The 57,671-nt window shown below is 64.7% G+C and carries 51 protein-coding genes (1 of these 51 running past the window's edge); 21 read left to right on the plus strand and 30 right to left on the minus strand.

The window, feature by feature from the left end:
- Positions 1 to 108: 108 nt before the first annotated feature.
- From F8S13_13210 to F8S13_13255, 10 genes are all read right to left on the minus strand, one after another.
- A complete protein-coding gene (locus tag F8S13_13210) occupies positions 109 to 1,119 on the minus strand; it encodes a DnaJ domain-containing protein (protein KAB8142515.1) in 1,011 nt (336 codons plus the stop codon).
- A 348-nt stretch (positions 1,120 to 1,467) separates the two neighbouring features.
- A complete protein-coding gene (locus tag F8S13_13215) occupies positions 1,468 to 3,855 on the minus strand; it encodes a cytochrome C biogenesis protein (GenBank protein KAB8142516.1) in 2,388 nt (795 codons plus the stop codon).
- Between the two features lie 42 nt (positions 3,856 to 3,897).
- Positions 3,898 to 4,341, minus strand: a complete 444-nt coding sequence (locus F8S13_13220; protein KAB8142517.1) for a cytochrome c maturation protein CcmE — start codon at positions 4,339 to 4,341, stop codon at positions 3,898 to 3,900.
- Between the two features lie 9 nt (positions 4,342 to 4,350).
- Entirely contained in the window at positions 4,351 to 4,560 is a 210-nt protein-coding gene (locus tag F8S13_13225) for a CcmD family protein (protein KAB8142518.1), read from the minus strand.
- The gene (locus F8S13_13230; GenBank protein ID KAB8142519.1) at positions 4,541 to 5,572 is read right to left on the minus strand and encodes a cytochrome C biogenesis protein; all 1,032 of its coding nucleotides are present in this window, start codon (positions 5,570 to 5,572) and stop codon (positions 4,541 to 4,543) included. Before F8S13_13230 ends, F8S13_13225 begins: the two co-directional genes overlap by 20 nt.
- Before the next feature lie 90 nt (positions 5,573 to 5,662).
- Positions 5,663 to 5,995 (minus strand): hypothetical protein, encoded by a 333-nt coding sequence (locus F8S13_13235; GenBank protein KAB8142520.1) that lies wholly within the window; start codon positions 5,993 to 5,995, stop codon positions 5,663 to 5,665.
- Positions 5,996 to 6,532 (minus strand): sigma-70 family RNA polymerase sigma factor, encoded by a 537-nt coding sequence (locus F8S13_13240; GenBank protein ID KAB8142521.1) that lies wholly within the window; start codon positions 6,530 to 6,532, stop codon positions 5,996 to 5,998.
- Positions 6,533 to 6,700: 168 nt separating this feature from the next.
- On the minus strand, positions 6,701 to 7,426 hold the full coding sequence (locus F8S13_13245) for a heme ABC transporter permease CcmB (protein KAB8142522.1): 726 nt from the start codon (positions 7,424 to 7,426) through the stop codon (positions 6,701 to 6,703).
- 1 nt (position 7,427) lies between these two features.
- Positions 7,428 to 8,042, minus strand: coding sequence for an ABC transporter ATP-binding protein (locus F8S13_13250; protein ID KAB8142523.1), 615 nt, complete (start codon positions 8,040 to 8,042; stop codon positions 7,428 to 7,430).
- Positions 8,043 to 8,062: 20 nt separating this feature from the next.
- The gene (locus F8S13_13255) at positions 8,063 to 9,226 is read right to left on the minus strand and encodes a site-2 protease family protein (GenBank protein KAB8142524.1); all 1,164 of its coding nucleotides are present in this window, start codon (positions 9,224 to 9,226) and stop codon (positions 8,063 to 8,065) included.
- Positions 9,227 to 9,422: 196 nt separating this feature from the next.
- Here F8S13_13255 and F8S13_13260 point away from each other — a divergent pair, with 196 nt between their 5' ends.
- From F8S13_13260 to F8S13_13275, 4 genes are all read left to right on the plus strand, one after another.
- Positions 9,423 to 10,871 carry a HAMP domain-containing protein gene (locus tag F8S13_13260; protein KAB8142764.1) on the plus strand — a complete coding sequence of 483 codons (1,449 nt, stop codon included), beginning with the start codon at positions 9,423 to 9,425 and terminating at the stop codon, positions 10,869 to 10,871.
- Positions 10,852 to 12,639, plus strand: a complete 1,788-nt coding sequence (locus F8S13_13265) for a HAMP domain-containing histidine kinase (protein ID KAB8142525.1) — start codon at positions 10,852 to 10,854, stop codon at positions 12,637 to 12,639. Before F8S13_13260 ends, F8S13_13265 begins: the two co-directional genes overlap by 20 nt.
- Positions 12,640 to 12,742: 103 nt before the next feature.
- Positions 12,743 to 13,420 (plus strand): metallophosphoesterase, encoded by a 678-nt coding sequence (locus F8S13_13270; GenBank protein ID KAB8142526.1) that lies wholly within the window; start codon positions 12,743 to 12,745, stop codon positions 13,418 to 13,420.
- A gap of 164 nt (positions 13,421 to 13,584) precedes the next feature.
- Positions 13,585 to 14,508: a DUF4032 domain-containing protein gene (locus tag F8S13_13275; GenBank protein ID KAB8142527.1), complete on the plus strand. Its 924-nt coding sequence runs from the start codon at positions 13,585 to 13,587 to the stop codon at positions 14,506 to 14,508.
- A 74-nt stretch (positions 14,509 to 14,582) separates the two neighbouring features.
- Here F8S13_13275 and F8S13_13280 read toward each other — a convergent pair whose 3' ends face one another.
- Entirely contained in the window at positions 14,583 to 15,296 is a 714-nt protein-coding gene (locus F8S13_13280) for a trehalose utilization protein ThuA (protein KAB8142528.1), read from the minus strand.
- Positions 15,297 to 15,725: 429 nt separating this feature from the next.
- Here F8S13_13280 and F8S13_13285 point away from each other — a divergent pair, with 429 nt between their 5' ends.
- Both F8S13_13285 and F8S13_13290 read left to right on the plus strand, forming a co-directional pair.
- Positions 15,726 to 17,159, plus strand: a complete 1,434-nt coding sequence (locus F8S13_13285) for a polymerase (GenBank protein KAB8142765.1) — start codon at positions 15,726 to 15,728, stop codon at positions 17,157 to 17,159.
- A 74-nt stretch (positions 17,160 to 17,233) separates the two neighbouring features.
- Complete coding sequence (locus tag F8S13_13290) at positions 17,234 to 19,900, plus strand: GAF domain-containing protein (GenBank protein ID KAB8142529.1); 2,667 nt, start codon at positions 17,234 to 17,236, stop codon at positions 19,898 to 19,900.
- A gap of 64 nt (positions 19,901 to 19,964) precedes the next feature.
- On the opposite strand, the gene uvrA is transcribed toward F8S13_13290, so the two are convergent.
- The 3 genes from uvrA to F8S13_13305 are packed head-to-tail and all read right to left on the minus strand — an operon-like array spanning position 19,965 to position 25,118.
- Positions 19,965 to 22,829, minus strand: a complete 2,865-nt coding sequence (gene uvrA / locus F8S13_13295; protein KAB8142530.1) for an excinuclease ABC subunit UvrA — start codon at positions 22,827 to 22,829, stop codon at positions 19,965 to 19,967.
- A gap of 45 nt (positions 22,830 to 22,874) precedes the next feature.
- Complete coding sequence (gene recF / locus F8S13_13300) at positions 22,875 to 24,056, minus strand: DNA replication/repair protein RecF (GenBank protein ID KAB8142531.1); 1,182 nt, start codon at positions 24,054 to 24,056, stop codon at positions 22,875 to 22,877.
- 18 nt (positions 24,057 to 24,074) lie between these two features.
- Positions 24,075 to 25,118 carry a type 2 isopentenyl-diphosphate Delta-isomerase gene (locus tag F8S13_13305; protein ID KAB8142532.1) on the minus strand — a complete coding sequence of 348 codons (1,044 nt, stop codon included), beginning with the start codon at positions 25,116 to 25,118 and terminating at the stop codon, positions 24,075 to 24,077.
- 434 nt (positions 25,119 to 25,552) lie between these two features.
- Here F8S13_13305 and F8S13_13310 point away from each other — a divergent pair, with 434 nt between their 5' ends.
- The 4 genes from F8S13_13310 (at position 25,553) to arsM (ending at position 28,174) form a co-directional block, all read left to right on the plus strand.
- Positions 25,553 to 26,305 (plus strand): peptidylprolyl isomerase, encoded by a 753-nt coding sequence (locus F8S13_13310; protein ID KAB8142533.1) that lies wholly within the window; start codon positions 25,553 to 25,555, stop codon positions 26,303 to 26,305.
- Between the two features lie 143 nt (positions 26,306 to 26,448).
- Complete coding sequence (locus F8S13_13315; GenBank protein ID KAB8142534.1) at positions 26,449 to 26,814, plus strand: winged helix-turn-helix transcriptional regulator; 366 nt, start codon at positions 26,449 to 26,451, stop codon at positions 26,812 to 26,814.
- A 43-nt stretch (positions 26,815 to 26,857) separates the two neighbouring features.
- A complete protein-coding gene (locus F8S13_13320; GenBank protein ID KAB8142535.1) occupies positions 26,858 to 27,304 on the plus strand; it encodes a GNAT family N-acetyltransferase in 447 nt (148 codons plus the stop codon).
- A gap of 54 nt (positions 27,305 to 27,358) precedes the next feature.
- The gene (gene arsM / locus F8S13_13325; GenBank protein KAB8142536.1) at positions 27,359 to 28,174 is read left to right on the plus strand and encodes an arsenite methyltransferase; all 816 of its coding nucleotides are present in this window, start codon (positions 27,359 to 27,361) and stop codon (positions 28,172 to 28,174) included.
- Between the two features lie 130 nt (positions 28,175 to 28,304).
- On the opposite strand, the gene F8S13_13330 is transcribed toward arsM, so the two are convergent.
- Entirely contained in the window at positions 28,305 to 28,781 is a 477-nt protein-coding gene (locus F8S13_13330; GenBank protein ID KAB8142537.1) for a hypothetical protein, read from the minus strand.
- A 132-nt stretch (positions 28,782 to 28,913) separates the two neighbouring features.
- A complete protein-coding gene (locus F8S13_13335; protein KAB8142538.1) occupies positions 28,914 to 29,246 on the minus strand; it encodes a hypothetical protein in 333 nt (110 codons plus the stop codon).
- On the opposite strand from F8S13_13335, the gene F8S13_13340 reads away from it, so the two are divergent.
- On the plus strand, positions 29,245 to 29,403 hold the full coding sequence (locus tag F8S13_13340) for a helix-turn-helix transcriptional regulator (GenBank protein ID KAB8142539.1): 159 nt from the start codon (positions 29,245 to 29,247) through the stop codon (positions 29,401 to 29,403). The genes F8S13_13335 and F8S13_13340 overlap by 2 nt on opposite strands.
- 140 nt (positions 29,404 to 29,543) lie before the next feature.
- On the opposite strand, the gene F8S13_13345 is transcribed toward F8S13_13340, so the two are convergent.
- From F8S13_13345 to rpsA, 11 genes are all read right to left on the minus strand, one after another.
- Positions 29,544 to 31,667: a hypothetical protein gene (locus tag F8S13_13345; protein KAB8142540.1), complete on the minus strand. Its 2,124-nt coding sequence runs from the start codon at positions 31,665 to 31,667 to the stop codon at positions 29,544 to 29,546.
- A 99-nt stretch (positions 31,668 to 31,766) separates the two neighbouring features.
- The gene (locus F8S13_13350) at positions 31,767 to 32,393 is read right to left on the minus strand and encodes a hypothetical protein (protein KAB8142541.1); all 627 of its coding nucleotides are present in this window, start codon (positions 32,391 to 32,393) and stop codon (positions 31,767 to 31,769) included.
- On the minus strand, positions 32,390 to 35,344 hold the full coding sequence (locus F8S13_13355; GenBank protein KAB8142542.1) for a hypothetical protein: 2,955 nt from the start codon (positions 35,342 to 35,344) through the stop codon (positions 32,390 to 32,392). Before F8S13_13355 ends, F8S13_13350 begins: the two co-directional genes overlap by 4 nt.
- Positions 35,345 to 35,598: 254 nt before the next feature.
- Complete coding sequence (locus F8S13_13360) at positions 35,599 to 36,282, minus strand: hypothetical protein (GenBank protein ID KAB8142543.1); 684 nt, start codon at positions 36,280 to 36,282, stop codon at positions 35,599 to 35,601.
- 125 nt (positions 36,283 to 36,407) lie between these two features.
- Positions 36,408 to 37,184 carry a hypothetical protein gene (locus F8S13_13365; protein KAB8142544.1) on the minus strand — a complete coding sequence of 259 codons (777 nt, stop codon included), beginning with the start codon at positions 37,182 to 37,184 and terminating at the stop codon, positions 36,408 to 36,410.
- 73 nt (positions 37,185 to 37,257) lie between these two features.
- Entirely contained in the window at positions 37,258 to 37,515 is a 258-nt protein-coding gene (locus F8S13_13370) for a hypothetical protein (protein KAB8142545.1), read from the minus strand.
- Positions 37,512 to 37,988, minus strand: a complete 477-nt coding sequence (locus F8S13_13375) for a D-tyrosyl-tRNA(Tyr) deacylase (protein KAB8142546.1) — start codon at positions 37,986 to 37,988, stop codon at positions 37,512 to 37,514. The genes F8S13_13370 and F8S13_13375 overlap by 4 nt, the downstream gene beginning before the upstream one ends.
- Positions 37,989 to 38,008: 20 nt before the next feature.
- The gene (locus tag F8S13_13380) at positions 38,009 to 39,127 is read right to left on the minus strand and encodes a twitching motility protein PilT (protein KAB8142547.1); all 1,119 of its coding nucleotides are present in this window, start codon (positions 39,125 to 39,127) and stop codon (positions 38,009 to 38,011) included.
- Positions 39,124 to 40,500 carry a DNA repair protein RadA gene (gene radA / locus F8S13_13385; protein KAB8142548.1) on the minus strand — a complete coding sequence of 459 codons (1,377 nt, stop codon included), beginning with the start codon at positions 40,498 to 40,500 and terminating at the stop codon, positions 39,124 to 39,126. Before radA ends, F8S13_13380 begins: the two co-directional genes overlap by 4 nt.
- A 181-nt stretch (positions 40,501 to 40,681) precedes the next feature.
- Entirely contained in the window at positions 40,682 to 43,249 is a 2,568-nt protein-coding gene (locus tag F8S13_13390; GenBank protein ID KAB8142549.1) for an ATP-dependent Clp protease ATP-binding subunit, read from the minus strand.
- Between the two features lie 197 nt (positions 43,250 to 43,446).
- On the minus strand, positions 43,447 to 44,643 hold the full coding sequence (rpsA, locus tag F8S13_13395; protein ID KAB8142550.1) for a 30S ribosomal protein S1: 1,197 nt from the start codon (positions 44,641 to 44,643) through the stop codon (positions 43,447 to 43,449).
- A 577-nt stretch (positions 44,644 to 45,220) separates the two neighbouring features.
- On the opposite strand from rpsA, the gene F8S13_13400 reads away from it, so the two are divergent.
- The 6 genes from F8S13_13400 (at position 45,221) to F8S13_13425 (ending at position 49,309) form a co-directional block, all read left to right on the plus strand.
- Complete coding sequence (locus F8S13_13400) at positions 45,221 to 45,844, plus strand: hypothetical protein (GenBank protein ID KAB8142551.1); 624 nt, start codon at positions 45,221 to 45,223, stop codon at positions 45,842 to 45,844.
- On the plus strand, positions 45,825 to 46,781 hold the full coding sequence (locus F8S13_13405) for a hypothetical protein (protein ID KAB8142552.1): 957 nt from the start codon (positions 45,825 to 45,827) through the stop codon (positions 46,779 to 46,781). Before F8S13_13400 ends, F8S13_13405 begins: the two co-directional genes overlap by 20 nt.
- A 3-nt stretch (positions 46,782 to 46,784) precedes the next feature.
- A complete protein-coding gene (locus tag F8S13_13410) occupies positions 46,785 to 47,024 on the plus strand; it encodes a hypothetical protein (protein ID KAB8142553.1) in 240 nt (79 codons plus the stop codon).
- Between the two features lie 95 nt (positions 47,025 to 47,119).
- A complete protein-coding gene (locus tag F8S13_13415; GenBank protein ID KAB8142554.1) occupies positions 47,120 to 47,716 on the plus strand; it encodes a nicotinate-nucleotide adenylyltransferase in 597 nt (198 codons plus the stop codon).
- Between the two features lie 63 nt (positions 47,717 to 47,779).
- Positions 47,780 to 48,481, plus strand: a complete 702-nt coding sequence (rsmG, locus tag F8S13_13420) for a 16S rRNA (guanine(527)-N(7))-methyltransferase RsmG (GenBank protein KAB8142555.1) — start codon at positions 47,780 to 47,782, stop codon at positions 48,479 to 48,481.
- Between the two features lie 165 nt (positions 48,482 to 48,646).
- Complete coding sequence (locus F8S13_13425; GenBank protein KAB8142556.1) at positions 48,647 to 49,309, plus strand: phage shock protein A; 663 nt, start codon at positions 48,647 to 48,649, stop codon at positions 49,307 to 49,309.
- 78 nt (positions 49,310 to 49,387) lie between these two features.
- On the opposite strand, the gene F8S13_13430 is transcribed toward F8S13_13425, so the two are convergent.
- Entirely contained in the window at positions 49,388 to 51,529 is a 2,142-nt protein-coding gene (locus F8S13_13430) for a glycosyltransferase family 1 protein (GenBank protein KAB8142557.1), read from the minus strand.
- Positions 51,530 to 51,952: 423 nt separating this feature from the next.
- On the opposite strand from F8S13_13430, the gene F8S13_13435 reads away from it, so the two are divergent.
- Both F8S13_13435 and F8S13_13440 read left to right on the plus strand, forming a co-directional pair.
- Positions 51,953 to 52,276, plus strand: a complete 324-nt coding sequence (locus F8S13_13435; GenBank protein KAB8142558.1) for a hypothetical protein — start codon at positions 51,953 to 51,955, stop codon at positions 52,274 to 52,276.
- 107 nt (positions 52,277 to 52,383) lie between these two features.
- A complete protein-coding gene (locus F8S13_13440) occupies positions 52,384 to 52,656 on the plus strand; it encodes a hypothetical protein (protein ID KAB8142559.1) in 273 nt (90 codons plus the stop codon).
- Positions 52,657 to 52,859: 203 nt separating this feature from the next.
- On the opposite strand, the gene F8S13_13445 is transcribed toward F8S13_13440, so the two are convergent.
- Both F8S13_13445 and F8S13_13450 read right to left on the minus strand, forming a co-directional pair.
- Entirely contained in the window at positions 52,860 to 53,573 is a 714-nt protein-coding gene (locus F8S13_13445) for a zinc metallopeptidase (GenBank protein ID KAB8142560.1), read from the minus strand.
- A 96-nt stretch (positions 53,574 to 53,669) separates the two neighbouring features.
- Positions 53,670 to 54,254 (minus strand): YtxH domain-containing protein, encoded by a 585-nt coding sequence (locus F8S13_13450; protein KAB8142561.1) that lies wholly within the window; start codon positions 54,252 to 54,254, stop codon positions 53,670 to 53,672.
- Between the two features lie 124 nt (positions 54,255 to 54,378).
- Here F8S13_13450 and F8S13_13455 point away from each other — a divergent pair, with 124 nt between their 5' ends.
- Complete coding sequence (locus tag F8S13_13455) at positions 54,379 to 56,133, plus strand: acetyl-CoA carboxylase biotin carboxylase subunit (GenBank protein KAB8142562.1); 1,755 nt, start codon at positions 54,379 to 54,381, stop codon at positions 56,131 to 56,133.
- 27 nt (positions 56,134 to 56,160) lie between these two features.
- Positions 56,161 to 57,671, plus strand: partial view of a protein kinase gene (locus tag F8S13_13460; GenBank protein KAB8142563.1) — the 5' portion only. The gene runs 202 nt beyond the window's last position; the window shows 1,511 of its 1,713 coding nt (coding positions 1-1,511); its start codon is at positions 56,161 to 56,163; its stop codon lies off the right edge, out of view.

A 57,671-nucleotide genomic window follows, 5' to 3' on the forward strand; every position in this document is an offset into this window, starting at 1 on the left:
GGTTATTTTAACATATTCATTCGGCGATGTATACACTCTTGAGTTAGGTGCATTTTCGCGCGTGTAGGAATCTCTCAACTATTCCTTAACAAATGTGGCGACACAGCGCTACTTGCTGTACTGCTCGATCATCTGCTGGGCCTGCCGCCCGAACGACGAGTCGGCGGGCTGGGTCTCACGCACCTTCACCCATGCGGCCATGGCCTCGCTGACGCGCGGCGGGTCGTCGCTGATCAGGCAGAAGCCCAGGCTGATCTGCACGCGTGGGTCGCTGGGCAGCTGCTGGGCGGCCTGCTGCACCGCCGCAAGGCCGCGCTGCACATAGTCCTTGCTGCCCGTGCCAGCGCCATAGAAGCACGAGCTCATGCCGTAGTCGGCGCGCACGGCGCTGTCCTGCGGGTCGAGCGCCAGGGCTTGGCTGTAGGCCTCGGTGGCCTCCAGCCAGCGCGAGATGCGCTGCTGGTAGAGCTGGCTGTCGGGCTGGAACTCGCGCACGATCTCGGCGCTGTTGTAGAGCACGTTGCCGTAATCCACCCACTTGTCGGGGTCGGTCGGGCTTTGCTTGGCAGCGGCCTCGGCGGCGGCGATCTCCGATTCGAACTGGTTGAAGTCGACGGTGGGCGTGGCGGTGGGCTGGGCATCTAGCAGCGTGCCGGGCTGCTGCCCGCTGATCAGGAAGGCCGCCGTGGCGATCAGCGCTACCGCCGCCAGGATGCCGAATACCACTAGGGCCGGGTTGACCTGGGCCAGCCGACCGCCCGCTGCCCCGCCTGGGCTGGCCCGGCGCTGTGCGCGGTCGATGTCGCGCGGGCGCTCGGCGCGGCCCGCAGGCGGCAGCGGGCGGTAGTCGAGGGTCTCCTCGTCCTCGCCCAGCTCATCGGCGGGGGCCAGGGCCAGCTCGTCGTCGTAGCGGGCGCGGCGCTGCGGGTCGGCCAGCACCGCGTAGGCCCGCTCGATGTCGTCGCGCTTCTGGCGGGCCAGCGACACCAGTTCGTCGGCGGCACCTTCGAGCCGGGCGGCGCTGTAGCGGTCGAGCATGCGCTCGTAGGCGGCGCGGATGGCGTCGGCGTCGGCCTTGGGGTGAACCTGCAAGATCTCGTAGTAGTCGTCCACACGCACTCTCTATCTTTCCAGTGGCCCAGGTGCTGGGCATTGTACCATCTTGGCTCTGGCGGACACATGGCGGGGGACAGATGGCCTCGCCTGCTGGCGCGCTGTCTGTCCCCCGGTTGATCGTGCTTTCCTTTGGTCGAGCCTCATTTTGACCTGGTCGAACCTCACTTTGACCCGGTCGAGGTTGATTCTGACCCGGTCGAACCTCACTTTGACCCGGTCGAGGTTGATTCTGACCCGGTCGAACCTCACTTTGACCCGGTCGAGGTTGATTCTGACCCGGTCGAACCTCACTTTGACCCGGTCGAGGTTGATTCTGACCCGGTCGAACCTCATTCTGACCCGGTCGCGCGGCTACTCGGCGGTGAAGGTGCTGGCCACGCCGGGCACGCTGCCCTGGGGGCCAGCGGCGGGCACGCCGCGCTGCTTGGCGCGTCCCTCCAGCGTGCGGCGCACCATGGCCAGCAGCCCGCCCGCCACACCCACCAGCACGCCTGCCCACACCAGCACAATGCCGGGCTTCAGGCTCACCGTCACCACCGCCGTCTGCGGGTCGGTCGGCAGGTTCAGCCCGTCGATGCGGAAGATCGCCTGCATCTGGTTGGGGTCCACGTTCTCCAGCACGATCGGGTGGCCGCCGGGCAGATCCACCGGCTTCATCTGGATGGCCTTGGACATGTCGACCTCGCCGGGGGTGAGCGTGATCGCCGGGCTGGCGTCGATGGTCTGGCCCTGGTACTCGACCTTGATCTGGGCCGCCACCTTGGCCTCGGTGTCCACGTGGGCCATCTGGGCGTCGAAGTCGACGAAGGTGATTTTGTACGGCCCGATCGACTTGGTCTCGCCCTTGCCCATGATCGCCTTGTTCTGGTCGCGGGCGGGCTGCCATTCGACCGGCGAGATGTAGAGGTCGCGGAACAGCTCGCTGCGCACGGCGGGTGTGGCCATGGTCGCGCCCATGCGGTTGTTGAAGTAGAGCTGCGGCTGGGCGCGGAAGACCTCTTGGCCGTTCTGCTGGATGGAGAGGTCCATCTTGCCCTTGCCGTCTGGCGTCTCGAACCAGCCCTCGAACACATAGTCGTAGCCCAGGGCGCTCACCTTCTGGCCCTCGGGGATCACCACGGTCTGATCGGGGGTGGCGTAGGCCGAGGAGCCGACCACGCCGGCCAGCAGCAGCATCAGGCCCACGTGGGCCAGGTAGCCGCCGATCCGCATCCAGCCGCCGCGCACGGTGCGGATGATCATCACCAGGTTGGTGCCAGCGGCGAAGGTGACCAGGCCCAGGTACAGCAGCGATATCGGCTGAAGCTCGCGGCCCGACCAGGCCACTAGGCCGATGCTGGCGCACATCACCACCACGGCCACCGCGCCCGGCCAGCGCAGCGCCCTAGCCATGGCGCGCACGTTGGTGTCGCGCCAGCCCAGCAGCGGCCCCACGATCAGCAGGGTGGTGAGGATGAGGCCCAGCGGCGGCACGGTGGTGGTGTAGAAGCTGCCCACCAGCCCGAAGCGGCCATCCTGGAATGGCGTGGTGCCGACGCCGCCGTAGGTGGTGCCGTCATCCAGCTGGAACATAGAGCCGAGCGCCTGCTGAAGCCCCGCGCCGATGCCCGGGATGCCCGAGATGATCGGCATGGATGTGCCCAGCAGGATGACGGCGGCGATCACCAGCAGGCCGATGATCGACAGCACGAAGAAGCTATCGCGCGAGAGCAGCTTCTCGGAGATCGGCTTGGATGGGATGTCGCGCCAGCGCCATGCCAGCGCCGCCACGCCCGCGATGATGATCAGCACCAGCGCCGAGGTCATGATCGTCTTCAGGCCCTCGGCCACGAACGAGTGCACCGAGAACGACGAGAGCACGCCGGTGCGGGTGAGGAAGCTGGCGTAGAACACCAGCACAAACGAGAGCACCGCCAGCGCGAAATTGGTCTTGCGCAGGCCGCCGTGGGTGCGCTGCATGAGCATGGAGTGGATGAGCGCGGTGGTGGTGAGCCAGGGCACCAGCGCCGAGTTCTCCACCGGATCCCAGCCCCAGTAGCCGCCCCAGCCCAGCGTCTCGTAGGCCCAGTAGCCGCCCAGCAGCAGGGCCAGCCCCAGGAAGGCCCAGGCCGCCAGCGCCCAGGGCAGCGCGTCGCGCACCCAGCCGTCGTAGTCGCGCCGCCACAGCCCGGCGATCGCGAACGAGAACGGCAGGGCGATCAGCGCGTAGCCCACGAACAGGATGGGCGGGTGGATGATCATCCACAGGTTGTGCAGGGTGGGGTTCAGGCCCTTGCCATCGGGCGGCGAGAGCATCACGCCGTTCTCGGTGTAGGGCACGAAGGGGTTGCGCACCAGCATGAAGACCAGCAGCCCGGCCTGGATGAGCATGAGCACGCTCATCACATACGGCTCGTTCTGGCGCGTGCGGCGGATGAGCAGCTGCGCGGCCACCAGGCCCCACAGCGCCCATACCACGAACGACCCCGGCTGCCCGGCCCACAGCGCGGCCACGCGGAAGGCCATCTCCAGGTCTTTCGACGAGTAGTTGTAGACGTAGTCGATGTCGTAGCGCTGGTTGACGAACAGGTAGGCCAGCAGGGCCACCACCGCCAGCACCGCGCCCAGCGCCACGCGGGTGCCGATGCGCCCGTAGGGCAGCATGGCGGTGTTGCCGCGCGTCACCAGGCCGTAGCTCACCGAGGCCAGCAGCGCGGCGGCGATGGCGATCAGGATGATGATCGTACCAAGCAGGTACATGGGCTATCTCTTTCTGGGGCGGGCGCGCACGCGCCGCAGCGCCTAGTTGGTCGGGTTTACCTTGATACCTTCGGGGTGCTGGCCCTCCATCTCCTGGTACTTGGATGGGCACTGCACCAGCATGTCGTCGGCCAGGAAGGCCTGCTTCTGCGCGTCATAGTGGCCGATCACCACGATGCTCACGGCCTGCTCGAAGTTGGACGGGCGCGGCTTGGGGTAGATCACCTTCACCAGCTTGCCGGTCTCATCCTGCAGGTCGAACACGAAGTTGTTCTGGGCGTCGTAGCCGCCGGTGGTGCCCAGGAAGCCCTTGAGCTGCACGCTGCGGGCGCTGGCCTCGGCCTCGGCGATGCTGGTGGTGTAGGGGCGGAAGGCGCTCTGCAGCCCGGCCCAGCCCAGGCCGATGGCCAGGGCGATCATGGCGAAGCCGATCAGGTGCAGCGGCTTGATGCTGATGCGTGGTCGCTCGATGGGTGCGGTTGCCATGGGGTGCTCCTAGCTCTTGGCCTCGGTGGGCGTGCGGGTCTCCAGGGTGGCCCGTGGGGCGGCTGGCTCGGCGGTGGGGGCCTGCTCGATCTTGCGACGCAGCTCGCGGGCCTGCCCGTCGATCCGCCACAGGTAGACGAAGATCGCCAGCCACACCACCAGCGCCACGGCCAGCGATGTGTAGATTGCGATGCTTGGGTTAGCTAGAAAGTCGCCCATGTGCTCTCTCCCGCTGGGCCAGCCACTCCGCGCCAAGCAGCAGGCGGGCGCGCAGCGTCATGAGCCAGACAAATAGGCCGGTGAAGCCAATGATGGATGCGAAGAAGGTCAGCAGCGTGCGGACATTGTTCAGGGTTCCGGTGCCGGGGGCCTCGATGTTCAGCTTGGCGGTGCCAGCGGCCACGTCGGCGTCCTCCAGGGCCAGCAGAAACTGCTGCCCGGCGAAGGTGGGGCGGTCGGCGGGCTTGCGCGGGCCGGGGTCGAAGGTGGGGGACAGCTGCTGGGCGGGCGCGCCTGGAGTGCGCACCTCCACCTCGGCGCGCACCATGCCCTGGTCCTCGCGCAGGCCCTTCAGCTCGATCACGTTGTCGCCCAGCTGGCCGATCTTCGCGCCGTTCAGGTTCAGCACCACGCCGCTGCACTTGCTGCCCTGCAGGAAGGCGCAGTTGGGGTGAAGCGAGCTGTCGGCCAGGCGCGGCGCGATGAACAGCAGGAAGGGCATGGTCACCAGGGCGAACAGGTTGTAGGCCGAGGAGAGCCGCCGCCTGCGGGTGTCGTCGTCGATGGCCGAGCGCAGCGCGAAGTAGGCCGCGTAGATCAGCAGCAGCACCAGGATGGAGGTCTCGCGCGGGTCCCAGTTCCAGAACACGCCCCAGGCGATCTGCGCGAAGATCGCGCCGGTGACAGTGGCCAGGATGCAGAAGAGGAAGCCTACCTCGGCGGCAGCCACGGCGTAGGCGTCGTGGGCGGGGCGGCGGCGCAGCAGGTAGAGCGCGCTGAACACGCCCGAGACGGTGAAGGCCAGCGAGGTGACCCAGGCCGTGGGCACGTGGATGATCACGATCCGACCGGCCTCGCCCAGCCCCTCGTACTGCGGGATGAGCGCGAACATGGCGATGATGACCCCGGCCATCCAGAGGCCCAAGATCAGCTTGGCCACCTGGGCCGCCCGCTCGCCGAGGCTAGGGCTGTGCGGGCCTGCGGGGGCCGCACGTGTCTGCGTGACTGTCATAGGTTCGTTTGTTGCCTTTGTGAAACTCGTGCATTCTATCACAATATTGGCAGCTGCGCTGCCAGTGTGGGCGGGCCTGCGGGCGCTGGGCTAGTGGTGGTGTGAGATCGGCGTGTGCGGCACGGCCAGCTGGCCCTGCTCGCTATGCCACGAGCCGATGGATGCGAAGGCGGCCTGCTGCTGGTAGCGCACCGGCTGCAGCAGCGGGGCCACCGGGCCTGCCGCGTGGGCATGGTCGCCCTGGTGGGCCAGCGGCGCGGCGTACAGCGCCAGCGCCAGCGCCGCCGCGCCCAGCGCGCTGCCCGCCTGGGCCATGGCGTGGCGCTGCCTGCGGCGGCGGTCGGCGGCGGCCAGCCGCTGGGCCAGCCGCTGGGCGAAGGCCGCGCGCGGCGGCTCGCGAAACTGCTCAAGAAAATCGCCCACCTACTTCTCCTCGTCCCACGCGGCGCGCAGCCGCTTGGTCACGCGGTGCAAAATGCTGCCCACGTTGCTCTCGCTCAGCCCGGTCAGCTGGGCGATCATGCGGTTGTTGAGCGATGCGCCGTACTTCATGGCCACCAGCTCGCGCTCGCGCTCGGCCAGGCCCGCCAGCAGTTCGCCCAGCCGCGCCATATCGCTGCGGCGCTGGGCCTCCTCCTCGGGGCTGCCGGGGGCGGCGTGGCCGTGGGCGGCCTCCAGCGGGGCCTCGTCGCGGCGCGCCCGCAGGTGGTCGATGCCCACGCGCTGGGCGATGGTGAACAGCCATGTGGAAAACGCGCCCAGATCGCTGCGGTAGCGCTCGCGGGCCACCCAGGCCTTCTCGAAGGTGGCGGCGGTCAGATCCTCGGCCAGCGCGCTATCGCCGAAGCGGTAGCGGAAGAAGTTGTAGACGCGCGGCAGCTGCTCGGCGTACACCGCGTCCCAATCGACCGGCTCGCTCTCGGCCGTTTGTCGCTTCAGTGCGCGCGACCACATGCTCATGCCTCATGATACGGATGGCTGAGAAAAGTATCACATACCATCGCCGCGATCTTTTCAAAATGCGAAAGGCCGCTTGTTCACAGCGCTTTCTGTATAAAAAGGATGCCGAGCGCAGGATCGCCGATGTTTTGCCCTTCGCGCCTTCGTGTCTTCGTGGTGAAAAGTGGGCTAGGCCTCCCAGACGCTGCGGAACAGGAACAGCGAGGCCACCACCAGCGCCAGCGTGAAGGCCAGCAGCACCTGGATGGAGCCAAGCCCGCCCGCCCAGGTCTCGCCCTGCAGCGCCAGGGCCGTGCCACGGATGGCGATCGCCATGGGCGGGATGATGATCGGGAAGGACAGCACGGCGAACAGCGCGCCCTTGGCGCTGGCCCGCGCGATGATTGCCGCGATCAGGGTGGTGGAGGCCACCAGTGCCAGATTGCCCGCCAGCAGCAGCGCGATCAGCAGGCCGGGGTTGCCCACCCGCACGCGCAGCATGGCCACGAACAGCGGCGCGGTCACCACATCCAGCGCCAGCAGCAGCACTAGGTTGAACAGCAGCTTGCCCACGAACACGGCCAGCGGCGGCGCGGCCAGCCGCAGCGCCAGCGCCGTGCGGCTCTCCTCCTCCTGCACGAAGGCGCGGGCCAGCCCGGTGAAGGCCGCGAACAGCAGCGCCAGCCACAGCAGCGCGGCATGGATCATGGGCAGGTCGGTGTTGGCCAGCGGCGCTATCGGCCCCACGCCCAGGCTGATCGCGATCACGCTGCTGACGGCGAACAGCAGCAGCGCGTTGATGGCGTAACGGGTGCGCAGCTCGGCGCGCATGTCTTTGCGGAAGACCGCCCACGCGGCGGGCCAGAGCGCAGGCTCGGCGTGGTGCGGCGTGTGGGTTGCCTGGGTCTGCTCCATGCTATACCCCCAGCCGCAGCAGATAGTCGCCGTGGCGCAGCTCGCGCTGGTCGTTGGTGGCGATCACGGCCACGCCGCGCTGGCGCTGGCGCTGGATGACCGACTCGACCAGCGCCGCGCCACGCTCATCCAGCATCACGGTCGGCTCATCTAGCAGCAGCACCGGCGGCTCGTGCAGCAGCGCGTAGGCGTACTTCAGCCGGTATGCCATGCCCGAGGAGAAGGTGGCCAGCAGGTCGTCGCCGCGACCGCCCAGCCCCACCTCGTCCAGCAGCCGCTCTAGCTCGGCGCGGCCACGGCGCAGCCCGCGCACGCTGGCGAAGAAAGCCAGATTCTCCAGCGCGGTCAGCTCGCGGTAGAGCTGGAGGTCAGGCGCGACCCAGCCCACCAGCCCGCTGGCCGCCTCGGGGCGGTAGCGCGCCCCATCCACAATATAGGCCACGCTGCCGCCCGATGGGCGCTGCAGGCCGCACAGCACCCGCAGCAGCGAGCTTTTGCCGCTGCCATTGGCCCCAGCCACCACCAGCACCTCGCCCTGGCGCAGGCTCAGCGAGATGTGCTCCATCACGCGGCGCGGGCCATAGTCGATCGTCACATGCTCAAGCTCAAGCTGCATTTCGCAAACCTATCTCAGAATCAGGCTCCCACGGTGCGAAGCGGATCGGGCATAAACAGCAGCACAAACAGCACCAGCCCGATCACGGCCAGCGCGCGGTGCCAGAACCCCAGCGGCTCGATGTCGTTGAGCGGGGCGGGGTGCTTCGGCCCGATCAGCAGGATCATCGCGCCCCAGATCAGCCAGCTGGCGCTCTGGGTCACGCCCAGCACCGCGCACAGCGCCAGCATGCCGTAGGCCAGCCAGTCGGCCCAGCGCCCCAGCAGCGCGTAGGCCACATGGCCGCCATCTAGCTGGCCCACCGGCAGCATGTTGATCATCGTCACCAGCAGGCCGATCCAGGCGGCCATGGCCACGGCGTTCAGCTGCACATCCGCGCCGCCCGCCGTGGGCAGCCACTGGCCGTGCACGGCGTACTTGAGCAGGGCATAGAGGATCGAATTGCCCTCCTGCAGGTAGCCGTGGGCCAGCATGTCGGGTGTGGGGCTGGCCACGGGCGATGTGGCCAGGCCGTAGAGCAGCAGCGGGATGGCCACCGCCAGCCCGGCCAGCGGCCCGGCGACGCCGATCTCCAGCACGCTGCGGCGATCCTCCATTGGCTCGCGCTGCACGATCACCGCGCCCATGGTGCCGGTGAAGGTGATGATGCCAAAGGGCGTGGGGATGGGCGGGATGGGGATGAAGTAGGGTAGGCTCACCGGGGCCTGGCGCAGCCGCCCGACCACGTAGTGGCCCATCTCGTGGGCAAACAGGATGCCCATGAGCGTGGCGGCGAACGGCAGCCCGCCCAGCAGCAGCCCTGGGCTGGCCAGCAGCAGCCCTGGGCTGGCGGCCAGCTCGGGGTGCGCGCTGATCGCGCCGGTGAGCAGCACCGTGGCCAGGGTGAGCACGAACAGCAGCGCGGGCAGCCCCAGCCGTGGCGGCGTGCGCACCACCACCCCCGGCATGGCCAGCAGCTCGTGCTGCCCGTGGTCGCGGCGCAGGAACGGCGTGAAGCCGACCTGCTCGACTCGCGCGCGGATCTGGCGGTAGCCCGCCGCGCTGGTGTCGCCCACCGCACCACGCAGCAGCAGGCTGCCCCGCGCATCCCACGACCAGCTCTCTATCTCCATCAGGCCCCCGAGCGCGGCGCTCACATGCGCTGCGGCGTTGGCCTGCTCGGTCTGTTCAATCGCTGCGCCCAAACCTGCTCTCCCTCTTCACCCAGCCCTGCGCGGGCTGGTGATACGAAGCCGTCTATGGCTTCCCGAAGCCACGCCAGTATACCACGCTCACTGTACTCTCACCCCTGGCGATTTTGCATCTTGCTATAATGCAGCTGCACACGATCCTTCCATCGGTGCTGCAATTCTAGCTTCTGGTGCACCTATGAACTTTGCGATCTCGCTCCGCCAGCGCCTGACGATCTCCTACATTAGCTTCTTCGCAGCCGCCCTGATTGTCCTCGATATCGGCCTCTACCTGCTGGTCTGCCAGGCGATGATGAGCAGCGTGGACAACGAGCTGCGGCTGGGCGCGCAGCTGGTGCAGCAGGATTTCACCACCAGCAACGAGTCGTTCCAGGTCTACTATGGGCCGCGCCGCTTGCTGCCGCCGCCCTCGATCAGCGATTTCGGCGGCACCAACCTGTTTGTGCAGATCTACCGCCAGGATGGCGAGCGGGTCGCGCTCTCCTCGAACATGCCCGAGTCGCTGGTGCCCGACCTTGAGCTGGACAGTAAATCATTCCAGGCGGCCATGGGCAACACAGCGGTGGCCCACACCGCGCTGCATGGCACCGTGCGCATGCGCGAGTGGGTGATGCCGCTCACCTTCCGGGGCGAGGTCGTGGGCGTCATCCAGGTGGTGCGCTCCATGCGCGAGATCGACGAGGTGCTGCAGCTGTTCGCCTACTCGCTGCTGGGCGGCGGCCTGATCGTGCTGATCGCCGCCGCGCGGGGTGGCGCGTGGCTCACCAGCGCGGCCTTCATGCCGATCAACGAGATCGCTGACACCACCCAGAGCATTGTGCGTGCCGAGGACTTGACCCGCCGCGTGCCTGTGCCCGTGGCTCAGGATGAGCTGCACCGCCTGACGCTCACCATCAACGACATGCTGGCGCGCCTCGACCAGCAGTTCCAGGCCCAGCGCCGCTTCATCGCCGATGTCTCGCACGAGCTGCGCACGCCGCTGGCTGCCATGCGCGGCAATATCGAGGTGCTCGATCGCGGTGCCGCGCGCGACCCCGCGCTGCTCTCCGAGTCGCTGGCCGACATGCGCAGCGAGGTCAACCGGCTCATTCGCCTAGTGAACGACCTGCTGCTGCTGGCCCAGAGCGAGTCGGGGCTGGAGATGCGCCACGAGCCGGTGGAGCTGGACACGCTGCTGCTGGAGGTGCACCGTGAGCTGCGCCCGCTGGCGCTGGGCGTCACGCTGCGGCTGGGTAGCGAGGATCAGGTGAGCGTGATGGGCGACCGCGACCGGCTGAAGCAGGCCCTGCTGAATCTGGCGGTGAATGCCATCCAGCACACCCCATCCGGCGGCAGCGTGACGCTGAACCTAGCCTCGCAGGGCGAGTTTGCCGCGATCAGCGTGGTGGACACCGGCTACGGCATCGCCCCCGAGGATCTGCCCCATATCTTCGAGCGCTTCTACCGCGCCGATCAGGCCCGCACGCGGGTGCGTGGCGGCGCGGGCCTGGGGCTCTCGCTGGTGCACTGGATAGCTGACGCCCACGGCGGCACAGTGAGCGTCGAGAGCACCATGGGCGCGGGCAGCACCTTCACCCTGCGCATCCCGCGCATCCCGACACCCCTGGCGATTGTTGTGGATGACGAAGCAGAAATATAAGCAGGTTGCACAGCTGACATTTTTTTTAGATAACAGCGCAACCCAACGATGGGCGCTATCGATAGGGAAATGCCTGTGCTATAATACCCAAACTTCAATTATCCGTGGGCGTGAACCTATTGCGGAAAAGCGTATGCGCGAGTCGCGTCCTATCCTCAGCCCTTCGATGGATGTTGTCTGGGTTCAGCGGCACACTATGGTCAACCGCGCGATGCTGGGCGGCGGCCTTACCCTTGCTGCCCTGGGAATCGCAGGTCTGCTCAATCAGCCAATGCAAGCTCTTGAGATGTCAATTTCCCCGTCGGTGGCGCTGCTGGCGAGCGCTATCTGGCTGCTGGCGGCCTATCTGTTTGGCCGTTTCCAGCAGGCGGCGCTCAGCGGGTGGATGCTGGTGGTATTCTGCGTGGGCTGGTGGTCGCTGGCCATGTATATGCTGCCTAGCTATATGCTGGCGCTGCTGCCCGCCGCGCTGCTGCCTGTCGCCCTCGCCGGGCTGCTGCTGAACCGCACCTCGCTGGTGGCCACGGCGGCGCTGACGGTCGGCCTGCTGTGGCTGCTGGCCTCGGGGGCGCTGCCGCCTGCCGCGCTGGCCCAGCCTGGGCTGCCGCTGACCGAGTCCCAGTTTGCCATGGCTGTGGTCAGCTGCGCCACCGTGCTGCTCATGCTTATGCTGCTGCCCATGCGCACCGCGCAGATCGCGCTCACCCGCCAGATCGCCGACCGCGATGCGGCCCAGGCCCGCCTGCTGCAGGCCAGCGCCACAATCGAGCGCGAGCGCGATGCCGCACGGGTCTATAGCCAGCACCAGGCCGCGCACCTCGATCAGGTGGCGTGCAAGCTCCGCGATGGCCTGATCGCCATCGACGCCAGCGGCAATGTGACCCACGCCAACGCCATGGCCCGCCAGATCTACGCCGACATCACCCGCCAGCCCGACGCGGTGTTCTCGCTCAAGGCGCTTGAGTCAGCCCTGGCCGCCTCATCCGAGGGGCTGGGCCAGGTCGAGATCGTGCCGCTGCCCGCGCAGGGCCTGGCCGCCGAGGCTTCCTTCACCCACGTGCTGATCGACCACCGCGATGAGGCCCGGCTCGCCCGCCTGCGCGGCGAGCTGCTGGGCATGCTGGCCGACGAGATGCGCAACCCGCTCACATCCATGGTCACGGCGCTCGACCTGACCCTGGGCCAGCGCAACCTGCCCGAGGAGGCCGACCGCGTGCTGATCGGCGCGCGCCAGAGCGGCCAGCGCCTGCTGGAGCTGGTGACGATGCTGCTAGAGATCGGGCAGCTGGAAAAGAACCCGGCGGTGCTGCGCCGCTCGCAGCTCGCGCTCTCGCGTGTGATCGAGAGCGGGATCGCCCAGATGTCGCCCATGGCCCAGCGCGGCGCGATCACGGTCTCGGTCGAGCACGCAGGCGAGAGCGTGATCGCCATCGACAGCGAGCGTCTGCAGCGCGCCTTCTGCTACCTGCTGGAGCAGGCGCTGCGCCAAAGCCCGCCCTACAGCGTGGTGCAGGTGCGCACCCGCCGCGCCGAGGCCAACCTGGTGGTGCAGATCGTGGATCAGGGCGCGGGCCGCGTGGCCCAGCAGAGCGAGCAGATCTTCCGCAAGGATACCCGCGACCGCAGCATCACCTCGCTCGGCCTGATCTATAGCAAGCTGGTGATCGAGGCTCACGGCGGGCGAGTCTGGGCCGAGAGCACCGGCGGCCAGGGCAGCGTCTACAGCTTCTCGCTGCCGGTGCATCGGCAAGAGCTGGTTGCGCCATAGGCGGGGGTATCGGCATGGCTGGATATGTGTTATACTAACACCAAGAGATGCGAGGGAGCTTTGTGCTATCCCTCGCTTTTTTTGCGTAGCAGCGGGCGAAACAATGCAGTTTCTCACAGTGAGCGACGAGGTTGTTCCGGCGGTCTACAGCTTGAATATCAAAGAGCGATTTTCGCAAGTGCAGATCGTTCTGGGCTGCGGCGACCTTCCGTATTACTACCTTGAATTTATTGTCACCATGCTGGGCCTGCCGTGCTTCTACGTCTATGGCAACCACGATACCGTGGAGCAGACATCGGGCGGCGAAGTGCTGTATGGCGCACGTGGATGTACGCTGGTTGAAGATCGCGTGATCAATCACCAGGGCTGGCTTATCGGTGGGCTGGGCGGCAGCATCCGCTACAACGATGACGAGGCCCCCCAGTACACCGACCAGCAGATGCTGATGCGGATCTGGAAGATGACCCCGCAGCTGCTGCTGAACAAAGTGCGGCATGGTCGCCATATCGACATTTTGCTCACCCACTCGCCGCCGATTGGGATCCATAATGGCCCAGATCGGCCACATCGCGGGTTCAAGGCGTTTCTGAACTTCATGGATCGTTTCCAGCCGCGCTATCTGATCCATGGTCACATCCATCGGTCCTATGGCTTTAGCCCGGTGACAGAAACGCGCTATAAGGATACACTGGTGGTAAACACTGCGGGGCACCGCCTGCTTACCGCCCAGCTTGGCAATGAGGCACCAACGTCATCAACGCTCGATGGCAAAATTATCTGATCGTACTTCGGCCTGCGTGCTATGGCGCGCAGCATAGGTGTCATTGATGCACTACATTGTTGCGTGTCGAACCGTTTGGCCGATAGATTCTTCTGCGAAACGGCTTGCCAGCGTTGGCGGCTACCGGCATCGTTGTCCGGCGTAGCTGATTCGGGAGAGAATCTATGGACAACACCTATATCTCACGCGTCGCGCAGGAAGATTTTAAAGACGCGCGGCGTAAAGCGTTTTTCTCTGAGCTACTTGATACGCTGCGGCGGCGGCCTAATGAGCTGCTCTCGTTCGATGATGTCCGCATGCGGCTCAATATCCGTGCTCAGCGCTACCTCGGTCACCAGACCGTGCCGCTCGCCAATATTGTGGGGAGCGAGGGCCGCTATAGCGATTTCGACCGCCAGTTTCTGCCCCGCACCGATGCCATCCGCAACCGCTGGAGCAATATCGACCGCGCCATGATCCAGTCGGTCGCCCTGCCCCCGATCGAGCTGTACAAGATCGGCGATGTCTACTTTGTGCGTGATGGCAACCACCGTGTGTCGGTGGCCCGCCAGCAGGGCGCGCTCTTCATCGATGCCTTTGTCACCGAGATGGTGGTGGATGTGCCGCTTGAGGCGGATCTCTCGGTGCGCGACCTGATGCTGAAGGAAGAGTACAGCGATTTTCTTGAGTGGACCGATCTGGCCGAGCTGCGCCCCGACCAGCGCATCGAGTTCAGCGAGCCGGGCGGCTATCTGCAGCTGGTGCGGCATATCAATGCCCACCGCTACTATATGGGCCTTGAGCGCGACGAAGAGGTGCCGCGCGATGAGGCGGTGGGCGACTGGTACGACAGCGTCTACCTGCCGATCGTGCAGGTCATCCGCGAGCAGGGCGTGCTGCGCGCCTTCCCAGGCCGCACCGAGGCCGACCTGTACCTCTGGATCATGGATCACCGCTGGTTCACCCGCGAGCGGATCGGCTACGACCCTGGCCCCACCGATGCCACCACCGATTATGTGGCCCAGTTTGGCCGCCGGTCGCTTGGGGCGGCGGTGGGCGATGCCTTCCGCAGCGCGCTCTCGCGCCTGCGGCTTGTCCCGCTTTCTTAGGCGGTAGGCTGTATGGCAGCGGCCCAGGCTTCACATAAAGCCTGGGCCGCTGTTTTTGCCACGCGGCGGGCTGCCTAGCGCGGCTGGTAGTTGCCAAACGTGGGCTTGGGGCCGTCGGCGGGGGCCGCCCAGCGCACCGCGTTGGCGATCACCTGGCGGATCTGCGGGTTGTAGTAGGTCGGGAAGCTCTCGTGGCCGGGGCGGAAGTAGAAGATCTTGCCGCGCCCGCGGGTGTAGCAGCAGCCGCTGCGGAACACCTCGCCGCCGGTGAACCAGCTGACCATCACCAGCTCGTCGGGCTGGGGGATGTCGAAGAACTCGCCGTACATCTCCTCGTTGGCCAGCTCGATGCACTCGGGCAGGCCTGCGGCGATCGGGTGGCCCGGCTGCACGATCCAGATCCGCTCTTTGTCCTCGGCCTCGCGCCACTTCAGGTCGCAGGTGGTACCCATCAGCTTGCGGAAGATCTTCGAGAAGTGGCCCGAGTGCAGCACGATCAGGCCCATACCCTCAAGCACGCGTTTGTGCACCTTGGCCACCACCTCGTCGCCTACCTCGTGGTGGGCCATATGCCCCCACCAGATCAGCACATCGGTCTTGGCCAGCACCTCGTCGGTGAGGCCGTGCTCTGGCTCATCCAGCGTGGCGGTGCCCACGTCGAAGCCGTGCTGGCTCAGGCCCTCGGCGATCGCGCCGTGGATACCTTCTTTATAGAGCTGGCTGGCGGGGTGCCGATCGTCCTTTTCGTGGCGGAACTCGTTCCAGACGGTAACATGCAACACACTCATTGTGTTTCTTTCTGCTGTGGTGCGAAGAACCCGACGCACGCTAGTATAGGCAGCGCCGATCGGGCCGTCAACAGACGCGGGATGGATATGTAGGATTGCGGTTGATGCTACGACGGCCGTACATATCGCAGGGGTACATACCACAACTGCTGCTATTTCGCCAATGAATTGCTGGTGTCAGGCCGTTGCGTGCGGACGCGCCTTTTGGTAAACTGGCCACGCAAAAGCTGCTGTGCAGCTTGCGCAGTTTGGCGCCAAGTCGCGTGAATGCTGCTACGCCTGTGCATCACCGCCACGTGTACCTGAGAAAAGAAACATACTTGTACGTATGATATGTTGTAGTAAAATAGATCTGCTGGTGTGTCGGCCAGCGACCCTGAAGATGGTGCTGGGCCTGTGAAAACGCTCTCGACTGGTTGGCGTCTCCACATCGCCGATACGCTACGGACAAATCGACTCGCGCAGAATCTGCTGATCGCCGTTGCCGCCATCGTGGTGGGGCTGCTGGCGGGCGCGCTGGTGGTCTTTGCCCCGTTCTGGCTTGGGTTTGCCCTTCTCATCGCGCTGGCGCTGGGCTACGCGCTGCTGCGCAGCACCAACTTTGGCCTGGCAGGCGCGCTGTGCATCGCGATCGTGCTGCCTTTTGGCACCCTGCCCTTCAAGGCGGTGGTCACCCCGCAGCTGCTGGAGCTGGTGCTGCTGGCGCTGATGGGCGTGTGGCTGCTGCGCCTGATGGTGACGCCTGAGGCGACCCTGCAGCTTTCCCCACTTGGGCTGCCGGTGATCGGCTTCTTGGGCCTGACGCTCTTCTCATTTATCCTTGGGTCGAACGGAAGCCCGGACTCGCTGCTGCTGCATAACTACTTTAAGTTTGTGCTGGCGGTGCTCTTTTTTTTCAGCATCACCAACTGTGTGCGCAGCATCGGGCAGGCTCAGTTTGTGCTGCGCTGCCTGATCATCCTCGGCGTGGTGGCGGCGCTGATCGGCCTGGTGCTGTTCGCGCTGCCCAACGATCTCTCCGAGCGGCTGCTGGTCGCGCTTGGCCGCTTCGGCTACCCGACCGAAGGGCGTGTGCTGCGCTTCGTGAACGATGATATCTATGGGGTCGAGCGGGCGATCGGCCTGGGCGTCGACCCCAACAGCTTTGGGGGCATGCTGTCGCTGGTGGGGGCTATCGCGGCCACCCAGGCGGTGGCCGAGCGCCCCACGCTGCCGCGCTGGGCCAGCATCCTGGCCGCGCTGCTGATCGCGGGGGTGACGTTCCTCACGCAGTCGCGCGGGGCGCTGGGCGGCCTGGTGGTGGGCGTGGCGTTTGTGGCGGTGGTGCGCTACCGTCGGCTGCTGTGGCCGATGCTGGGCGCGGCGCTGGCGGGCGTGGTGCTCTACACGGCCTTCGGCATTGGCAGCTCGTTTGTCACCCGCGTGGTCGAGGGCCTGCAGTTCCGCGATCTGGCCAACCAGATGCGGCTGGCCGAGTTTCGCAATGCTCTTGCGGTCATCCAGGCCTACCCGGTGTTTGGCATCGGCTTCGGCAGCGCCCCCGAGCTTGATCTGGTGGCCGGGGTCTCCAGCATCTACCTGGCCATGGGCCAGCGGATCGGCCTGGTGGGCCTGGGCGCATTTCTTGTGGTTGTGGCCATCTGGTTTCGCCATGTGCACCGCGCGAGCCAGGCGGCGTTTCGTCGGCAGGATGTTGCGATCGGCGGATGGCTGCTGGCGCTTGAGGCCGGTGTGGTCGCCGCGCTGGCCGTGGGCGTGCTAGACCATTATTTCTTTAATATTGAGTTTAGCCATATGGCGACGCTGCTCTGGGGGACGATTGGTCTGGGGATGGCACTCGAATCGATGAGTGCAGAGAATTAAGCTCCTGGAATCGATACATCAACCCACTACTTCAGGACGCTCGTATTCAGCGGACGGCTGCCCCGGGAGGCGCAATGGTTGAGACCAAACAACCAAGTGGTGAGACACACCCACAGATCTACCGCCGTTGGCTCAGTGTGATGTATGCGGCCTTTGCGCTGGCGCTCTTGCTGCTTGCCACGATCCAGCGCTCAGAGCTGTTTGTAGGCGTTCAAAGTTCGCTCGTTCTTCTCGTCATTCTTATCATCGCGACGGTCTTCACCGCTGTGCGGGTGGGCCGAGGGCGCGCGCTACACATCTCCACCGTGGTGCTGCTTGCGGTCGACGCCCTTGCGGCGCTCGGCCTCGTCGCGGCCACCGGGGGCTACGACTCGAGCCTGTGGGTTGGTCTGCTGCTGGTCTCTACCGCCGCCCCGCTGCTGCTGCCCGAGCGCTGGGCCGCCGGCATGCTGATCGCGGTGTGGCTGAGCTATGGTCTCTTCCTCTTCGGCGTGCCGCGCGAGATGCTCTCGGAGATGCTGCTGGCCTACCTGCTGCGCGTGGTGGGCATCGCGCTGATCGCGCTGGTGCTGCACCGCGCCCTGTCGTCGGAGGAGACCCTGCGGCTGCGGGCCGAGCGGCGCGAGCACGTGCTGCACGAGTTTCTGGAGCTGTCGGCGCGCATCCGCGTGTCGAATGGCTCGGATGCCATCCTGGAGGAGGTGGCACGCACCGTGCAGTCCGGTGGCGATTTTAACTGCGTGACGCTGAACCGGATCGACTCTGCCGCCGACACCTTCACGGTAGTGGTGGCCTATGGTGCCAGCGGGCGGCGGCTTACCTCGGTCGAGGGCCTCTCGTTCCCGTGGGACCAGTTCTCGGCCCAGCTGTGCGAGCCAAACCGCGTGGGCACCGCCGCCTATCGGCTTGAGACCCTGCCCTTCCGCTCGCTGCACGATGAGCAGCACCTAGTGCTGCCGATCATCAGCCAGAAGGGCATCGAGGGCATGCTCACCGTCTCGAACAGCGCCGATCAGCAGGCGGTGCTCGACGAGTCGCAGCTGCTGCTGGAGCTGCTGGCCAACCAGGCCTCGGCGGTGATCGATAACAGCAGCCTCTACGCCAACCTTGAGCAGCGCGTGGCCGACGCCACCGTGACGATCACGCAGAGCCGTGAGGATCTGGCCGCCGCGCGCGACCGCGCCGAGACGCTGTACCAGATCGTGCGCACCCTGGCCCGCACGCTGGACGAGCGCGAGGTGATCACCGAGTCGTTCACGCTGGTGCGCGAGGCCATCCACGCCGACTGGGGCGGCATCCTGCTGCTAGAGCCGAACACCGGGCATCTGGCCATCCGCACCGGCTGCGAGGGCCTGCGCGGGCCGGTGTTCGAGCGCCTGCAGGAGATGTGCGGCCTCGTGATCGCGCAGCGCCGCGTGCTGGTGGTGGATGATACGCGCCAGGACGTGCGCTGGCCGAGCGGCGGCGATGAGAACACCACCGCCCTGCTGCTGGTGCCCATGGTGCTCGACACCGAGCCGCTGGGCGCGCTGGTGCTTGGCTCGCGCACCCCAGGTGCGTTTAGCGCCGACCACGCCCAGCTGGCGCTGGCCGCCAGCGGCCAGATTGCGGTGGCCTTCTCGAAGGCGCAGCTCTACCGCTACACCAGCGAGCAGAGCGAGCAGCTGAGCCACACCCTGCTGCTGCGCGAGGCCGAGATCAGCAAGAATCAGGCGCTGCTGCACTCGATCGGCGAGGGCGTGGTGCTGTGCGACCGCCTCGATCGTATCACCATGATCAACCCCGCCGCCGAGGATATGCTGGCGATCAAGGCCGAAGCCTTCCAGGGCCGCCGCCTCAGCGAGCTTCCTGGCGTGCTGCAGGGGCCGAGCGACGATAAGCAGAGCGGCTACGAGCAGCTCTCGATCGGTAGCCACACCCTGCGCGCCCACTTCACGCCGGTGCTCTCCTCCATGGGCGAGCAGCTGGGCACCGTGGTGGTCTACCACGACATCACCCGCGAGGTGATGACCGACAAGCTCAAGAGCACCTTCCTGGCCACCGCCTCGCACGAGCTGCGCACGCCGCTCACATCCATCCGCGGCTACGTCGATCTGCTGCTGCTGGGCACGATTGGCCCGCTCACCCAGCCGCAGCGCGACTTCCTCAAGGTGGTGAAGCACAACGTCGGCCAGCTAGTCGATCTGATCGACGACATCCTGGATGTCTCGAAGGTGGAGGCGGGCGAGGTGCGGCTGCGGCGGGCCATGATCGACCCAGGCGAGCTGATCTACGAGGTGGCCGAGTCGCTGTACACTGGCTTCGCCGAGAAGTCGATCGCGCTGGCGCTGGATGTCGCGCCCGACCTGCCGATGGTGATGGCCGACCGCCAGCGCATCCGGCAGGTGGTGGTGAACCTGCTGGGCAACGCCTGCAAGTACACCCCCGAGGGCGGCAAGGTGGATGTGCTGGCCTACGTGCACAACGAAGAGTTCCGGGTGGATGTGCGCGACACCGGCGTGGGCATCGCCAGCGAGGCGCAGCCCTACATCTTCACCCCGTTCTTCCGCGCCGACAACCCGCTGCGCGATGCGGCGGGCGGCACCGGCCTGGGTCTGAGCATCACCAAGACGCTGGTAGAGCTGCACGGCGGGCGGATCTGGTTCGAGAGCAACGAGGGTGCTGGCTCGGTCTTCTCGTTCTCGCTGCCGCTGCAGGGCTACGAGTGGTCGCAGCCCGAGTGGCTGGAGGAGCAAGTCTAGAAGATAGCGCCAAAAACAGCAGTAGGGAGCGCATGGGGAAAGCCATGCGCTCCCTTTTTTGTGGCTAGAGCACGCTGCGCAGCCAGCGCCCGGTGTGTGACTCGGGCACCTGCGCCACCTGCTCGGGGGTGCCTGCGGCCACGATCTGGCCGCCCTGGTCGCCGCCCTCAGGCCCTAGGTCAAGGATGTAGTCGGCGGTCTTGATCACATCGAGGTCGTGCTCGATCACCAGCACGGTGTTGCCCGCATCCACCAGGCGCTGCAGGATCTGGATGAGCCGCTCGATGTCGGCGATGTGCAGCCCCGTGGTTGGCTCGTCCAGGATGTAGAGCGTGCGCCCGGTGGCGCGTCGACCAAGCTCGGCGGCCAGCTTGATGCGCTGGGCCTCGCCGCCCGAGAGCGTGGTGGCCGACTGGCCCAGCCGCACGTAGCCCAGCCCCACATCGCGCAGGGCCAGCAGCTTCTCGGCGATCTGGGGGTGGCGCTCGAAAAACGCCGCCGCCTCGTCGACGGTCATGTCCAGCACCTCGGCGATGGTGCGCCCTCGGTAGCGGATGTCGAGCGTCTCGCGGTTGTAGCGCGCGCCGCCGCAGACCTCGCAGGGCACGTAGAGGTCGGGCAGAAACTGCATCTCGACTTGGATGAGGCCCTCGCCGTGGCAGTGCTCGCAGCGCCCGCCCTTCACGTTGAACGAGAAGCGGCTGGCGTCGTAGCCGCGCGCCTTGGCCTCGGGCGTCTGCGCGAACAGCTGGCGGATGGGGTCGAAGACCTTGGTGTAGGTGGCCGGGTTGGATCGTGGCGTGCGGCCAAGCGGTGCCTGGTCGATGTCGATGACCTTGTCGAGCTGCTCGATGCCCATGATCGCGTCGTGCTCGGCGGGGCGCTGCTTGGCCCCGTACAGCTCTTGGGCGAGCCGTGGGTACAGCGTGTCGTTGACCAGGGTCGATTTGCCTGAGCCGCTGACCCCTGTCACCGCGATGAATGTGCCCAGCGGCAGCCGCGCGTCGATACCCTTGAGGTTGTGGCCGCGTGCGCCCTGGATCTGCAGCCACGCGCCGCTGCCGCCGCGCCGGGTGCGCGGGGTGGCGATCTTGCGCCTGCCGCTGAGGAACTGGCCCGTGATCGAGTCGGCGTTTTGCTCGACCTCGGCCACGCTGCCGCAGGCTACCAGCCTGCCGCCGTGCTCGCCTGCCCCCGGCCCGATATCCACTAGCACATCGGCGGCGCGGATGATCGTCTCGTCGTGCTCGACCACCAGCACGCTGTTGCCCAGGTCGCGCAGCCGCAGCAGCGTCGCCAGCAGCCGCTGGGTGTCGCGCGGGTGCAGCCCGATCGACGGCTCGTCGAGCACGTAGAGCACGCCCGATAGCCCCGCGCCGATCTGGGTGGCCAGCCGGATGCGCTGCGACTCGCCGCCCGAGAGCGTGGTCGCTCCACGGTCGAGCGTCAGGTAGACCAGCCCGACATCCAGCAGGAAGGCCAGCCGCCCCAGGATCTCGCGCAGGATCGGCGCGGCGATGGTGCGCTGGCGGGCCGACCCCAGCCCGTCGCCCTGCTGCAGCGCCCTGGCCCAGCCCAGCGCCTGATCGATCGGCATGGTCGCGACCTGCGCGATCGTGCTGCCCGCCACGGTCACCGCCAGCACCTCGGGGCGCAGCCGTGCGCCGCCGCACGCGGGGCAGGTGCGCGGCGTCATGTACGGCTCCAGCTGGCTGCGCTCGTCGTCGCTGGCCTCGGCCAGGCGGCGGCGCAGGCTGGGGATGACCCCCTCGAACGGGGCGGCGGACTCGTGCTGCTCGCCGCGCAGCTGGTAGCGCAGCAGGATGGGCGCGGCGGTGCCGTGCAGCAGCGCGTCGAGCTGCTCGGGGGCCAGCGCGCTCACCGGCGCGGCGGGGGAGAAGCCCATGTGCTCGGCCAGCGAGCGCACTAGGTCGTCGTAGTAGCGGCGCTGGGCTTTGGGTGCGGCCTGCCAGGGCGCGATCGCGCCGCCCGCCAGGCTGATCTCGCGGTTGGGGATCACCAGCGCGGGGTCGAACTCGCTGGCGATGCCCAGCCCGTCGCAGGTGGGGCATGCGCCCTGCGGATTGTTGAACGAGAAGGCGCGCGGCTCCATGGGCGGCAGGTTGACCGAGCCATGCACCGGGCAGGCGTACTGCTCGGAGAAGGTCTGCTCGGCCCCGCCGACCACCTGCGCCGACAGCGCGCCCCCGCCGAGCTTGAGCGCGGTTTCCACCGAGTCGGCCACGCGCGTGCGGTCGGGGTGATCGCCAACGGGCGCGGTCGGGTCGGCGTGGCGTATGATCAGGCGGTCGACTACGGCCTCGATCGTGTGCGGCTTCTGCCGATCCAGCGCGATCGGCTCATCTAGCTCGCGCACCTCGCCATCCACGCGCACGCGCACGAACCCCTGCCTGCGGGCATTTTCTAGCACCTGGGCGTGCTCGCCCTTCTGCTGGCGCACCAGCGGGGCCAGCACCAGCAGCCGCGTGCCGTCGGGCATGCCCAGCAGCGCGTCGATGATCTGCTGGGCGGTCTGCCGCGCTAGCTTCCTGCCGCAGATCGGGCAGTGCGGCTCGCCGACGCGGGCGAAGAGCAGCCGCAGGAAGTCGTAGATCTCGGTGACGGTGCCCACCGTCGAGCGCGGGCTGCGGCTGCCGCTCTTCTGGTCGATGGCGATGGCTGGCGAGAGGCCCTCGATCGCGTCGACGTCGGGCTTGTTCAGCTGGCCCAGAAACTGGCGCGCATAGGCCGAGAGCGACTCGACATAGCGGCGCTGGCCCTCGGCGAAGATCGTATCGAAGGCCAGGGTCGATTTCCCCGACCCCGACAGCCCGGTGATCACGACCAGTTTGCGCTTGGGGATGCGGATGTCGATGTTTTTGAGGTTGTGCTCGCGCGCGCCATGGACGACGATGGCATCATCAGACATAGGTGGTACTCGCTGTGTCGCTTGGGTCACTGCCGCGCAGGCGGCCTATGATGAGGGGTACAGCCTGCCCTGCTCGACGCGGATGGTGCGCGCGTGGCTCAGAAAGCTGGCGTCGAAGTCGCCAGTGCCCGTGGCGGTGATCAGGGTCTGCTGGTCGGGGCGCAGGATGGTGGCCAGCAAGTGCAGCCGCCGCTCGGCGTCCAGCTCCGATAGCAGGTCATCCAGCAGCAGCACCGGCGACTCGCCGCTGCGCTCGCGCATCAGCTCGGCCTCGCCCAGTTTGAGCGCCAGCGTGGCGGCGCGCTGCTGCCCGCGCGAGCCGTAGGTGCCGATGCTGATGCTCCCAACCTGCAGCTGCAGATCGTCGCGGTGTGGCCCCACCAGGGTCTGCCCGCGCCCCACCTCGTCCTCGCGGATGCGCTGCAGGTGGGCGCTGAAGGCCCGCTCGATCTGGCGCTCGTCGGCGCCCTCGGGCAGTGGCACGCTGCTCTGATAGGTGGCGGCCAGCGGCTGCTGCCCCGCGCTGATCTGGCAGAACAGCGGGCCGATCAGCGTGTTCAGGTGGCGCACGGCCTGCAGCCGCTCGTGCAGCACATAGGCCCCGGCCAGCGCCAGCTCGCGATCCCAGAAGGCCAGCTCGTCGTCGCTGGCGCGGTACGACCGCCTGCCCTCGCGCCACGAGCGCAGCAGCGAGTTGCGCTGCTGCACGATCTTGTTGTAGTGCGAGAGCGTGCGCACATAGCGGCCATCCAGCTGCGAGAGCGTGATGTCGAGGTAGCGGCGGCGCTCGGAAGGCCCGCCTGACACCAGCACTAGGTCGGCGGGTGTGAACAGCACCACGCGCAGGTTGCCCACCAGATCGAATGCGCGCACCGCCTTACGGTCGACGCGCACCGTCTTGATCGAGGTGTTGGTCAGCTGGCCCTCGTCGTCGGCGCGGCGCTGCACCAGCACCTCCAGCCGCACCCCGCCGTCGCGGCGCTGCACCTCGCAGAGCATGCGTGCGAAGGGTGGCACGCCGATGTCGCCTGCGGCGTCCCAGCGCACGATCTCGCGGTCGGCCCCGGCGCGCGGCGAGCGCGTGGTGGCCAGGTAGAACAGCGCCTCCAGGATGGTGGTCTTGCCAGCGGCGTTTGGGCCGTAGAATAGCGTGATCCCTGGCTCCAGCGCCAGATCGAGACGGGCGTAGTTGCGGAAGTCCGATAGGTTGAGGTGGGTGACGTGCATAGCGTTTTGATCTAGCCGCTAGGCGGCCTGCTCCAGCTGAAGCGAGCGCAGCGCGGCGATATCGCCGCAGCCAGCGCAGAACATGGCGATCCGCAGCTCTTGGATGAAGCCCGCGAGCACGGCGATCGCGCCCTCGGAGTCGGCGCTGCTGCCCTGGCTCACGGCGGCCAGGGCGGGCTTGGCGGTGCCGCACAGATCCGCGCCCAGCGCGATGGCCTTGGCCACATCCACGCCGTTGCGGATGCCGCCCGAGCCGATCAGCGGGATGCTGGGCAGCGCGGCGCGCACCTGGCGGATGGCCTCGGTGGTGGGGATACCCCAGCCCGCGAAGGCGGTGGCCACGGTCGCGCCAGCGTCGCTCTTCTGGCGGAACCGCTCGACCTCGCTCCAGCTGGTGCCGCCCGCCCCGGCCACATCGATCACCTGCACGCCCACATCCACCAGCCGCCGCGCCGTCTTCGGCCCGATGCCGTTGCCCACCTCTTTCACGATCACCGGCACGCTCACGTGGCGGCAGATCTGCTCGATCTTGTGCAGCAGGCCCTTGAAGTTGGTGTTGCCCTCGGGCTGCACCGCCTCCTGCAGGGGGTTGAGGTGCAGGATCAGCGCGTCGGCCTCGATCATGTCTACTGCGCGCTGGCACTCGGCCACGCCGTAGCCGTAGTTCAGCTGCACCGCGCCGAGGTTGGCCAGCAGCGGGATGCTGGGGGCCAGCCTGCGCACCTGGTAGGTGAAGGCCAGCCGCTGCTCGTGGATGGCGGCCCGCTGCGAGCCGACGCCCATGGGCACGCCCAGCAGCTCGGCGGCCTCGGCCAGCGCCATGTTGATGCTGGCCACATCGGTAGCGCCGCCGGTCATCGAGCTGATCAGCAGCGGCGCGCGGATGGGCTTGCCCAGAAATGTGGTGCTGGTGTCGATCTCGGCGAGGTCGAGGTCGGGCAGCGCCTCGTGGGGTAGCCGGTAGGAAGCGAAGCCGGTGGTGATCCCCTTGGCCTGCACGTCCTGATCGAGCACGATACGCACATGGTCGCGCTTGCGGCTGATGGTGTCTTCTTGCTCCATCTCGGTACCTCTTGATGCCAGACGCACTCGGCAAGTATGCTCTGCGATGTGCATGTGGGGCGAAATGCCAGGGTATTGATGATCGTGCGGTGGATCAGCACGCAGTATAGCATACCTTGCCCTACCACCCTACGCTCGTATGTTCGTGCGATCTGGCCAATGCATGCTCGTTCGGTGGAACGTTTTTACCACGAAGACGCCAAGATGCTAAGGGAACACAGGGCTCAGATCGGCCCTAATTTTACCTGGCCATGTGGCGAAGGGGCTGCGCTAGCGGGCCGTATGCTCGCTCGCTGTGGCTAGGATTCATCGATTGCTTACCTATGCCACATGATCGCGATTGCGAGGTTAGGGTATAATACGCGCTGGAATCAGGTGGGCGCGCAGCACGCGACCTACAGGATAGGCCTTGTTGAAGAAGGAGCGATTGTTCTGTGACAAAATCATCCGCACCGAAGAATGCTAGTCCGTCGCTTGGCGCGATCCTCTCTGCGCTGATCGTGGTGGCGGTGTTTGTGGTCCTTGGCTTCGTGCTCGTCAACTCGCGCGGCGGCACGGCGGCCACCCCCACGACGGTGGCCAGCGATGCCACCGCCGTGGCCGCAGCCGACGCCACTGCCGCGCCCGCCCCAGGCGATAACCAGATCGACCCGGCGGTGGCGGCCCGCAACGACAAGTATGCTAGCAGCGGCGCTCCGGCGATGTCGATCGACCCCAAGAAGACCTACATCGCCACGATCACCACCCCGCGCGGCGATATCGAGGTGAAGCTGCGCCCCGACATCGCGCCCGAGACGGTGAACAACTTCGTGTTCCTGGCCCGCGATGGCTACTACGACGGCGTCACCTGGCACCGCGTGCTCCCGAACTTCATGGCCCAGACCGGCGACCCCACCGGCACCGGCGCTGGCGGCCCTGGCTACACCATCAAGGACGAGTTCTCGCCCAGCATCTCGTTCGACAAGCCGGGCTTCCTGGCCATGGCCAAAACCAGCGCGCCGAACTCGGCTGGCTCGCAGTTCTTTATCACCACCGCCCCGGCCACCTGGCTGGATGGCGGCTACACCATTTTTGGCGAGGTGACGAAGGGCCAGGAGATCGTGGATGCCATCCCCCTGCGCAACCCGGATGAGAACCCCACCACGCTTGGCGAGAAGCTGATCAAGATCACGATCAGCGAGTCCTAGCGGCTGGTAGGCGCTAGCACCTGGGCGCGTCGCTCGCAAGGGCGGCGCGCTTTTCTTTTTGAAAATGGCTTGCCTAGTATATTGACAACCTTCGATATATATGCTACGCTTCCTCCATCGAGATCGGAGAGGATGCGAGTACTATGGCGAAGCGAGAGATCATCCCTATTGTTTCTGCGGCCACCCGCTGCTGCAGCGCGGATACCAGCGCGCTGCCCAGCCCCGAGCTAGCCGCGCAGCTGAGCGCCGATTTTCAGATGCTGGCGCACCCCATCCGCATCCAGATCCTCACGCTGCTGGCGCAGAGCGATGGCCAGGTGTGCGTCTGCGAGCTTGAGGCGGCGCTGCCCGTCAAGCAGCCCACGGTCTCGCACCACCTGCGGCTGCTGCGCGAGGCCGGCTTTATCGACTGCGAGCGCCACGGGCAGTGGGCCTACTACTTCATCAAGCGCGATGTGATGGCGGCAGTGCGCGAGCGCGTGATGGCCCAGCTGGCGGCGCTGGGGTAGTTTTTTTGCGTCGTATATTGAACTTTATCGATATGGAGGGCCTATGATTCAGATCGATCGGGCGTGCGAGGCCGATCTGCCCGCCATCGAGGCGCTGCTGGTGGCCTGCGGCCTGCCGACCGATGGCCTGGCCGCACACCTCGGCGGTGCGCTGGTGGCTAGGGCCGAGGGCGTGGTGGTGGGCAGCGCCGCCCTTGAGCTGTATGGGGGCGAGGCCGCGCTGCTGCGCTCGGTGGCGGTGGCCCCGGCGTGGCGCGCCGCCGGGGTGGCGCGGCAGCTGATCGTGGCGGTGGCCCAGCTGGCCAGCGCGCACGGCGTGGCCCAGCTGTACCTGCTCACCACCACCGCCGAGGGCTACTTTCCGCGCTATGGCTTCACCAGGGTCGCGCGCGAGCAGGTGCCCGCCGCGCTCGCGCAGTCGGTCGAGTTTACCTCGGCGTGCCCGCTCAGCGCCACGGTGATGGTAGGCGCGGTGTCGCCGCTGCTCTAAGGTCGCTTTTTTTTCTCGAATATATCGAAGCATATCAATATAGGAGAACCCACAATGGACGAATCGATCAAGTCGGCGGTGCGCGAGCACTATGGGAAGGCTATCCAGTCGGCAGGCTCGTGCTGTGGCGGCGGCAGCAGCTGCTGCGGGGATGATCAGCGCACCGAGGTGCTGCTCTACGGCCAGCAGGCGCTGGCCAGCCTGCCGAGCGAGGTGGTGACGACATCGTTTGGCTGCGGCAACCCGCTGGCGATCGCCAGCCTACGCCCCGGCGAGGTGGTGCTGGATCTTGGCTCGGGCGGCGGGCTGGATGTGATGCTGGCGGCGCAGCGTGTGGGCGCGCAGGGCTACGTCTACGGCCTGGATATGACCGACGAGATGCTAGCCACCGCCCGCCGCAACATCGAGCGGGCTGGTGTGGCGAACGCCGAGTTTTTGAAGGGTGAGATCGAGGACATACCGCTTCCCAATGCCAGCGTCGATGTGATCATCTCCAACTGTGTGATCAACCTCTCGCCCGATAAGGCCCAGGTGCTGCGCGAGGCCCAGCGGGTGCTGCGCCCCGGCGGGCGGCTGGCGGTCTCGGACATTGTGGTGGATGGCGACTTGAGCGATCTGCCGGTGGATGAGGCTACGCTGCGCAGCGCGCTGAGCTGGGTCGGCTGCATCGCGGGGGCCATCCCGCAGGCCGAGTACACGCGGCTGCTGGCCGAGGCCGGCTTCGAGAACATTGATATGACGGTGAAGCACCGCTACACGATCGAGGATCTGGGCGAGATCCCCGAGCAGCTTGCTACGCTCGACCCCGTGCTGCTGGGCCAGATCGCCCAGCGCTTCGTCTCAAGCGCGATCAGCGCCCAGAAGCAGTAGCGGGCGCGCATAGCGCTGCTTCTCTCGCGTAGCGGCTAGGTATATCTCTTTGCATGCCTCGGCCACATCACTCATGGGCCGGGGCATCCTTTCGGATATAGCTGCACTCGATTTTGCGCAGAATCATGTTTTACTTCCAAACCGATCCAGCCCCGAGCCGTAGATGATTATCAGTACCTACCATATAGAAAGTAGTGTCTTTTTTTAGATTATTACGCCGGTTATCCCCTTCTAGGCTTATCTCGATAGTATCACCCACATGGAATATATTATCAAAGCTAATTATAATGCCGTTGCTATCATTTGCTGATTTATTACAATCAATATTTCCTATACTTTGATGAGATTTGAAATTGCTTATATCTTCTTCGATAGAAACAGATACGTTATAATATACTTCTGATCCTAAGCATGTGACATATAGAACAATTTTTGGATTATCACCCTTCATGATAAGTTCTAAATCGCCAATTTTTGTCACAGTATGTGGCTGCGCGATGGGGGCAGCTTGCTTCCAGGAGGAACCGCCCTGGGTAGTATTAGAACATGAAGATGAGAGTATAAGAACAGCAGCGAGTAACATGATTCTATATGCATAGTGTGTCATTATAGGCTCCTTGTACATTTTATAATAATGTGGTTTTATTCTTAGTAAATATGAAAAAGCAAATATAGATAGCAAGCTGCAAGGCTTTGCTATAGCTTTGCAGCTTGCTATCTTTTATTCAACCAGGCAGACCTACGCGACTTGCCAGATTGAGTAGCTTACGCCTTTAAACTCAAAAGCTTGACCCGATCCAGCTTTGTAAGAGTCGCCAATCCAAGGATCGAACCACACATCATAATCTGTAACAGCATGCTTATGGTAGGCATCAATTTCCCAAGTAGTATTAGGAGGCATATTCAGTGAATACTGATAGCTGTTACTTCCTGTGAGTGTAACATCAAAGCCAATACCAGCGGTAACTACTTGAGCAGTTACACCAACATTGGCATTGAAAGAATGACTCCAACTATATTGCGATGTAAGGCCTAAAGTAGCCTGGCAACAAGCAGGCGCATGACCGGACATGGCAGGAGTATTACATATTAGTGAGCGTACTGTCCATAGCCATATACATAGCATCTTGGCTAAACTCAATGTGCATAGCCGCGCAGAGGCAATAGCTTACCTCTATCAATCAAGTATTTATGTTCCGCCAGATAAATCGCGAGAGGTTGGTGGATGAAAATCTAAAAAATTAACGTAATACTACAAAAGATGTTCTGTATATGTGGGTCAATCATTTTCTGGTGCTTAAGGTGCCATGCACAAAGGAAGGGCGGCACACGTGCCGCCCTTCCTTTGTGCTATCTGTTGTGTTCTCTCTCACTTGCGGCCAAACAGCCCGCGCTTCTTGGGCTGCTCGACCGACTGCCGCAGCCGGTCGAGTCCGCCGCCACCCTCCTGCTGGGTTGGCTCCGACGGCGGCGGGGCGGTGGGGATGACCGCCACCGCAGTGATCGGCTCCTCTTCCTGCTTGCCCTTCTTGCCGCGCTTTTTCTTCTTACCATCGTCCTCTGGTGCTGCCGCTGGGGGCGGGGACGCGGCGATTTTGGCATCCACCGGCTGGGCGGTGGGCTGCTCCTCGTGCTCGGGGGCTGCCGGGAAGGTATTGATCTCCATGATCTCGCGTAGCGGCTCGGCGGCCTCGTAGGGCATCGTGCCGCTCTCGGCCCCCAGGGCCACCAGCCACTCCCAGAGCGCGCGCTGCCGATCCAGGGGGGCGATCGGCAGGCGCAGCGGCCTGCCGCGTGCGTCGATCACCACGCCCAGCGCGCTGCCGCTGATGTCCGCCGGGCCGGTCTCGATCGAGGCCCCGGGTGCATTGCCGCCGATCCGCACGCCGCCTGCGGGCTTTAGGATGAGCTGACCCTTCTGGCCCTGCGGCAGATCCAGCCGGGCGATCTGGCCATGGTTCACCGTCACCGTCTGCTCGCCGCCGCCCACGGTGCGCAGCGTGGCCTCAACCGCCAGCTCGCCGCTGCGGCCCGGGCCTAGCGCCACCACGCAGGTAGCCAGCGGCATGTTGCGCAGCAGATCCTGCTCGATCAGCGAGAGCGCTCCCTCGGCATCGCTGGGGGCCAGCGCGCCTGCGGTGTTCACCAGTCCCAGGGTGTCGAGGTAGATGTCGATAGCGCGCTCGTCGGCCAGTGGCTGCAGCGCATCCAGCAGCGTCAGCAGCGCATAGCCGGGGTGGGGCGCGTGCGAGAGCACGCCGCCGCTGGCCAGCACGAAGTCGAAGGGCGCGCCTGGGCGCTCGTCGAACAGCGCTGCGGCGGTGAGCGCCACCGCCTCGCGGGCCACCGCGTGCTCGATCATCACATCCTCGCGGCTGGTGGGCACCAGCTGGGGGCGCAGCTGCTTGTTCAGCAGGCTGTGCAGCATGTCCTGATCGCTGATCGGGAAGGGCAGCCAGCGCATGAAGGCCGATGTGCCGCGCTCGGCCACCAGATGCCCCACGCCATAGCCGCTGCCGATAGCGCCAAGCACCGCCGCGCTAAACGCACCCTGGCTGGAGAGCAGCGCGCTGGTGCTGGCCGAGCCGAGGTCGATAGCCAGGATGTTCCTGCCGTAGAAATCGGCCAGGAAGCGGGTGATCAGGCCTGCGGCATCGGTGGTGGTGCGGATGGGCACTGTGCTGACCCGCCGCAGATTCTGCAGGCCGGGCATGCGGCGCAGGATGCGCTCGGTGTAGAGCTTGGTGAGCGCCTTGCGGGTCGGTGCGAGGTTGGCCTTATCCAGCGACGGGCGCAGGTTCTCGACCACGATCGGCTCGGCCTTGTTCGCCAGCGACTCGACGACCTGCTCGCTAGCCCTGCTGTTGCCGGCGTAGATCACGGGGCGCACCGTCACATCGTGGCGCGACTGCCCGTCGGCATCTACCCGCGCCGAGAGCGCCGTGAGCCCGATGATATGCGCCAGACGCACCAGTGAATCCTGCGCGCCCTGCTCAAGGCCACCCGCCAGGATGACCACATCGGGGTTCAGGCCGATCATGCGCTGGACCTGCCGCTCGATCCACGAGTAGTCGCCGGTGGCCACGCTGTGCTCGGTCGCGTCGTTCAGCGTGATCGTCTGCAGCACCACCGAATTGACGGCGCGGCTGGCGTGCAGCGCGCTGCGGGCCGAGATATCGCTTGAGACCGCAGTGACCACGATCGCCATCGGCCCCGCCGCGCTGGTGACGGTGATCAGGTGGTCGATGCCGTCGCCATCATTTGTCCGAGGCATCAGCAGATTCTCGCCCAGCAGCAGCTGTCGCCCAGTCAGATCGCTGATCGCTGCGGCAGCCTGGATGATCGAGACCATCACATCGCTATGCGGCGGCTCATAGGTGCTGGGCACCTCGGCCTGGGCGATCAGGCGCAGCTGGCCCGCCACGTGGTCGGTGAGAGTCGCACGGGTGGTCACGCTGCCGATATCGATGATAAGTGTCGCAGAATTTGGCATAGATCTCGTTTTCACCAGAACATGTGCCTTGGTGCGGGCAATGCGCCCGCACCAAGGCACTAGCGATGTTTGACTCCATCCGCTCGGCGCGCGGTGGGCCTACCAGGTGATCAGGAAGCGCACGCGCTCGCTCAGCGCCGCGAGGTAGGTCTGCACCGCGCTGGCGAAGAAGAAGCCGAATGCGATCATGAGCACCCAGTGGCCCAGCACCGCTGCCCGCTGCACCAGCTGGCCGACGGGCGTTTTCTGATTGGTGGTGAAGTAGAAGCGGCAGAGCACCGCCACGGTGCCGATGGCCAGCACGGCGACGCCAGCGATCTGGCTGATATCTTGGCCGGCAGCTTGGGCGCTTGCGCGGATCTGCGGTACGAGCGTGCCCACCATTGCACCGCCAGCGGCCAGCGCGGCGCCCACGCCGAACACGAGCGAGAGCGGGATATTGGCCAGCCACGAGTAGCGCTGGTCGGTGGTGATGCGCGGCAGCAGCAGCACGCCAAGCACCAGGGGGACGGCGTAGAGCGTCAGGGTGGTGGCGCTCAGGTTGCTGGCCGTGGCCAGCACCGCGCGCTGCAGCACCTCTTGGTAGGCCACCACGAAGGCCAGCCCCAGCGAGACGCCGACAAACAGGTATTGCGCCACACGAAAGAAGGGGTTATCCCCAAAGATCCGGCTTAGAACCATCACGGTCAGCAGCGCGGCGATAATTTGAGCGATCAGCTGGGTCATGCTTTTCTCCGTCGCGTCGCATCGACGATGGCAGCAACAATAGCTCCGACGAGCAGCAGGCTGACGAAGGCGATCATTCCCAGGCGTAGCTGCCCAGTCTCGACCGCTGCCGTGCCCTGGGCATCGCCGCGCAGCGCGGCATAGGCTAGGGCGCCCGGCGCCCCCACTAGCCCAAACACGTGCGGCTGCCGCTGGTATGGTTCGGAGGCCGGTGCGGCTTCGGCGGTCATCAGGGTGGCGAAAGGTACATCGGGCGCGGCCTGGTAGATCTGCTCCATCCAGCTCTGGATGTCGGACTGATCGTCGGCCAGCAGCATGATCATGGAGAAGTTCTTCAGGCTGGTCAGCGGCGTGTTGGTGCCGGTGGATGTTCCGAGCGCCAGCGGGCTGCTGGTCATATCCTCGCCCTGGAAGTCGGCGTTGAGCGTGTTGCCAAAGTTCTGCGCCAGCGATCGCAGGGCCAGCTCGCCGCCGGGCTGGTACCCCAGCAGCAGGTAGTCGATGCCGCTCGGGCGGTACTGCGCAGCGCTCAGCTTATCGCGTAGATCGTATAGCAGCAGCGATCCTTGCGGGTCGGTGCTCACGAGCACGAGCTTGACTTTCTGCTCGATCAGCTGGCCGACCACGCTTTGCTCCAGCGGTCGTAGCTCGGCCACTCGGCGCGCATCCCAGTCGTAGCCGATCAGCACCACATCGTTTGGCCCGAGCTTGCTGATCTGCTCGTGCAGCGCCTGGGCTTTGGTATCTGCCGCTGGGGCCTGCAGCTGGCTTGTTAGTGCGGGCACCAGCGCTCCCGCCAGCAGCACGGCGATCAGCAGCAGGTAGAGCACGCGATCGACGCTCAGGATCGAGCGGGTAGCTGGGGCCTTGGGCTCCTCTTGGCTGGCTGCCCGCGCTGGCTGCGGGTCACGGGCGATCCGCTCAAGCAGCGCGATGGCCTGCAGCTGCGACTCGGTCTTGACCGGGTTTGGCGGCGGCGCGAAGCGCGTGGTGACGACGGCCTGGGGTGTAGGGGCCTGCTCCTCTTCCTCGGTCGATCCGAGCTTGGTGAGCCAGTCGAGCGCCTTGCTCTCGGCCACCTTCTCGGGGGTGGCCTTCTGCTCGGGCTGGCGCAGCCACGCGGGCAGATCGGCTGCGCCGAAGAAGTTGGAATCGCTCTCGGCCTGCTCTGGCTCCGCCGCTGGCTCTGGCTCATCGAACCAGCCGCCGACTGCGGGCTGCGCTGGGTCTGCCGCAGGCTGCGGATCGGGCGCTGGCTGCTGTGCCTGGGCCGCCAGCGTGCTTTCGATCTCCGGGTCGAGCGTGGCGCCTTTCAGCCAGGGTGGCAGATCCTGCTCGCCAGGGCTGGATGCGCTGGGCATCGGCGCGCCGCTCTCGTCGCGCAGCCAAGGTGGCAGATCTTGGCCTCCGCCAAGTGGTTCGGGCGCTGGCTTGGGTGCTGGCTCGGGCGCTGGTGCTGGCTTGGGCGCTGGTGCGGCTGGCTCGGCCTGCACGCCGCGCATCCATGCTGGCAGGGTCTCATCCATCGGCTGCGGCGAGGCGGTCTCCGCCTCGCGGAGCCAGTCGGGCACCTCGGGCGCGCCCTGCGGCTGGCTGGCACCGGCGGGCGACTCAAGCCAGTCGGGTGTGGCTGGCTCCGGCTGCTGCCGTGGCGGTGTGTCGATCGGCAGAGCCGACTCGCTTGCCTGCAGCCAGGAGGGGACGCTCTCGTCGCGGCCTGGCTCAGTCGGCTGGGACGCCTCCTGCAGCCAGGAGGGGACGCTCTCGTCGCGGCCTGGCTCAGTCGGCTGGGACGCCTCCTGCAGCCAGGAGGGGACGCTCTCGTCGCGGCCTGGCTCAGTCGGCTGGGACGCCTCCTGCAGCCAGGATGGCGTTCCTGTTCCAGATGCCAGCAGCGGACTCTGCTCGGCGTCGTCGATACTTTCTTGTAGCCAGGGGGGGAGATCTTCACCACTGCTTGCTGCATCGTTGGCTGGCGGCAGGCTGCTAGGTGCCTCCCAGCTTGGTACGTCGCTGGATGCCGTGTCCTCAGTAGCGCTGGAGAGCCAGCTCGGCGCGTCGCTGGATGCTGTGTCCTCAGTAGCGCTGGAGAGCCAACTCGGCGCGTCGTTATCAGATAGGTCTTCGGCGGGCTGATTAGGCTGCGGTCGCGCGGGCTGCTCGCTGGCGCTAAACCAGTCAGCGGTGCCACCTGCCGAGTCATCGCTGCCAAGCCATGCGGGCGGGCCGCTTTGTGGTGCCGGTGTGCTGCTGCCGCCCATGCCCTCGAAGCTGAAGGGCTCTATCGTCGGCTCTTCATCCGTACCTTCCATTGCGGCCTTGACATCGTCCATTGGGATGTCGTTGAGCCAGTCGTTGATGTCAAGCTTCTCTGTCGCGTAGCCTGTTTGCTCAGCTGTAGGAGTGGGGTCATCCCATAGGGTAGGCGTGGTGGGCTGCGCGGGTTCGGCTGCCACATTCCAGCTACTGCTCTCTGGTGCTGGCTCCTCGGGCTGTTCGGCCATGGCCTTCAGCCAATCCGGCACTTCCTCCGGACGGTCAAGGGGTGGATCTGCTGCGCGGGTGCTCGGCTCTGGTGCCTGCTCGCTTATGCCCTGCAGCCAGTCGGGGACGGTCTCCTCAGCCTGGGGCGCGGGGGTAGCCGCCGACTCGCGGAGCCAGTCGGGGACGGTCTCCTCAGCCTGGGGCGCGGGGGTAGCCGCCGACTCGCGGAGCCAGTCGGGGACAGCCTCCTCAGCCTGGGGCGCGGGGGCAGCCGCCGACTCGCGGAGCCAGTCGGGGACAGCCTCCTCAGCCTGGGGCGCGGGGGTAGCCGCCGACTCGCGGAGCCAGTCGGGGATGGTCTCCTCAGCCTGGGGCGCGGAGGTAGCCGCCGACTCGCGGAGCCAGTCGGGAAGCGTCTCGCTTTGCTGAGGCGCAGCCGGGCTAGCCCCGCTTAGCCAGTCGGGCACCGCATTGCTAGGTGCGCTAGCATCGCTGGGCGCCGCCTGCCAAGATGCCGCACGTTCGGCGTGGCCCGCCTGCGATGCTGGTTTCGGCGGCAGCGGCTGATCGCGCAGCCATGGAGGTAGGTTTGTGTTTGTATCAGATGGATCGCGGTTCACCGCTTATACCCTTATTATCAAGGAGGGCAGAACACAGAGGCTAGTCGTATGAGAAGACGATCTGCGATCTGTACCTGCGATCTCGCATCTTCAAGCGTAAGCTACCGGTCAAGAAATGGCTGATCGAACCCAAGCAGCACTCGTATGCCGGCAACTAATGCGCCGATGGCACTGCCCAACAGCAGCCCGCGTGCACCCGCTAGAACAAGGTAATCGTTGATCCAGGCAATGCTCGACCCCACAAATGGCAGCATATCCAGGGATGGCACAGCGGTGATCAGAAGCACCACCAGCGCCACCACCACGATGACGATCGCGTCGAGGCTGCGCTTGCGCACGGCGCGCAGCGCGGCGCTCAGGCTAAAAAAGGCCAGCAGCGCCAGAAACGACGATGCGAGCGGCTGATAGACCGTATTAAAGATGGCGCGAATGGGTTTTTCGATCAGGCTGCGCGGCAGCACAAACCCGGTGCTCCCATCATCCGAGAACACGGGTGAGAAGATCGTGCCGACGATGATCGTGATCAGCATGGCGGCCAGCAGCAGCACGCTATAGCCCCAGTCCGAGTCGCGCTTTCTGATCCGCCCAACGTGGCTCGTGACCACGTTGATCAGTCCGACTACCAGGGCTACTGCCGTCACAATAGCAGCCCAGTTCACCAGCAGCTGGGCGATGCCTCCTACCTGCGGGAGTGATATGACAAGGTCGATGAGAACAATCAACCCTGCGACGCCAGCGATGATCGTTGCCAGCAGCCGTTTTGGATCGCGGAAGAGAGAAGACATAGAACTCGTCTTTTTCGCGGTGATGCTGGGTATCAACACGCATAAGCACCAAAGAAGCAGACGGCAGCCTTAGTTGCTGCACGATCTGCTTACGCCTCAGGAGTGCGTATTGTAAACCAGATCATCTAGAACTGTACACCGAGCAGTCCCATCACAGTGGCCGCAATGATCGCGATGATCGTGATGGTGCGAAGCAGATCCTGGGTGAGCAGCCGCGCCTGCGGCGCTGTGGCCCGCGAGAGATACGCCTCGGCGGCGAAGATCTCCTCGCCGATCAGCGTGCCCTCGCATGTGAGGTAGGTCAACGGCTGCGGGGTGGTGCTGGTTGCCCCCGCCATCTGGGCCACGCCGGCCTGCGCACCCACCTCGCCCGCCAGCAGAAACTCTTCGCCGAAGCTGCCAAGCATCTGGCTGGCCTCAAGCTGCTGCCGCCCGTAGATGGTGGTCATGCCCGAGGCATAGGCCATAGGGTCTTGCTGGGCCAGCATCTGCACATTCACTGGGTCGTAGTCTTGGCCAAACCCAGCCTGCTGGTACGCCTGGCGCAAGAAGCCGCGCTGGGCCAGGTGCGCCACCGCGTCGCCACTGCTGGCCAGCACCGGCGCGCCGTTGAAGGCCGCCTCGGTGGCCACCCGCTCGGCTGCCAGCAGCCCCGCGACGGTTGCCGCCGTGCTGGATCGGCTACCGATCGAGCCGCTCCCCGGCGAGACATGGATCGCGCGCCCGGTCTCCGCACCGCGCTCTAGCGCTCGCCGCATGATTGCAAGCGCAGGGATCGATCGCCGCTCGATGCGCTGTTTCCCAGATATAGCGCGGGCATGGTGGAGAAGCGTGATAAGCGCGATGACGAAAATCGCAGCCAGAGAAAAAATCGAGAGGATTGTCTGAAGCGGTATATTCAAGAGGGCCTCGCACAATTCTTTACAACGGCAGGCCGGGCAATGGCTTTGAGTGTATCCTAAAAGAAAACGTTTGTCAACACTCCGGCTGATCGACCATCCGTCGTAAAGAGTGCCAGCTCTGCTCATCCCCTAGCGCGCCCAGGTAGCGCTGCCAGCCGCTGTTTGGCGCAAAGGGCTGCGCAAAAAGTGCCACCTGGCTAGCTAGCATCGCCACTGGCTCAACCGCCTCAAGGATCATACAGGCCACCCCCGCCAGCTGCTGGCGGCGGATCTGCGCCGCCAGCTCGCTTAACGTTTGCTCACGATCTTGGTTTTGCTGGCTGGGGTTCATTCCTGCACCCCGCTGCGGCGCGGCTCGCGCAGGCTATCGGTGTCCAGCATGATCGTCACAGGGCCATCGTTGATCAGCGCCACATCCATATGTGCGCCGAATTGCCCGGTGGCGGTGGGCAGCCCCATGCCCCGCAGCGCCTCGCAGAAGTCGCGCACCAGCGGCTCGGCTTGCTCGGGGCGGGCCGCGTCGGTGAAGCTGGGCCTGCGCCCGCGCCGGGTGTCGGCGTAGAGCGTGAACTGTGAGACCACCAGCACGCTGCCGCCCACATCGATCAGCGAGCGGTCAAACTTGCCATCGGCATCAGCAAAGATCCGCATCTGCGCGATCTTCTCTGCGAGGCTGCGGGCCTCATCCGGGCTGTCGCTATGCCCTACGCCTAGCAGCACCAGCAGCCCCTGCCCGATCTCGCCCACGATCTGCTGCTCGACCGTGACCGATGCCTTCTGTACCCGTTGGATGATCGCGCGCATAGGGTGAGTCTTTTCCTGCTCTAGGGGGCTGGGGTCTCCTGCACCCGCGGGCCTCTGGCCATGTCGCTCTTGCTGGTGGATAGGTGCGCAAACACGATCCGGCCGGTTTGGGTCTGGTGCACCCGTGTGACAGTGGCGCTCACCTCTTTGCCCACCAGCTTTCGCGCATCTTCGACGACGATCATTGTACCATCTTCCAAAAAGGAGATCCCCTGATCGCGCTCGCGCCCCACATCGCGGATAACCACATACAGGTCTTGGCCTGGGATCACGGGCGGTCGCACCGCATCGGCCAGCTGGTTCAGGCTTAGCACCTGCACGCCCTGCAGCTTGGCCACGCGGCCAAGGTTGTAGTCATTCGTGATCAGCGGACTCTGGTACTGTTGCGCCAGCGCGATCAGCCGGTTGTCGACCGGCTCGTTGCTGTTCAGCTCGGTGTCGATCACCTCGACATCCATCTTGCCATCTTTCTGCATCTCGTTGAGGATCTCTAGCCCGCGCCGCCCTTTGCCGCGCCGCATATCATCCGACGAGTCAGCCAGCGTCTGCAGCTCGTTGAGCACGAAGCGCGGCACCAGTAGCTTCCCCTCTAAAAATCCGGTTTCGCTGACCAGCGCGATCCGCCCATCGATGATCGCCGAGGTGTCCAGCAGATGGCGGCGCTGGTGCCCGATCGCGTCCAGGAGCTGCGGTGGCACCACCACCGGGCGGGTCTTTGGCCCACGTATAATCGCGATCAGATCCTGTCGCCGACCAGCCACTAGGATCGCCCCCGCGTAGCCTAGGCCGATCGCCACGACGATCGGGATGAACTGGCCAAGCGGCGCGGGCAGGTAGCCGATGGGGATCGCGAGCAGCAGCGCGAAAAAGAGGCCGAGCAGCGCACCGAGGGTCAGCCCGATCAGCTCTTCGATCGAGATCGTCTTGACATAGTGGATGACCTGCTGGAGCGGCTCAAGGGTCCAGCGATGGGTGGTCAGCAGCCCAAGGCCTGCGCCCGCCAGCGTCAGCAGCTGGATGGCGGTGGCCTCGGTGGGGCCAGGCTGGGTGTTGGCAAAGGTGGTGCCGAGCCAGTTCCCCACGAAGGCGAGCGCCAGCATGCCCGCGATCCGCACCAGAAAGTTGAGGCTGATTTTCATTGTTCACCAACGAGCGCCTGATCGATGGCCTCGATCACGGAGCGTGCCTCAATGATCCGCATGCCATCGATAGGCGATGGGGCTGCCCCGCTGGGGATAACCGCGCGGGTGAACCCCAGCTTGGCGGCCTCCGACAGCCGCCGCTCAAGCTGGCTCACGCTGCGTAGCTCGCCAGAAAGCCCGATCTCACCGATAAGCGTCAGATCAGAGGTGATCTTCTTATTCTTGAATGATGATGCGATGACCGCGGCTACCGCCAGATCGGCTGCTGGCTCGCTGATCCGTAGCCCACCGACGATATTGACATACACATCTTGGTTGAAGAGCGGTAGCCCCACGCGCTTAGAGAGGACGGCGATCAGCATCAGTAGGCGGTTCATGTCAAAGCCGTTGGCGGTGCGACGCGGCTGGGCGCTGGCGGTGGCCGCGGTCAGCGCCTGCACCTCCACCAGCAGCGGGCGCGAGCCTTCGAGGGTCACTGCCACCGCCGAACCGGGGGTGCCCACGCTGCGCTCGGCCAAGAACACCTGCGATGGGTTGGGAACCTCCATCATCCCCAGCTGGGTCATCTCGAACACGCCAACCTCGTTGGTCGAGCCGAAGCGGTTTTTAACCCCGCGTAGCAGCCGGTACTGGTGAAAGCGCTCACCCTCAAGGTAGAGCACCGCATCGACGATATGCTCAAGCACACGCGGCCCGGCGATAGCGCCCTCTTTGGTCACATGCCCCACCAAGAACATGGGGATATTGGTCTCTTTGGCCAGCCGCAGCAGCCGCAGTGCGCCCTCGCGCACTTGGCTCACGCTGCCCGCCGCCGAGGTGATATCTTCAAGATAGACAGTCTGGATGGAGTCGACGATCACCAGCCGTGGTCGTATCTGGGCTATCTGGGTCAAGATGGCATCGAGGCTGGTCTCGCCATACACCAGCAGCTCCTGTGGGTCGATGCCCATGCGCTGGGTGCGCAGCTTGATCTGGTGTACCGACTCTTCTGCCGAGATATAGAGCGCAGGGCCGACCGCATCGGCGAAGTGGGCCGCCACCTGGGTGAGCAGGCTCGATTTGCCGATGCCGGGGTCACCGCCAACCAAGATCAGGCTGCCCGGCACCAAGCCGCCGCCCAGCACGCGTGCGAACTCGTCGCCGAGCACCGGCAGCCGCTCGAACTCACCTGCCGATACATCGCGCAGCAGCACAGGGCGTCCGAAGTTTTCGGTGCCGATGCCGCCGCCGCGCCCTTTTACTGCCGCTTCTTTCCGCTCCACCTGCTCCACCAGGCTGTCCCAGGTGCCGCAGTCGGGGCACTTCCCCATCCAGCGCGATTGCTGTGAGCCACATTGTTGGCAGATAAAAATAGTGCGTGTTTTTGCCAATTTGATTCTCGTTCCTACCAAGAAAAAGTGCCTCGACCATTTTGTTAATTATACCATGTAGGAATGTATGCCCAGCGCTTATTTGGCTTATTGGTGCATTAGAATGCCGGGATACAGACAAAGCCGCTAGGGATGAATCTCCCTAACGGCTTTGCAGAAAAGGCGTGGCAGAGAGTGGACGCTAGGCCACCGGCTCTGGCTCTGGCTCGTGGGCCTCTGGGTTGGGCTCGACCTCGCTCATCGGGCGCAGCCGCAGGTAGGTCTCGCCGTTTTCAATAGTAGCGGTGTCGACCACCACGGTATCGCCTGCCTTGAACCGACCCTCCAGGAAGCCTTCGGAGAGCGGATCTTCGATCAGGTTGGTGATGATCCTGCGCAGTGGGCGTGCGCCAAACGCCGGGTCGTAGCCGCGCTTGGACAGCAGTTCGTACGCGTCGTCGTGTAAATTCAGGATGATGCCATGCTCACCAAGCTGCCGCTCAACGCGCTTGATCATGATCGTCGAGATCTGGCGGATCTCCTGGTTGGTCAGCGGGTGGAAGATAATCTTCGCATCCACACGGTTCAGGAACTCGGGCCGGAACATCTGCTTGAGCGAGTCATCGACCTTCTTGCGCACATCGTCGGTATCCAGATCGATGCCCGACAAGGCTGAGAAGCCGATCTTCGAGGCTCGGCGGATGTGCTCGGTGCCCACGTTCGACGTCATAATAATGATGGTATTGCGGAAGTCGACCTTGCGGCCCTTACCATCGGTCAGGTTGCCATCCTCCAGCACCTGCAACAGCAGGTTGAAGGCGTCGGGGTGAGCCTTCTCGATCTCGTCGAACAGCACCACCGAGTAAGGCTTGCGCCGCACTGAGTCGGTCAGCTGCCCACCCTCGCCATAGCCGACATAGCCAGGAGGCGAGCCAACCAGCCGCGATGTGGTATGCCGCTCCTGGAACTCGGACATATCGATCTTGATCAGGGCGTCTTCCGAGCCGAACATAAATTCAGCCAGGGCCTTGGCCAGCTCGGTCTTACCTACGCCGGTAGGTCCAAGGAAGATGAATGAGCCGATCGGGCGCTTGGGATCTTTCAGCCCAGCCCTCGCGCGTCGCACCGCCTTCGAGATCGTGACGACGGCCTCTTCTTGCCCAACCACACGCGAGTGGAGCATCTTCTCCATGTCGAGCAGGCGGGTGGTCTCGTCACCCTTGAGCCGCTTCACTGGCACGCCGGTCCACATCCCCACCACCTCGGCGATATCATCCTCGGTGACATAGGGGCGGTCGCTCACTTGGGCGTCTTTACCGATGCCCAGGTCGCCCTCAAGCTTGGCGATCTTGTCGAGCATGCGCTCCTCGCGCTCCTGAAGATCGTTGGCCAGATCGAACTGTTGATCTTCCAGGGCGGCCTCGCGCTCCTTGCGGATAGCCTCTAGGCCACGCAGGGCATCGCGCAGCGCAGGCGGCGTAGCCGAGCGGGTCATGCGCACGCGGGCCGCTGCCTCGTCGATCAGGTCGATAGCCTTATCGGGCAGGAAGCGGTCGGGCACATAGCGTGCCGAGAGCGTGGCAGCGGCCTTGATCGACTCTTCGGCGATCTGCAGCTGGTGGAAGTCCTCGTAGCGCGACTTGATACCGCGCAGGATCTCGATAGTCTCCTCGATCGACGGCTCGTCGACAGTGACTGGCTGGAAGCGCCGCTCCAGGGCCGCGTCGCGCTCGATGTACTTGCGGTACTCGTCGAGTGTGGTCGCGCCCACGGTCTGCAGCTCGCCGCGCGAGAGCGCTGGCTTGAGGATGTTGGCCGCATCCAGTGTGCCCTCAGCCCCGCCCGCCCCGATGATGGTGTGGAACTCATCAATAAAGAGGATACAGCGCGTCTCTTTGATCTCGTCGACCACACGCTTCAGGCGCTCTTCAAACTGGCCGCGGTATTTGGTGCCAGCCACCAGCGCGCCCATGTCGAGCGTGACCACACGCTTGCCCTTGATGCTGTCGGGCACGTCGCCCGCAATGATGCGCTGGGCCAGGCCTTCGACGATCGCCGTTTTGCCGACGCCTGGCTCGCCGATCAGGGCTGGGTTGTTCTTGGTGCGGCGCGAGAGAATCTGGATGACGCGCTCGATCTCGTGGCTGCGCCCGATCACCGGGTCGAGCCGCCCTGCCTCGGCCATCTCGGTCAGGTCGGTGCCCAGCGCATCTAGGTAGGGCGTCTTGCTCTGCCGTGGGGTGTTGGGGGCGCTGCCGCCGCTGCCGCCAGTGCCACCTGCGGCTGCGCTGCCCGACGATCGCTCCATCGAGCTGGTGGTGCCCTGGCGTAGCACGCGCATCACTTGGGTGCGCACCTGCTCAAGCGAGACGCCCATGATGTCGAGCACGCCAGTTGCGACGCCCTCGCCATTGCGCACCAAGCCCAGCAGCAGGTGCTCGGTGCCGATATAGTGGTGATTGAGGCGCTTGGCCTCATCGATAGCGTACTCGATAACTTTCTTGGCCCTGGCGGTCAGGTCTTGCTCTTGGCGGGTGGTTGGCTCGCCTACACCGACGATAAACTCCACCGCGTGCCGCGCCTGCGAGAGCTTTACCCCCAGGTCGTCAAGCACCCGTGCGGCCACGCCCTCGCCCTCGCGGATGAGGCCGAGGAGAATGTGCTCGGTGCCAATATAGGGATGGTTGAACGCCTTGGCTTCTTCGGTCGCGAGCTGCAGCACCTGCTTTGCTCGCTTGGTAAACTTGTCATATACGCGGTCAGATGACATTGCTGTTCTCCAGACTAGCTTACGGCGTTCCAATTCAATCTGCTGCAATCGCCTGTTGCTACACCACGGCGGCATCTTTGTCGGCAAAGGATGCCTGTGGGGTTCCGAGCGTCAGACCCAGGGCAAAAGCGGATCTGGTGGTGCTGGAGGATGAATGTGGATACCCTCGTAGTACGCAGGCGGAGCAGGAATGGATGTTATGCTTCCTCGTCGTCTGCCGTCTCTGCGTTCTCTGGGGTTCCGCCTTCATCTGGCTGGCGCATGCTCAACCCAATGCGTTTGCGCGCAGGATCGATTCGGATGATCCGCACTTCCACGGCGTCGCCTTCGGCGACAATGTCACGTGGGTGCTGGACGCGGCCATCGCCCATTTCTGAGACGTGGATCAGCCCCTCCACCCCGTCTTCGATCCGGGCGAATGCGCCGAACGAGGCGAGCTGGGTGATGGTGGCCTCAACCGTTTGGCCGAGATGGTAGCGATCGTTGACGGTGACCCATGGTTCGTTTTGGGTTCGCTTGATGGAGAGCGCAATGCGTTTCCGATCATTGTCGATCCCAAGGACATAGACTTGGACTCTGTCGCCGGGCTTGAGCACTTCGGAGGGGTGCTTGACGCGGCTCCACGAGATTTCTGAGAGGTGCACTAGCCCGTCGGCACCGCCGATATCGACAAAGGCCCCAAAATCACACACCGAGGTGACAACCCCTGTACGGATGTCGCCTTCTTTGAGTGACGTGAGCAGCTCGCCTTTTTTGCCCTCGCGTACCTCTTGGGCCGCCTGCCGCTCCGAGAGGATAAGCCGGTTGCGATTGCGGTTCAGCTCGATGACCTTGAGCGAGAGGCTTTGACCAACCAGTTTGGCCATATCGCTCTGCTTTTGGGTCTCGGGGCCACGGCTGATGGTGCTAACCTGGGAAGAGGGGACGAAGCCACGCACCCCGTCGAGGTTGACGAGCAGGCCACCTTTGTTGTAGTTGACCACCTTGGCGTCGATCACATCCCCATTTTCATAGGTTTGCTGAAGGACACGCCAGCTCTTTTCTTGGCGGGCCTTATCGACGGACAGGATGGTGCGGCCTTCTTTGTCCTCAGTCTGGAGGACAAAGACAAGCAACGTGTCGCCGTCATTGAGCGCACCCCGATCTTCCGTGGAAAGCGATTGCATTTCACGGATCGGTACGACCCCTTCTGCTTTGGCCCCAATGTTGACGAGGATTTCATCTTTGTCGATGTGCATGATGATGCCATCGACCGTATCGCCATATTGGAGGTTGCGGTAGTCGTGGGCGGGATCTGCGAGGAACTGCTCCATCAGGGCGCGTTCCTCAAGTTCTTGTGCTGATTGCGCACTCGTACCTTGTTGCGGTACGCTGGGGAGTTGCTTGTCGAGCATAGCTCGTTCTCGCTGCTGTACGGCTTCAGAAACCAGCGGACAGGCCTGTGCTACGATGTTGTGGTACCTGCACGATATTATATGCTGTCCAGATCTAAAACGCAAGGGTTAGGCCTTAATTGCGGCCTATGTGTCAAGAGTTTTTAGCGGGATTTTTGACATAAGCTGTGATATTGTGGTATAATACTTGCTCATACAAGTGTCATAATATGGATAGCTTTTGGCCTGTTGTATTAGCCTTAATGATTAACACTTTTTTGCGTTAATCGCGTAAGGCTATCTAATATCTACCATAGTTAGAGCCATCTTTTCTTATAGGCAACCGGGACCGGAGTTCTATTGTTCTTTATTAAAAAATAGTTTAATGTAGGGGAAATCATAAAATCGATATCGTTCGTAGATAGCAATATGGTATTTGCGTTTTGCTTAAAGGTTTAGATCTGAACTGTTCAGCAAAGCATTGAAACGTATCTTTTGGTTCGTGCCGACTCTTATCATCTGCCTTACTGGATGTAGCCAGCCACGCCCGCTTGTGCTTCCAACTCCGACTCTGGCTGGTTCAGAAGCTACAGCAGTAATGCCCGAGGAAACCTACCAGCCTTTGGCGGCTACCGCCGAAGGGGCGGTAGATACCAGTGTGGCTGAGATGCGTGCAACTGAAACCATTACACCAACAGCTCTTTTAGCCCCCCCCCCGGCCCTGACCCCTGAGGTCTGGATTGCCATCCCCACATCGTTGCCTCGCTCCAACAGCGCACGCTGGCTCGATCAGCAGGCTGATCGTACTACCTTTGATCAGCCGAAGCCCTATGTAGCCTCTACACCCGTAATGCTTTTCTGGTATGATCCCATTACCGGCCAACAGCTTGAGATAGGGTACCTCATTGGCGACTTTATGGCTACGGCCCAATTCGGGCTGGCGTCACGCCCAGGGGTGGTGGCACTGGAAGTGCCATACCATATCGATCAGGACTATGGCCTGACGGCAATCTCGCCTGTGGTAAAGGAGCGCATGCGGGCCGCCGGTAGCGAAGATCTGATTCAGGGGTATGTTATCCTTGATGCTGCTGTTGCGCCTGGGCAGCTGGCACCCACTGCCGAGCCAGGCGCGCTCGGATTACCAGCAATTTCTGCGTTATCGCGTCGTTTCGACGTAGCGAGCGCCTGTGAAAGGAACGGCTTTGAGCAGTCGCTATCTTAATATGGTCCGCGATCAGCGGCGGCGGCCTACGGGCTTTCAGATCACGTCAAAAACAGCCTTGACCATCCTCGCCTTTGCGGCGATGGTCTGCTCGGCCTTTTACTGGTGGGGGGTGCAGTCGGCCCTGACCGACAACCGCCTGATTGCTGCGGCCTTTACCGCGATCTTGGTGCTGGCACCTCCCGCACTTGTCTCGTTCTTGATCCCATGGTCGCCCGGCGGCATGCTGCTGCAGAAGATCAATGCCCGCACCTGGGGCTACCTGGTGGTGGTGGCCAGCGCGCTCTATCTGTTGTTCTACTCGTTCCAGCTGCAGTGGAGCTGGTGGGCAGCCCAGCCGATGACCGCTAACAGCAATCTGGTCTATCAGCAGGTGCTGATCGGCATTATTGGTTTCATTGTCATCCCCGCCCTGCTGTGGACGCCGGTGACCTCGGAGGAGCTGGTGGAGCAGGTGCGCCAGGCGCATCTCGTGAAGCGCTATGAGCTTCAGACCCAGGCCGATATCGCCATCCTGCGGGCCACGCTGCTGCGCGCCCAGGAGAAGGCGCTGATCGGCTTTGCCAACCTGACGCTGGAGGAGCGTGAGGAGCTGGCGGGCGTGATGCGCGGGCTTGTCTCGGGGATCGACCGCACCCTGCAGGAGATCGGGTCGAGCGTAAAGACGGTGAGCGGCGCGACGGTGCCCTTCAACGCGCTTGAGGATAACGACGATATCCGCGATGTGCTCGACTATATCAGCGATAGCTTGGTGAACTCCTCGTTTGCGAGCGATGCCCACGAGCCCCAGGAGATGATGCTGCCCGTGGCGTCTGCCGACGATGGCTACCAGGAGCCGCGCTACCGCGGCGAACGCGTGGCCGAGGGCGAGCGCACTACCCGCCAAGAGCGCACCCAGCCGCGCCAGCGCCCGCAGCGGCGCGGGGAGGATTGGTAAGCCATGCGGGGCCTTCTCTACTCGACTGATCAGCGCCTTCCTGAGGAAGATCTGTTTGAGCTGACTGATATCTTGGCATGCCAGATCTTCCAAAAGTTTGGCGATCGTGCGTTTCGGCTGAGCCGCCGTGATGTGGCTGAGCTTGTGGCCAGCTATATCGAGGATCTCGATGCCGAGGATCAGCGTGCCGTGCCCTGGATGGTGTGGGACCTGATCCAAGAAGGGCTGGACGCGGACATCTAAGCCAGCCGCGTTCTGTGATCGTGCTGCGAGCACTGGATGGCACAGCCTTTGTGCATCCAGTGCTCGTTTTTTTGAAGATGCTATATAATGCCCCTATGACGCGAAAGATCGGTCTTCTTGGCGGGACATTTGACCCGATCCACTATGGGCATCTGGCGCTCGCCGAGGATGTGCGGGCCGCACTTGGCCTTGATCAGCTGGTGTTTATCCCAGCGGCTCAGCAGCCCTTTAAGCGCAGCCAGCGGGTGACGCCCGCGCTCCAACGCCTAGAGATGCTGCAGCTGGCCTGTGCGGAGAACCCGCACTTTGCAATCTCGACGATCGAGCTGGATCGCGCGGGTGTCTCGTATACAGCAGTGACGCTTGAGGCGCTGCACCGCCAGCAGCTGGGCGAGCTGTTTTTTTTGGTGGGGGCCGATACGCTGATGGATATGCCGAGGTGGTATCTGGCTGGGCAGATCGCGCAGTATGCCACTGTGGTGGGCGTGCAGCGCCCTGGGGTGGTGCTTGACAGCACGCGGCTGCTGGCGCAGCTGCCTAGCCTGGCCGGGCGGCTACAGGTCTACCCCGGCCCCGATATGCATGTCTCTAGCACCGAGCTGCGTGAGCGCGTGGCCGCTGGCCGGAGCATCCGCTACTTTACGCCGGACGCGGTGGTTGAGTACATACAGATGCAAGGTCTGTACCGATAGATCTGCTGATATGCGATGGTTTCTTGAGCTACTATGGTGGCTAGCTATGGTGACGGTGCGAAGATGAAATTGCTTACAACAGTCGCGCGTTCGTGGGGGCTTGAGCTGACCGATCTGCAGCGCGACCAGTTTGCCCTGTATGCCGATGAGCTGCGCTCGTGGAACGAGCAGTTCAACCTCACTGCGATCACCGACCCCGATGGCATTGCTGTGCGGCATTTCCTCGACTCGCTGCGGATCGCCAAGAGCTGGGGCGGGGTGCCCGGGCACCTGATCGATGTGGGTACGGGTGCGGGCTTCCCTGGCCTGCCGCTGAAGATTCTGCACCCCGAGCTGCGGCTGACCATGGTGGAGAGCATTGAGAAGAAGGCCACGTTTTTGCGCCATATCGCCGCTGAGCTGGGGCTGGGCGAGGTGGATGTGGTGGTGGCGCGGGCCGAGGCGGTGGGGCGCGAGCCGCAGCACCGCGAGCGCTACGATATGGCGGTCTCGCGCGCGGTGGCCGAGCTGCGCGTGCTGTGCGAGTACTGCCTGCCGCTGGTGCGGCCTGGGGGGCGCTTCCTGGCCCCCAAGGGCGGCCAGATCGCGCAGGAGGTGGAGCTGGCGCGCGGGGCTATTGCCAAGCTGGGCGGCCAGATCGCCGCCGTGGAGCCGGTGGAGCTGCCCGAGATCGAGCCGCGCAGCCTGGTGGTGATCGACAAGATCGCGCCGACCTCGGCGCAGTACCCGCGCGCCGTAGGCATCCCTACCAAGCGCCCGCTGTAGAGCTATGGCTCTTTTCCTGCTGTGTGTAACCTTTGATCGGGTTCTGACGTATAAGTTATTGAAGATCACTATGGCGGCGTGCTAGAATGATGCAGTGGCATGTTCCGGCGCGCTCCGTATGATACGATGACGTAAACACATAACGCCAGCTAAGGAGAAAGAGACATGTCGATCTTCAGCCGCATCCGTGACCTGCTCAGCGCGAATATCAATGCGATGTTGGACAACGCGGAAGATCCGGAGAAGATGGCCGATGAGTATCTTCGGCAGCTGACGAACCAGCTGTATGAGGCCAAGACCAACGTCGCCTCGGCGATGGCGGATGCGAACCGCCTGAACGCCAAGGAGACGCAGTACACCGCCGAGGCCGATAGCTGGACGACAAAGGCCGAGACGGCGCTGCGCGCTGGCGATGAGACGCTGGCCAAGGCCGCGCTCTCGCGCAAGGTGCAGGCCTCCAAGCTTGCGAATGAGTATAAAGAGCAGTCGGACGCCCAGGATACTCAGGTGGAGCAGCTGCAGCAGGCGCTCATCCAGCTGGAGACCCGCATCGCCGAGACGAAGGCCAAGCGCGACCTGATCGTGGCCAAGAAGAACCGCGCCCAGACTCAGGAGGCCATCCAGCGCACCGCGCGCGGCCTCGGCCAGGTGAGCGCGCTCGACAAGCTGGATCAGCTGGAGGAGAAGGTTGATGGCCGCCTGGCCAAGGCCGACGCCATGACCCAGCTGGAGAACGACTCGCTGGAGAACAAGTTCAAGAATCTTGAGCGCGATAGCGAGGTCGACTCGGAGCTTGCCGAGCTGAAGCGCAAGCTCGGCCAGTCGTAGCTTTCTCGCTCGCCCCCAGGCGGGTATAGATAAAGCGCGCCCCAGATCATTCGATCTGGGGCGCGCTTTTGCTTTCAGTTAGGCAGCTGTCTCACCCATAGCGGTGAGGTAAAGCTGCTGGGTGTACTGCTTGAGCATGCGGGTGGTGGAAAACACCGGCCCGCAGGTGGCAATGGCCTCCTTGCTGATTGCCATCCAGCGATGGGGGATGCCCGCGCTGTCGCGATCGTAGTAGGTAGGCAGCACCTCGTTCTCGAGCAGGGTATAGAGGTGGCGGGCGTCGTCCCAGTCCTGCTCTTCGAGGCTGGCGTACTCCTTCTCCTGCCCGATGGCCCAGCCGTTCTTACCGTTGTAGGCCTCGGGCCACCATCCATCCAGGATGGACATGTTGGGTGCGCCGTTGAGCGCGGCCTTCATGCCGCTGGTGCCGCTGGCCTCATAGGGGCGGCGCGGGGTGTTGAGCCACATGTCGACGCCCTGCACCAACCAGCGCGCCACGCACATATCGTACTCCTCTAGGAAGAGGATCTTGCCCGAGAATCCAGGCTGGAGCGACAGCTGATAGACCTGCTGGATGAACAGCTTGCCGGGGTCGTCGTTGGGGTGGGCCTTGCCCGCGAAGATGATCTGCATCGGGCGGGCCGGGTTGTTCAGGATGGACTTGAGCCGCTCGGGGTCTTTGAACAGCAGCGTGGCGCGCTTGTAGGTGGCGAAGCGGCGGGCGAACCCGATAGTGAAGGCGTTGGTATCCAGCGCGTAGTCGGCGGCGGCGGTGGGCATGTTGAAGCGGGTGTAGCGCTGGCGCAGCCGCGTGCGGGCGTTGGTGATCAGCTGGTTCTTCAGCTCGTTGTGGGTCTGCCACAGCACATCGTCGGGGATCTCGTAGACCTTCTGCCAGCGGGCGGTGTTGTCGATCTCGTGCTCCCAGCCGCGGCCCAGGTAGGCATCGTAGATGCGGCGCATGCCGGGGGCCAGCCACGTGAAGGGGTGGATGCCGTTGGTGATCGAGGTGATCGGCACCTGGTCGACCGGCTTCTCGGGGTAGAGCCACTTCCACATGTCGCGCGAGACCTCGCCGTGCAGCTTGGAGACGCCGTTGTGCAGCTTGGAGAGCTTGAGCGCCAGCACCGTCATGGCGAAGGTCGGCCCCCAGGACTGCTGTTGGAGCGCCACCTCGATGAACTCGTCGCGGCTGAGGCCCAGATCAGTCCAGTACTGCCAGAAGTACTTCTCGATCAGCGGCAGCGGGAAGGCGTCGTTGCCAGCGGGCACCGGGGTGTGGGTCGTGAAGATGCACTGGCTGCTGACCTCGGCGCAGGCATCCTTGAACGACATGCCGCGCTTGACTTTCTCGCGGGCCAGCTCGAGCACTAGGAAGGCCGAGTGGCCCTCGTTCATGTGCCAGGCGGTGGGGGCGATGCCCATCTTGCGCAGGGCGCGCACGCCGCCGATGCCTAGCACGATCTCCTGTGCCACGCGCATGTCCTGGTCGCCGCCGTAGAGCCGCGCGGCCAGCTCGCGATCCTGCGGGCTGTTGGGGTGGATGTCGGTGTCCATCAGCAGCAGGGGCACGCGGCCAACCTGCACCTTGTAGACCTTGGCGTAGATCGTGCGGCCCGGCAGCTCGACCTCGACCACCACCTCCTCGCCCTCGGGGGTGATGGCGGGCGTGGCGGCCACATCGGCGAAGTTCAGCTTGTTGTAGATCGCCTCCTGCCAGCCGCTGTGATCGAGCCGCTGCCGGAAGTAGCCCTGGGGGTAGATGAAGCCGATGGCGGTGAAGGGCAGGCCAAGGTCGCTGGCCTCCTTTACGTGGTCGCCCGCGAGGATGCCGAGGCCGCCGGAGTAGATCGGCAGCGATTCGTGCAGGCCGAACTCGGCGGAGAAGTAGGCGATGCCCTGGCCCTCGCCGCTGCCGTAGTTCTTGGCGTACCACGTGTCGGTGGCGGCGATGTAGGCGTCGAAGGCCGCGAGCACGCGGTCGTACTCGCTCAGGTAGGTGGAATCTTCGGCTGCTGCGGCGAGCTTCTTCTGGCGGACATCGCGTAGGAAATCGACGGGATTGTGGTAGACCAGCTCCCATAGCTCGGGATCGACCTGGCGAAAGAGATCTTGGGCTTCTGGGTGCCATGCCCAGTACAGGTTGTAGGCGAGTTCCCGCAGCCGCGCGATGCGGCTTGGGATGGGCGTGAAGAGCAGATCGACACTCGTCGGACTCACTGCTATTTCCTCCTACAGCTAGGGGCTGAGGTTGGTTCCCCTGGTGAGCTAAAACAGTTTAGCTTCGATTGTAACCAGAGATCCCAAACCTGTCCAGTTACGATGCTGATCCCAGGGCGATGTGCGGCTCGCTGCCGATGGACCAAACCCCCATGTGCGCATAAACATAGCTGTATTGTAGCACGGGGCTGCAAGGACGTGCGGTTTGGTGCTCTTTATAGAGGCTTGGGGCATGCCCAGCGGGCCTGATTTCCCACTGCGCAGCCATGGTGCTACCACCAATGGGCTGTATGATAGTTAGGGTGGGAAATGCTGGACGAAAGTACGCTCGTGGGTAACAACGTGGGCGAGCCTAGAGGCATGGAGTGGCACAAGCGGCTATGGTATAATAGCATCGCAATGCGATAGATGAAGGAAATGTGTATGAGCGACCAGGCTGTTCAGCAGGCAAGCCAGCTACAATATCCCGCCCCGCAGACAACACCCGACCCCAGCGAAGCTCGCAGGCTGCTTTCCATAACCTTCAACCCTGGCGAGCATGTGTGGCTGGTGCGCGAGCAGCACGAGCCGACCCACGGCTTGTGGCACCTCGATGTCGCGCAGCAGGGCGGCTTTGGCACCTGGCTTCTGCGGCGCTTCCGCTACGACGAGGCCACCAGCGTGCTGTACTTTCTTGGCGAGGAAGCGTTAAGCGACGCGGCGTTCGCCGCCATCCGCGCGAGCCGCCCACGCTTTCCTATGCCCTAGCCGCTCGGCTAGGGCTGGGTGTCTTCGCTAGCTGCCCTAAAGCAGGCCGCCGAGATCCAAGGAAAAACGGGCAATTCAGCTACCACTATCAGCGGAGGAGCATCGGTATGGCCGACGTGACCCCCTCGGCAAATGCGCAGGAGCCGCACCCATGGGCAGGGCTGAGCACGAATGAGCTGCTGTCCATGGTGGTGTACGAGCTCTATGGGCCGGTAAGCGCTCTGGGATCGGAAGTCGATCGCCTGTCGCGCGGCGAGTTCGATGATGACGAGCTGCTTACCCTGATCGATCAGATGCGCGACGCGACAAATCAGCTGAGTCGGCTGGTGGTGACCCTGAAGCGCTACACGGCAGATCTGCCGCCCGAGCCAGCGCCGTAAAGCCAAGCCCCGCCCATGCGAACCATGGGCGGGGCTTGTGGCTAGACTATCTCGGTGTCTGGCTCGCCAAGGATCTTGTTGGTGAGGAACAGCGCGAGCCGGGTGGCGGCGATGCTCAGCACCAGGCTGAGCAGGCCGTAGACGATCCTTCGCTTGGCATCTTCTTCCAAAGCAAACCCTCCTGATGGATGTAGAAGCGAATCCTAGTCGTTGCGCCGCGCCCCCAACAGCATGCTTACCCAGTAGAGCAGCTGCAGCATCGCCTGCGCCGCCGCCGCCACATAGGTGAGCGCCGCAGCATTCAGCACCGCGTTTACGCCCTCGGCCTCCTGCGCGGTGAGCAGGCCGTTGCGCTGCAGCATCTGGCGCGCGCGGGCGCTGGCGTTGAACTCGACGGGCAGCGTGATCAGCGAGAAGGCGACTGCGGCGGACATCAGCAGCACCCCCAGCATGGCCACGTTCCAGCCCAGCCCCGAGCTATGCATCGCGCCGAGCGCCATGCCGATGAAGATCAGCACCCAGCCGAAGTTGGAGCCAATATTGGCGATGCCCACGATGCCCGAGCGCAGCTGCAGCCACATATAGCCCTGGCTGTCCTGCAGGGCGTGGCCAAGCTCGTGGGCGACCACGGCCATGGATGCGACCGAGGGCTGGCTGGCCGAGCCGACCGAGAGATTCATGACCTTGCTGCGCGGGTCATAGTTGTCGCTCAGCATGCCGGGGATCTGGTTGATCTGCACGTGCTGCAGGCCCTCGTTCTGCATCAGAATGCGGGCCACATCAAGCCCGGTGAGGTTGCGCAGGTTGCGCACCTGCGAATATTTTTCAAATGCCGAGCGCACCCGCCACTGGGCGAATGCGGCAAGCAGCATCCCTGGGATGAGCACAAAGAGCAAGTAGCCTGAGTTGAAGAACACCGCTTTCCTCCCACCGCAATCGTGGCAAAAGGCTACCTACGGCTTGCGCCATGTAGCCCTGATCTGCCTGGGGTTTCGATGCGGATACGACGCATATCACTGGGGGGAAGTTGCACTTACCGTGCCACGCTGGATGATGTCCTGCGCGGCCACCTGCACCTTGGCCACCGTCTCATTGGCGATCTCCTGGGCGCGGCGTACGGTTTCCTCGGCGCGATTTTTTAGCTCGATGCCGCGGTTTGCGACCTGCTCGCGGTTCTGGATGCCGCTGCGCGGGATGAAGAGCGAGCCGACGATAATGCTGGCCGCAGCCCCGCAGATGAAGCCAAGCGTGAACCGGAGCGCGCTGCTCGATGCGTTCATAGCATTCCTACATTCGTGAGTGATCATCGCCGCAGGCGTGGGCTTGCGGCAGCGGTATGTTTGGGCGATTGTAGCACATGCGCCGCGCGGTTGCGAGAATCTTCTTCTCGCCGTACTATTTGCCTGGTGGTGAAGATCCCAACATAGGGCACGATCAATGCGCATATTTGACCTTGCCGATGCGGCAGATGCCGATGACGATGAGCTTGCTGCCGCTGTGGCCGCCGTGTCGCTGCTGCTGGCCGAGGGCCCGGCGCAGCCCGCCGCCCAGCCCGCCGCAGCGTGGCGCGCGGCGGCGCTGCTGGAGGGCCAGGGCATGGCCTGCGGTTGCGGCCCCCGGCCCGCGTGGGCCAGTGCCGAACGCGGCGCATGGGCCTCGCGCTGGTCTCGCGGGGTGGTCGGCTCGTAGTCTTCCTCCGAAGCATTTCAAAAAAGGGTTCCCATGAAGTTTACCTCGGTGCTTGTGGCCAACCGTGGCGAGATCGCGCTGCGGGTGATGCGCGCCTGCAAAGAGCTTGGCCTGCGCACGGTGGCCGTGTACAGCGAGCCAGACCGCGACGCGCCCCACGTGGCTTATGCGGATGCCGCCTATCTGCTGGGGCCGGAGCCAGCGCCCGGCGCTGGCGTGCCGCGCCCCTACCTCGATATGGACCGGATCATCGCGGTGGCGCAGCAGGCGGGCGCGGGGGCCATCCACCCCGGCTACGGCTTCCTGTCCGAGAACGCGGCCTTCGCCGAGGCCTGCGAGGAGGCGGGCCTAGTGTTCATCGGGCCGCCCGCCGATGCTATGCGGCGCATGGGCGGCAAGACCGCCGCCCGCCAGGAGGCCCAGGCGGCGGGGGTACCTATCGTGCCGGGCACGCTGGAGCCAGTGCCTCACGCGGCCAAGGTGCGCGCCCTCGGCGAGGTCTACGGCTACCCGATTGCGATCAAGGCGGTGGGCGGCGGCGGCGGGCGCGGGCTGCGCGTGGTGCAGGCGGCGGCGGATGCCGAGGCGGCGTTCGACGCGGCGCGGCGCGAGGCCGAGGCGGCGTTCGGCAACCCGCTGCTCTATGTCGAGAAGTACTTCACCGACCCGCGCCATATCGAGGTGCAGGTGCTGGCCGACATGCACGGCGCGGTGGTCGCGCTGGGCGAGCGCGACTGCTCGGTGCAGCGCCGCCACCAGAAGCTGATCGAGGAGTGCCCGGCCCCTGGACTCTCGCCCGAGCAGCGCCGGGCCATGGGCGAGGCCGCCGTGGCGCTGTGCCACCAGGTGGGCTATGTGGGCGCTGGCACGCTAGAGTTCATGTACGAGGGCGGCGCGTTCTACTTTCTGGAGATGAACACGCGCATCCAGGTCGAGCACACCGTCACCGAGATGGTGACGGGCATCGATCTGGTGCAGGCCCAGATCCGCGTGGCCCAGGGCGAGCCGCTGTGGTTCGGCCAGGCCGACGTGCGCTGGAGCGGCCACGCCATCCAGTGCCGGATCAACGCCGAGGATCCGGCGCACCAGTTTCGGCCCGCGCTGGGCACCATCGGGGCCTACCGCGAGCCTGCGGGCTTCGGCGTGCGGGTGGATAGCGGCGTGGGCGCTGGGCACCGCATCCCGCCACACTACGACTCGCTGCTGGCCAAGCTGGTGGTGTGGGCCGAGAGCCGCGAGGCGGCGCTGGCCCGCATGCGCCGCGCCCTGGCCGACTTCACTATCGAGGGCGTGCGCACCGTGCTGCCTTTCCACCAGCTGGCGCTGGCCCACCCGGCGTTTGCCGCTGGCGGCGTCTCAGTTCACTTCATCCCCCGCCATCTAGGCGCCCAGCTGGCCGCGCTGGAGCACCACGGCCAGGCGTCCCTGCCCGACCAGGAAGATGATGCCCAGCCGCGCCTGTTCGATGTGGAGGTGAACGGGCGGCGTTTCGCGGTGCGCGTGAATGAGCGCGGCGGGCAGCAGCATGTCGCGCGGCCTGCGCGCAAGGCCCGCTCGACGCGGGCGGCGGTGGATGCCAAGAGCATCGCCAGCCCCATCCAGGGCACGGTGGTGCGTGCGCTGTGTGTGGTCGGGCAGGAGGTGGAGGCGGGCCAGGTGCTGTTCGTGGTCGAGGCGATGAAGATGGAGAACGAGGTGCAGGCACCCCAGTCGGGCGTGATCGGCGAGGTGCTTGCCCAGCCGGGGCAGATCGTGAACGCTGGGGCGGCGCTGGCCACGTTTCAGTAGCGGCCTCGGCAAACCCCAGCAGAGGTGATGCCGATGATCGATCGCTATTCCATTCAGGAGAAGCTCGGCGCGGGCGGCGCGGGCACTGTCTACCGCTCCTACCACGCGCTGCTCGATCGCCCCGTGGCGATCAAGCAGATCCAGGCTGGCGCCAGCGCCGAGCAGCGCGAGCGCTTCCTGCACGAGGCGCGGGCTATGGCCTCGCTCTCGCACCCGAACATTATCAATATCCTCGATATTGCGCTGGCGGGCGAGCGACCCTACATCGTGATGGAGCTGGTCGAGGGCGGCAGCCTCGCCGATCGGCTTGAGGGCGGCGCGCTGCCGCCGGGCGAGGCGGTCGAGATCGTGCTGGCGCTGACCGATGCGCTGTCCTACGCCCACAGCCAGGGCGTCATCCACCGCGACCTGAAGCCCGCCAACGTGCTGCTGCGCCACGGCGGCACGCCCGTGCTGGCCGACTTCGGCATCGCGCGCACCCTGGCCGAGGCCGACGCGCAGCGCCTGACGCGGGGTGGCACAATGCTGGGCACCCCGGCCTACATGGCCCCCGAGCAGTTTACCGGCGGCCAGGCCGACGCCCGCACCGATATCTACGCGCTGGGCGTGATGCTCTTCCAGATGCTCACAGGGCGCGTGCCGTTTGAGGGCGATATCGCCCAGACCATGCGCGGCCACCTGGAGCTGCCGCCGCCCGACCCGTGCGCGCTGGATGGCCGCATCCCCGCCGAGCTGGGCGCGCTGGTGCGGCGCATGCTGGCTAAGTCGCCTAGCGAGCGGCCCCAGAGCGTGGCCGAGGTAGGGGCCGAGCTGCGCACGCTCGACCCGCGCGCGGCCACGGGGGCCACGCTGGCGCTGGCGCGCGAGCTGCCCAGGCGCGGCAGCTTCCTGCGCTGGCTGCTGGCTGTCGTTGGCAGCGTGGTGCTGGTGGTGCTGGCGGTGGCTGCCCTGTTGGCGTGGAATAGGCCGACGCCGGTAGAGATAGAGTGGCCCGACCAGCCGCGTGCGCAGGAGGTAGAGCAGCCCGCCGGTGTGGTGCGCGCGGATGGGGAGCGCTCTGTGAACATCCAGCCATCCACGGGCGGCGCGTTCAAGGTCGAGGATCTGGCGCGGGCCGAGCGCGCGCCGTTTGCCGATGCGCAGCAGATAAAAACGGAGCCGTTTAGCATCGCGGGCCTCTCGTACGACACGAACGACGGCGGCCAGGTCAGCTTCTTGGGCGAGATCCGCAATGAGTGGGATTCGCCGCGCGAGTCCATCCAGATCCAGATCACGCTGCTGGATGCGCAGGGCGGCAACGTCGGCTACGCCGAGGGGTTCGTGGATGGCTACCTTGCACCGCACGAGATCGCGCCATTTCGCATTATCTTCTCCGAGCAGAAATGGCCGAAGTTCGCCAGCTACCGCATTGATGTGCACAGCCGCGCCGCCGACTTTCAGCTCGGCTATGTGGTGAAGGGCCAGGCGGCGCGCGATGTCTCGATCACGTCCAACAGCTTCTCGTTTGAGTTGAAGGGCACGGCGGTGAACACATCCGA

The sequence above is a fragment of the Chloroflexia bacterium SDU3-3 genome (assembly GCA_009268125.1).
GTDB lineage: Bacteria > Chloroflexota > Chloroflexia > Chloroflexales > Roseiflexaceae > SDU3-3.

Bases quoted from the DNA above. Each gene is read 5' to 3' on its own strand.
- F8S13_13305 (KAB8142532.1), bottom strand. From the start codon at position 25,118: ATGGAGCAAGAAGACACCATCAGCCGCAAGCGCGACCATGTGCGTATC.
- F8S13_13280 (KAB8142528.1), bottom strand. From the start codon at position 15,296: ATGAGTGTGTTGCATGTTACCGTCTGGAACGAGTTCCGCCACGAAAAG.
- F8S13_13380 (KAB8142547.1), bottom strand. From the start codon at position 39,127: ATGAAAATCAGCCTCAACTTTCTGGTGCGGATCGCGGGCATGCTGGCG.
- F8S13_13375 (KAB8142546.1), bottom strand. From the start codon at position 37,988: ATGCGCGCGATCATCCAACGGGTACAGAAGGCATCGGTCACGGTCGAG.
- F8S13_13390 (KAB8142549.1), bottom strand. From the start codon at position 43,249: ATGTCATCTGACCGCGTATATGACAAGTTTACCAAGCGAGCAAAGCAG.
- arsM (KAB8142536.1), top strand. From the start codon at position 27,359: ATGGACGAATCGATCAAGTCGGCGGTGCGCGAGCACTATGGGAAGGCT.
- F8S13_13250 (KAB8142523.1), bottom strand. From the start codon at position 8,042: ATGCAGCTTGAGCTTGAGCATGTGACGATCGACTATGGCCCGCGCCGC.
- F8S13_13345 (KAB8142540.1), bottom strand. From the start codon at position 31,667: ATGCCAAATTCTGCGACACTTATCATCGATATCGGCAGCGTGACCACC.
- F8S13_13220 (KAB8142517.1), bottom strand. From the start codon at position 4,341: ATGGCAACCGCACCCATCGAGCGACCACGCATCAGCATCAAGCCGCTG.
- F8S13_13215 (KAB8142516.1), bottom strand. From the start codon at position 3,855: ATGTACCTGCTTGGTACGATCATCATCCTGATCGCCATCGCCGCCGCG.
- F8S13_13415 (KAB8142554.1), top strand. From the start codon at position 47,120: ATGACGCGAAAGATCGGTCTTCTTGGCGGGACATTTGACCCGATCCAC.
- rsmG (KAB8142555.1), top strand. From the start codon at position 47,780: ATGAAATTGCTTACAACAGTCGCGCGTTCGTGGGGGCTTGAGCTGACC.
- F8S13_13270 (KAB8142526.1), top strand. From the start codon at position 12,743: ATGCAGTTTCTCACAGTGAGCGACGAGGTTGTTCCGGCGGTCTACAGC.
- F8S13_13330 (KAB8142537.1), bottom strand. From the start codon at position 28,781: ATGACACACTATGCATATAGAATCATGTTACTCGCTGCTGTTCTTATA.
- F8S13_13320 (KAB8142535.1), top strand. From the start codon at position 26,858: ATGATTCAGATCGATCGGGCGTGCGAGGCCGATCTGCCCGCCATCGAG.
- F8S13_13455 (KAB8142562.1), top strand. From the start codon at position 54,379: ATGAAGTTTACCTCGGTGCTTGTGGCCAACCGTGGCGAGATCGCGCTG.
- F8S13_13435 (KAB8142558.1), top strand. From the start codon at position 51,953: ATGAGCGACCAGGCTGTTCAGCAGGCAAGCCAGCTACAATATCCCGCC.
- recF (KAB8142531.1), bottom strand. From the start codon at position 24,056: ATGCACGTCACCCACCTCAACCTATCGGACTTCCGCAACTACGCCCGT.
- F8S13_13225 (KAB8142518.1), bottom strand. From the start codon at position 4,560: ATGGGCGACTTTCTAGCTAACCCAAGCATCGCAATCTACACATCGCTG.
- F8S13_13440 (KAB8142559.1), top strand. From the start codon at position 52,384: ATGGCCGACGTGACCCCCTCGGCAAATGCGCAGGAGCCGCACCCATGG.
- F8S13_13360 (KAB8142543.1), bottom strand. From the start codon at position 36,282: ATGTCTTCTCTCTTCCGCGATCCAAAACGGCTGCTGGCAACGATCATC.
- F8S13_13275 (KAB8142527.1), top strand. From the start codon at position 13,585: ATGGACAACACCTATATCTCACGCGTCGCGCAGGAAGATTTTAAAGAC.
- F8S13_13450 (KAB8142561.1), bottom strand. From the start codon at position 54,254: ATGCCCTGGCCCTCCAGCAGCGCCGCCGCGCGCCACGCTGCGGCGGGC.
- F8S13_13425 (KAB8142556.1), top strand. From the start codon at position 48,647: ATGTCGATCTTCAGCCGCATCCGTGACCTGCTCAGCGCGAATATCAAT.
- F8S13_13230 (KAB8142519.1), bottom strand. From the start codon at position 5,572: ATGACAGTCACGCAGACACGTGCGGCCCCCGCAGGCCCGCACAGCCCT.
- F8S13_13335 (KAB8142538.1), bottom strand. From the start codon at position 29,246: ATGTCCGGTCATGCGCCTGCTTGTTGCCAGGCTACTTTAGGCCTTACA.
- F8S13_13245 (KAB8142522.1), bottom strand. From the start codon at position 7,426: ATGGAGCAGACCCAGGCAACCCACACGCCGCACCACGCCGAGCCTGCG.
- F8S13_13340 (KAB8142539.1), top strand. From the start codon at position 29,245: ATGGCAGGAGTATTACATATTAGTGAGCGTACTGTCCATAGCCATATA.
- F8S13_13370 (KAB8142545.1), bottom strand. From the start codon at position 37,515: ATGAACCCCAGCCAGCAAAACCAAGATCGTGAGCAAACGTTAAGCGAG.
- uvrA (KAB8142530.1), bottom strand. From the start codon at position 22,829: ATGTCTGATGATGCCATCGTCGTCCATGGCGCGCGCGAGCACAACCTC.
- F8S13_13410 (KAB8142553.1), top strand. From the start codon at position 46,785: ATGCGGGGCCTTCTCTACTCGACTGATCAGCGCCTTCCTGAGGAAGAT.
- F8S13_13400 (KAB8142551.1), top strand. From the start codon at position 45,221: ATGCCCGAGGAAACCTACCAGCCTTTGGCGGCTACCGCCGAAGGGGCG.
- F8S13_13240 (KAB8142521.1), bottom strand. From the start codon at position 6,532: ATGAGCATGTGGTCGCGCGCACTGAAGCGACAAACGGCCGAGAGCGAG.
- F8S13_13350 (KAB8142541.1), bottom strand. From the start codon at position 32,393: ATGACCCAGCTGATCGCTCAAATTATCGCCGCGCTGCTGACCGTGATG.
- rpsA (KAB8142550.1), bottom strand. From the start codon at position 44,643: ATGCTCGACAAGCAACTCCCCAGCGTACCGCAACAAGGTACGAGTGCG.
- F8S13_13265 (KAB8142525.1), top strand. From the start codon at position 10,852: ATGACGAAGCAGAAATATAAGCAGGTTGCACAGCTGACATTTTTTTTA.
- F8S13_13290 (KAB8142529.1), top strand. From the start codon at position 17,234: ATGGTTGAGACCAAACAACCAAGTGGTGAGACACACCCACAGATCTAC.
- F8S13_13315 (KAB8142534.1), top strand. From the start codon at position 26,449: ATGGCGAAGCGAGAGATCATCCCTATTGTTTCTGCGGCCACCCGCTGC.